Below are 57,671 nucleotides of genomic sequence, written 5' to 3' on the forward strand. Positions count from 1 at the left end.
ATGTGATTTATATCGCTGCTTATTCTTCTGATGTCTTGGGAATTATGAAAGCGATTAATGAAATTGGGTTTCATCCTAAAAAAATTGGAGCTTCTGTTGTCGGGCCTTTGGGTCTTCGAATTGTTTGTTCTGGTATAGAAGAATTTATGGAAGAGTATCTTTCTAAAACATCTTGTATTGAAGCAGATATCTTGGGCTACTATCTGGCCCCTCAGGCCTATGCTCAGTTGCAGATTATTGAGCAAGCTGTAAAGGCCACGAATAGCTTAAATGATGCGAAATTAATAGGACACACTCACGAGGCGCTTTTTAAAACAGTCCTTGGTGATATTAAGTTTGACAGAAATGGTGAATGCGCGGCTCCACAGATGGTTCAAGTTCAATATCAAAATGTTATTACACATGATATAGAGCAAACTGCAATTTAGTCATAAGTTACATCAAGTGAACTGTAGAATTTCTCATTACAACTGGAAATAAAACAGCTACTCTAAAGGTCAAATTCAATCAAGATTTGTATCTTCTAGGGAGATCGTATGAGCTCAGATGTCTATTCATTTAATCTAAAAACAATTACTGGTGAAAATAAAAGTCTTGCTGATTATAAAGGGAAAGTTCTCTTGATGGTTAACGTTGCTTCTAAATGTGGATTAACTCCTCAATATGAAGGATTAGAAAAAATTTACAAAGATTACCACGCAAAAGGTTTAGAAGTTCTAGGTTTTCCAGCTAATGAGTTTTATGCTCAAGAGCCGGGATCAGACAATGAAATTCAAGATTTTTGCCGTTCAACTTACGGAGTTGAATTCCCAATGTTTTCAAAGATCGTTGTAAAAGGTGAAGGGCAACATCCACTGTATAAGTATCTTACAGAAACAAAAAAAGACGCCGTCATCCTTGAAGGCGGAAGCTTAATGTCGTTTTTAGAATCAAAAAATCTTCTTACGGGGAATACTTATGACATTAAGTGGAACTTTGAAAAATTCTTGATCGATAAAAATGGGAAGGTCGTAGGGCGTTTCGCTCCGGATATCGATCCACAAGATCCATTACTTGTTAATGAAATTAAAAAGGCCTTAGAAGCTTAACGATGATGAATAAGATTAAATTTGAAGAGCTTGCAGTAGAATTTTTAGAGAAGTTATTTAAGACTCTCGCGGATTCAAAGATTGAGATTGCCCCTCACTGGGACATAGATCATTTATGTTACCGCGTAGACTCTCTTGATCGTTATGAAGAATTAAAAACTCAGTTTTTAACCTTCGGACACCTGCTGATCGAAAGTGATGTCAATGGACGTCCTATTGCAACCTTCAAACTTAATTCGCCTATTGTGTTTAAAGAATGGTCTATTGATGTGGTTGAGCTTCCAGCTCCTAAACCATCAAAACCAACCAAAGAAGGCTTCGAGCATATTGAAGTTGTCTGCGATGAATCCTTCAGTGATCTCGAAATAAAATATAAACATTTAAAACTCGATCTTGGCGGTCTGAAAAAAGATTTTAATCAAGAGTTCGAAGTAGACTTGGGGGAGAGGAACTTAAAGTTTCACCATATGTCTTTAGAGTCAGTGATTAGAGTTGAAGAAAATAAAAAGATCTTTGGTGCATTAGAGGAATCAAAAATTCTAAAAAACTTTAAGAAGTATATGCCCTTTGTTGCAGGGACATTTCCTTTAGGAGTTTATACAGAACAATCAGATCTTGATATTCTTATGTATGCAACCGATCTTAATGAACTCAGCAGTGAATTAAAAAGAGAGTATGGACATTTAGAAGGATTCACTTCAGAGCAGCTGAGTGTCGATGGACTGGAAACTTTAATTGTTAATTTTAATCTGTATAAAGTTCCTTTTGAAATTTTTGCTCAAGATAAAGTTGTCCCCAAACAAAAAGCTTATCTGCATTTTCAGATTGAAGAGCGCTTATTAAAATTAGGTGGTGAAAAACTAAAAAAAACAGTCATCGAAAAGCGCAAGAATGGATTGAAGACTGAGCCAGCATTTGCCACAGGTCTAGGGATCAAAGTTGATGCCTACAATGAATTGCTCTTGCTTCAAAAAGTAGCTGACTCACAACTTAGAAAGTTTTTGGAGTCAATTTGATACCATCGTGTAAATTATCAATGTTAGAAAATTCTCGCTGAAATTTAGTAAATCATTTACCAACAAGTCATGTGCATTTTAAATTTTAACTAGATGGGACCTCATCTCTTTCCTCAGTGTTGTAAAAAACAAATTTTAGAGGAGCTTATTTCTTACAGCAGTCAGCACAAAATATCATCATGCAAAAAATATCTTAGTTTTTTAGTACAGTGGCATTTATGATTAAGTCTAATGGTTGTTGATCAACCTAAGACGACTAAGATGTGCAGAGAACTATGAAGAAATTAATTTATCTGATCATTTATTTTTTACTCTCAATCGTATTTTTTATCCTGTCTATTTTTGAAAAAATCCTCAAACCCATCTCTAATAAAATCCGTAAAAAGAAAAATCCTGCTGACAATGAATTTCATTGATTCACGGAATGACGAAGGATAAGCTTTTTAGGAGCTAAGATCTCTCATTTTTGAAGCGAGAACTTTATGAATAAACAAGCAGATTACGTCACTGTCGTTCACCATTACAAAGCACCACCAAAAGTCATCTTTGATGCATTCTTAGATCCCCAAATTGCCTCACAGTTTTTGTTTGCCACTCCTGCTGGAGAAATGGTGAAAGCTGAAGTTGATGCCAAGGTTGGCGGTAAATTTACTTTTGTTGATAGAAGAGCAGGGGAGGATATTCTTCATACCGGAGAGTACCTGGAAATTAAAAAACCTCATCGGCTTGCTTTTACTTTTTTAGTTCCACAGTATTCATCAGATTCAACGACAGTTGAGATTGATATTTTTGATGTGAATGATGGCTCTGAAGTCACACTCAAACATTCTGGCGTCCTGGAAGAGTATAGAGAAAAAACCAGAGATGGCTGGGGAACTATTCTTAAAAAGCTTGGCGAATTAATTAAGGCCTAAAATCCTTTCTCACCCATAACATAAGCTGCTTTAAGATATTTTATTATTTTATCATTTGAAGTCGATTTCATATCGCCATATCTGGTAACTTTAACAGGCTTCACTCCAATGAAATCTAAAACCCCTAGCTTTATCATTTTTACGGCAGAATCACCGCGGAGCCATTGCGTCCACCAGGAAGGTCCGTCGCTTGTCACTACGAGGTGACCACTTTTTCCTTGGAATAACTTATCCCAGTAAATTGAATTAGGACGATATTTAAAAGCAAACCCCGGAAGCATAACTCTATCAAAGAAGCCTTTTAGAAGCGCAGGAGGGCCGGCCCACCAGATCGGAGTAATGATGACGATGTGATCAGCGGACATCATTTGTTCTTGTGCTTGGATCAGGTCTTTTTCAAGCGGCATAACAATTTTATAACCATTTTCTAAATTAGGATTAAACTTTAGGTCTCGAAGCGATATCCTGGTGACATTAAAGTTCCTGGCAGCGCCTTGGTGATATGAGCTGGCCCATGAGTCACTAAAGCTTTTATTTCTTGGATGTCCATCGATGATAAGAATATTTTTTTTCATGAGTCATCTTATTCATTATTTTCTTTTTTCGAAACTCGCTTTTTGATACAGTCATTTCATTGGGAAAAATAGAAAAAAATCCAAGGTACTCACTTTTAGGATCATTAATGACTAAACAAACAACGCTTCAAAAACGCGCACTTGTCACTAAGCAAAGTATTATTGAGGCAGGGCTTTTAATTCTTAGCGAAGAAGGTGCCGTTAATTTTACAACTAATAAGATCGCTGAACGTGCAGGAGTGAGCATTGGATCACTTTACCAATATTTTTCAAATAAAGAATCTATGCTGAATTTAATCCTGTTAAAAAGATATGAAGAAGATATGAAGTTTCTTTATAACGAAATTACAATAATGGAAGCTTTAACAGGTTCAGAATTTTTAAACAAGCTGGCGGATTTAATCTGGCATAGACTGTTAAGTTCACGCGAGGCCTGCAAAACGCTTTTCATAGCTCCTCAGAATTTGAAAGATCAACTCGAATTGATAGAGTCGAGAAAAGTCATCACGACAATGATTGCAGAGAAGTTAAAAGTTTTTTATCCTGATGTTGAAAATCAATCTCTAAGTTTAAAATCCACATTGATTACAGAATCATTTTTAGGAATTATGCAGACGATAACTTATTCGGATGAATTGTATGAAATGAATCATGTGATGTTAATTGATTATAAGAAGATGATTCAAGCACTTTTTAGTAAATAAGGCCTGTGAGTGTTAGGACTACAGGCCTTATCTTAAGTTATGTTAAAACAGGAATGGTCGCTTCTTTTGGATCTGTCTTCCAGCTATAAAGCGCCACTAAAATACTCACACCACTGATCGCGGCAGCTGCCCATGCAATCCCCGTAAGACCAGGGCCATGATCGAGAACTAAACCACCAACCCACGCACCTAAAGCATTCCCAAGATTGAAAGCGGCAATGTTTAAAGCAGAGGCCAGAGTCGGAGCATCAGCTGCACTTTCAAGAGCACGCATTTGCAAAGGAGGAACAGTGGCAAATCCAGTGACTCCCAGAAGGAAAACTAAAATCACGGCCGCTGTCTGATACTGACTGAATAATCCAAAACCAATTAAGACTAAGGTTAAAGCAATCAAGCTTCCAGTTAAAGTCATCATTAATTTTTTATCAGCAAACTTCCCACCTAAAATATTTCCAAAAACTAAACCTACACCAAATAAAAGTAGAATTGGTGAAAGTGCCTTTTCAGGGAAACCTGAAATTGTTGTCAGGATAGGAGCAATGTAAGTAAAGACAGCAAATACTCCACTAAATCCTAAAACGGTTAACAATAAACTGATCATTACTTTAGGTTGAGTCACAGCTTTTATTTCATCTTTAAAGTTAATATTAGTATGCATCTCTTTTGCTTTAGGAACATAAAGAGCAAGGGCCAGCATAGCAATGGGGCCAATGGTTGTGACGGCCCAAAAAGTTGAGCGCCATCCATGCATCTGACCTAACCACGTTCCAAAAGGAACACCAAGAATATTGGCAATCGTAAGACCGGTAAACATTAAGGCAATCGCCATAGCTCTTTGATTTGGTCTAACTAAACTTGTCGCAACGACTGAACCAATTCCAAAGAATGTCCCGTGAGCAAATGATGTGACAACTCTGGCAATCATCAGTGTCCAGTAGTCAGGAGCGATCGCACAGACTAAGTTACCAATGGTAAAGATCGCCATTAAGGCAATCAATGCACTTTTCTTTGGAAGCTTAGAAGACAGTAGAGATAAAATCGGAGCACCGATGGCCACACCTAAAGCATAACCACTTACCAGCATTCCAGCTGAAGATAAACTGACTCCAAGGTTCTCACTCATTTGAGGCAAGAGACCCATGATAACAAATTCCGTTGTACCAATACCGAAAGCACCTATCATCAGCGCATAAATCGCCAAGGGCATTTTTGATTCTTTATTCATATTACTTGTCCCATGTTGGAGCAAACGGAGGATTGGCAATTCGAGATCCATCGTCTAAGCCAGCAATCATTGAAAGCTCTTTTTTACTAAAAGAAATTTCCGGGAAGTTTAAATTGTTTTCTAGGTTCACTCTTTTCGTTGAAGAAGGAATGATGATCAGGTCTTGTTCGTGTAGCCATGCCAGAGCAACGTCAGCTGCACTAATTCCATGCTTTTCACCAATCTTAATTAGTGTCTCATCTTTCACAACTTTCCCATAAGCAAGCGGCATATAGGCCGTAACCATGATGTCTTCCGTATTACAGAAATCAATAAGTTTTTTATTTTGTAAATAAGGATGGACTTCTACTTGATTCGTAAAGATCTCTTCACTTCCTAAAATCTCAATCGCTTTTTTTAGCTCAGCAATCGGGAAGTTTGAAACTCCTATTTCTTTTGTAAGTCCTAAGTCTTTTGCTTCTTTTAAAGCAAGAAGGGATTCTTCAAGAGGGACTGCCTGATTAGGCGAAGGCCAGTGAATAAGAGTCAGGTCTACATAGTCAGTTTGTAACTTCTTCAAACTTTCTTTTAAGCTTGGAATCAGTTTTGCTGCCGACAAATTTTCAGTCCAGATTTTTGTAGTGATAAAAATCTCTTCTCTGGGAATATTGCTTTCTTTGACGGCCGCACCAACTTCAGACTCATTTTCATAGATCTGAGCTGTATCAATGTGACGGTATCCAATTTCAAGTCCCATCTTAACTGAGTTAAATGCGACTTCGTCTTTTAGTCTGAATGTTCCGAGTCCTAATACTGGTATGTGCATATGTTTTCCTTGGTTACTTTTTCTATAAGATGAGTTTAATGCATTCGGTGTTGCCAATATAGACAAAAATTGGCAATTTATAATTGATTTAAAGTCAACAATCAGACAGGCATTAATGAAAACAACAACTGATGAATTACAGACATTTATAGCCATCGTAGACGCCGGATCTATTACGGCAGCGGCCGAAAGACTAGGGCAAACAACCTCAGGGGGCAGCCGAACATTGAGTAGGCTGGAAAAGAAACTAGATACTACACTTCTGATGAGGACCACTCGAAAAATCCAGTTAACTGAAGACGGAAAAGTTTTTCTGGAGCATTCGCGCTCCATCGTTAACGCTTTTGATGAAGCAGAAGAGGCCGTGACGTCTCATAGTAAAACGGCCTCAGGACTTTTACGAGTGGACTCAGCTTCTCCTTTTATTCTGCACTCGATTGTTCCTTATATGGACGAGTTCACAAAACTATACCCAGGCATAAAACTGGAACTGCATAGTTCGGAGAGGATTGTTGACCTGGTGGAAAAAAGAATTGATGTGGCCATCAGAATTGGAAACCTTCAGGACTCCACACTGCATGCAAAATCTCTTAAGCCGAGTACACTTCGAATTCTTGCTAGTCCTAAGTATCTTGAGAAGTATGGCACGCCAAAAACAGTGGAAGATTTAGCAAAACATAAACTCATTGGTTTCACTGATCCTAAAGAACTTAATTACTGGCCGCTAAGAACAGCGAAAAGTGACACCTATATTGCCAATTGCCATATCAATGCTTCGAGTGGAGAAACAATTTTTCAATTGGTAAAACGCGGAGTAGGGATTGCGTGTCTTTCTGATTTTATGACGATGCCTGATATTGAAAAAGGAAGTCTAGTGCAAATATTAAAAAATCATACAGTGGATTCAAGGCAGCCTATTCAAGCAGTCTATTATCGTAACACTCAACTCTCGAGCAGAATTACACTCTTTATTGAATTCTTGCAGAAGAAATTAAAAGCTTAACCGAATATTATTCTAAATACTTTTCAAGTGTCATGTACAGTTGGTGTTCATGGTCATTGCTTTCCCCTCTAAGATTTGGCAGAAAATAAATTGTTTTAAATAATCTATCTTTACGTATGATCTTAAATTTTCCATTGGAAGATATTCATTTCATTGGCGAGCTAAATTCAATCTTCAATTCATCTTCAGTTAAGCAAGATTCACTTTAGTATTTATATAGCTAATCCGAATAAGTAACCATGAAGAGATTAATGATTATAAATAAAAAGAATATTACACATTTTTTCTGCCTGCTTGTCATACTTATGACTCTTACGAGTTGTAATAATATTTTTATAAAAGCAAAAGCACTTCTCGTTGTGAACGATAATCCTACTACAACAACACCAAGTGATAATACGACGACGACATCGGCTTTAATGCTTTCAGCATTAAAAGAGGGGTATTGTTTTGTAAAAAGCGATAATGAACAATACTGCTGGGGAAGTCTTTTTACTAATCAACCAGTCAATCATGCACCCAATTTAAAAACGGCCTATCAACCTTTAGTCGGTAAGACGATTACAAATATTATTTCATCATATGATGGTGGATTGAAATGTACGATCCCTGGTGATGGAATCCCTGCGTGTTGGGGTTCTAATTATTATGGGCAAATTGGAAACGGTGAAAGAGGTGATGATGCAGCACTTGTTCCAACATCTCCAGATTTTACCGGCGTTTTAAGTGGTAAAACCGTCAAGGAAATAGTTATTGGTAATTCTTCAACTTGCGTGATCGCCTCAGATGATCAGGTTTATTGCTGGGGAGAAAATGGATATGGGCAGCTTGGTAATGGATCAACAACTGATTCCAATACGCCTGTCGCTGTTTCAACTGCAGGTGTATTGAATGGAAAGACGATCAAGACACTTAAATCGGCCGCAGACACAACTTGTGTAATCGCTTCAGATGATAAACTTTACTGCTGGGGATACGGACGCTTTGGGGCGCTGGCAAATGGAAGTACTGCCAACTCGACAATTCCTATTGCCGTTGCAGGTGGTGCGCTTGGTGCAAAAACTATTAAAAAATTAGATATGTCTGGGAACACCACTTGTGTAATAGCAAGTGATGATAAAATGTATTGTTGGGGTTATGGAGTTTATGGAACTCTTGGAAATGGTGCAAGTTCAAATTCATCATCAACAGTGGCCGTAGATTTCACAGGAGTCTTGTCGGGAAAAATCATTACTCAAGTTCATATGGCCGGTCTATTTACATGTGTACTTGCTGATGACGCCCGTGTTTATTGCTGGGGGTACGATGGAGACGGGGCCCTTGGTAATGGAAGTACATCAGATACAAATGTACCCGTAGCTGTTAATACGGCCGGTGTTTTAAGTGGGAAGTCTATTACAAAAATTGCCGGAACTAATAGTTTAATGTGTGCCTTAACCAGTGACAATCAAGTTGCATGTTGGGGTTATGGTTATCGCGGAGGTTTGGGGAATGGGAGTATGGCGGGAAATTCGTCATTGCCTGTGTCTATCGATACTTCAGGGGATATCAATGGAAAAACAATTACAAATTTAACGAGTTCAAAAGATAATATTTGCGCCTTAACAAGTGATGGCCTTGCTTATTGTTGGGGAGAAGGATTTTTTGGTAATAAAATTTCCGGTAATAAAGTTTCAGTTCCCACTTCTCCAGATATGACGGGAGCACTAAGTGGAAAAACAATTCTTGAACTTGGTCCAGGTGCCTATGCATCTTGCGCTCTTGCCAGCGATCATCAAATTTATTGCTGGGGAGATGGAGGCGGAGGAGAACTTGGTAATGGAACAGACACCTTTACAAATTATCCGGTGTCATTAAAAACCACAGACTCTTCTGATGAATTAATTTTAGATGCAAAATATTTAACTTACATTGAAGACACAGTTTGTGCTCAAAGAAGTGACGGTGAATTATTTTGTGGAACGACCGGGAAGTCTTTAAATTTTGTCCATGATTTTGGAAGTGAAGAAATCGTAGATTTAAAATTGCAAGAAGGTAATGTTGCTTTCAAATGCGCACTAACTGATTCCGGAAATCTTTATTGTTGGGGAGAAGGAAGGGATGGTGCTCTTGGAAATGGAACCAGCGACGACTCCGGAGTTCCACAGCTCATTAAGATGAGTGGCGCGCTTCTTGGGAAAACAATTAAGAGTTTTGAAGTAGGAAAAAATTTCGTGTGTGCGATTGCCAGTGATGACCTTGCTTATTGTTGGGGAAATGGTTCTTCAGGGCATCTTGGTGGCAATACAGGTGCTGATAGTCTGGAGCCGATTCCCGTTGATAGAACAGGAGTCTTAAGCGGTAAAAAAATAAATTCATTAACAATTTATTCAGAAACAGTATGCGCAATTGCTGATGACCTGAAGGCCTATTGTTGGGGGAGAGGATTTGACGGACAATTAGGTGACGGGGTCACTCCTGTTTCAGATGTTCCAGTGGCCGTGTCTACTGCAGGTGTTTTAAACAATAAAACAATTAAAAAGATCTCAATTATGGATACGATGGTCTGTGCGATTGCCAATGATGATTTGATGTATTGTTGGGGAGATAATACTTCCGGTCAGCTAGGTGATGGCACGACTAATTTTGCACCAGTTCCTGTTGCAGTTGATATGTCAGGAGTCTTGAGCGGTAAAACAATCAAAACTTTTAGTGGTAACAGTTATTCAACATGTGCCATTGCCAGCGATGATAAAGTTTACTGTTGGGGATTTGGATCTGATGGATCTTTAGGAGATGGGAATTCAGCTGATTCACTAATTCCAGTTGCCGTGAATTCAGCAGGCGCCTTGAGCGGAAAGAAAATTGTCGACATTAAATCTTCATATGCCAGCTTCTGTGCAATGGATGATAATGAAGAAGTTTATTGTTGGGGAGACGGATCTACTGGAGAAGTAGGAAATGGTCTCAATAGCTTTACACCACTGCCTATTAAATTAAACTTATAATTATTTCGATGAAGCTATAAATTCAAGCAACCCAGGAAAGCGTTTATTCAAATCTTTCGTTCTGATAGAAATGTATTTCCTGGCCCCTTCTAACCTCATGTTTAAAACTCCTGCTTCTCTTAGAATTTGCAGGTGGTGAGAAAAAGTTGCCTTAGTTACAGAATAGTCAAAAGTCCCGCAGGCCTTTTCTCCACCTTCTGCCTCAAGTAATTCCTTGATCGCAGCAAGACGAACAGGATCGCCAAGTGCTTTGAGTACTTGTTCAATTGTAATGTCTTTTAATTTAGGGTGAAATAATTCTTCCATATGTTAGATATACATCTAACATTTTTCTTGCAAACATTCAAGAGCAGGCGTAAAAATGTGTTAGATATCTATCGAACTATCTTTTAAGGATCATCTAATGAAGAAAAGTTTCATTATTTTTATGTCATTCGCTGTCGGTGTAATGGCCGCCAACATTTATTACGCTCAACCCATTTTAAGTCTGTTGGCAAACTCTCTGGGAATCAGACCTGATGCTGCCGGATTAGTGATGACTTTAACTCAGGTTGGATATGGCCTGGGAGTTTTCTTCGTTGTTCCATTGGGAGACCTTGTAGAGAACAAAAAACTGATTTTAACTATGATCGGTATAACGATTGTGGCCGAAATTCTTTTAGGTGCTTCTCAATCATTGGTTCCTTATTTTATGGCGACAATATTAGTAGGTCTTGGAGCTTCTGCTGTTCAGGTAATTGTTCCTTACACAACTCACTTGTATGATAAATCGCAAAGAGGGCACGTCATCGGAAGTTTGATGAGTGGTCTTATGCTGGGGATTATGTTTTCGCGTCCACTTGCAAGTTTACTAACTGATTTAGTTTCTCTTCATGCTGTTTTCTATTTCTCTGCGATCATGATGGCGATTGTCTTCTGGAGACTTTCATCAATACTGCCTGAGAGAAAACCAGAGCCAACAAATTTAAAATACGGTCAACTTATCTGGTCGATGAAAGAAATGCTGATGAAGACGCCCACTCTTCAAAGAAGAGCGCTTTATCAGGCCTGTATGTTTGGAGCATTTTGCTTTTTCTGGACAACCGCTCCGATGATGCTGGTGAATTCTGCATTCCAGTTCACGCAAAAAGGTGTTGCGATTTTCGCACTTGCTGGTCTTGCGGGAGCGATTGCAGCTCCTTACGCAGGAAAGCTTGCTGATAGAGGTTGGAGTAAACAGGCAACGTTTATTGCCTTTTTAGTTGGGATCATTTCTTTTTCAATTAACCATTTTGTTGTGGCCGGAAGTACTCTTTGGTTAATCGTGTTAGTGATCTCGGCAAACCTTTTAGATGCCGGAGTTTCAGCGCATCTTGTTTTAGGTCAACGAGCAATCTTTATGATCGATCCAAAAAACCAAAGCAGACTCAATGGACTTTATCTAGTTATCGTCAATATGGGGGGAGCTTTTGGTTCAGCGTTTGGTGGATGGGCCTATCTTCACGGTGGATGGGGGTTTTCAAGTTTACTTGGGCTGGTATTCCCATTGGTCGCCATGCTTTTATTTTTATCTGAAAAACTTGTCGGCTACAAAGAACAACACTAAGCACTGGGGTCCGCGGTCCAGTGCAGTAAAAAGCTGAATTAATTCACAATAATCTCTCAGGAAAAACTCCACATTTCCCTGCAAAAAATGTTATAAACAAATCTCAATTTTGTAACGATATTTGATGCTTGCTTCATTGCAGGGGAATCAAATATAATAGTGCATTGTTTTTGCTATTAGATAAAAGTTTGACTTGGCAGACTTTCTAGAAATAGACTCGCAAAAAAACATACGCACACTTCTTTAGTCCCAAGTATTTTTTAAGGAAATAGTATGACTCCTGATTCTGGAAATCTTCTCGAAATTAGAAATCTCAATGTCACTTTCATGTCTGGTGGCAATGTAGTTAAGGCCGTAAAAAATCTTAACTTAAATATCCCTTATGGGAAAACGATGGGCCTCGTTGGTGAATCTGGTTCTGGAAAATCTGTAACATCTCTTGCAATCATGAGACTGCTTCCAGATCACAAAGGAATTACTGTTACTGGTGAGATTTTATATAAAGGGCAAAACCTTTTAAAACTAAGTCTTAAAGAAATGAGAGCGATTCGTGGAAATAAAATCTCAATGATTTTCCAGGAACCGATGACAAGTTTAAATCCTGTGTACACTGTTGGAGATCAAATCGATGAAACGATTTTACTTCACCAGAAAATTTCTAAAGCAGAAGCAAGAAAAAGAACAATTGAACTTTTAACAGAAGTAGGGATCCCGGATCCAGCTGCTAAAGCAAACACATACCCACACGAAATGTCTGGTGGGCAAAAGCAAAGAGTCATGATCGCAATGGCGATGGCATGTGAGCCTGAGCTTTTAATTTGCGATGAACCAACGACTGCGCTTGATGTAACGATTCAACAACAGGTTTTAGACCTGATGATGGAACTTCAGAAAAAACATAAAATGAGCATGCTATTCATCACTCACGATCTTTCAGTTATTGCTGATATCGCTGACGATGTAGCGGTAATGTTCAGAGGTGATAAAGTTGAAGAGCAAAGCTGCAAAGGACTATTTGAAAATCCTCAGCATGCTTACACAAAAGGTCTTCTTGCTTGTCGCCCGAAAATTGATAAGAACCCAAAACGTCTTCCAACTGTTGAAACAATTTTAAAAGATGAAGACGCTTTCTACAAGGCACTTGTTGATTATAAAGTTCCTCGCATTATCAGCGAAGAAAAAAATCCAGTAATTCTCGAGCTTAAAAATCTTGAAAAATACTACCCGATCAAAGGTGGAATTTTCGGAACAAAAATCACAGAGTTCAAAGCTGTTGATGGTGTGTCGATTAAAGTAAGAAAAGGGACTACGTTTGGTTTAGTAGGAGAGTCTGGATGTGGAAAGACAACTTTAGGAAGAACTATCCTAAGGCTGATTGAACCAACTGCAGGTGAGATCCTTTACCACGGTGAAAATATCGTGAATAAAAATCCGGAAGAGATGAGAGCCCTTAGACGTAAAATGCAGATCATTTTCCAGGATCCGTTCTCAAGCTTAAACCCAAGAATGACAATCGGAGACATCGTTACTGAGCCTCTGGTTATTCACGGAATTGGTAAAAATAAAAAAGAGCAACTTCAAATGGCCGCACAACTTTTAGAAAAAGTTGGTCTGAATGGAGACGCTTTAAGCAGATACCCACACGAGTTCTCAGGTGGACAAAGACAACGTATTTGTATCGCAAGAGCACTTACGCTTAACCCTGAATTCTTGATTTGTGATGAATCAGTTTCAGCTCTGGATGTTTCAGTTCAGGCACAGGTTTTAAATTTACTTCAGGATCTTCAAGATGATCTTGGATTAACTTATATTTTTATTTCACATGACCTTTCAGTTGTTAAATACATCTCTGATGAGATCGCTGTTATGAACGCTGGAAAGATTGTGGAGATTGCAGACCCTGACACGATTTATAATCATCCTGCTAATGCATACACAAAACGATTAATCGATGCGATTCCTAAGGGGCGTCCAAGTTTAATCTAACTGGAGAGTGAATGGACACCGCACGAATGGCGCGAGTCCTAATGAAGAGTACAAACAATGGAACTCTGACTTTAGTGACTAAGCACCATAACGATTTTTTTCCCGTTTCTCAGAAGATCGATTTTTGTTTAACTACTGAAGGCGAAATTCTTATTTATCTCGACAACCTTGAGATAAAAAACAGAGGGATTAAAGAGTACAACCGTGCAGGTCTTCATGTCGACCAGGGCCTAGAAGCGGTAGAGATCATGGGGAGACTCGTGGTTCTACCGGAAACTGATTTAAGAAAAAATAGAATGGCCTCGCAATTTTTTAAGGTCCACAAAGATTTAGAAAAATTTAGCGAGGTCTCTAATTACGCCTTTTATATTTTGAAAAATGACTTCGCCAGATACTTCTCTGATCCTCAGCATTTTGAGTCCCTGTCTTATGAAGGGATCAAGTGTGATCCACCCATTTCACCCATTGAGCTTTCTCATGTTGCCCGCGAATTTAGCGAGCATCATATTGCTATGATTGATGGAGATGGATATTTTTCTGAGAATGAAAACGAAGAAGTGATTTTCCATGCTTTCGAAAAAACACTGACGAGTATTGATGAAGTTCATCATGAAATGTCGGGGCTTTTTTCAAAAGAAAATTTCGAACAAGTGATACTATAATATGCACTGGATCTATCTAGTCCTGGCCATCGTGGCCGAAGTCGTGGGAACTGCCTGTTTAAAGAGTTCAAACGGTTTTCAAAACATTCTTCCAAGCATTGGCGTGGTAGTAGGTTATGGTCTGACGATTGTCATGCTCTCAATCTCTGTGAAGTCTATTCCCATGGGAACGGCCTACGCTATCTGGTCAGGTGTCGGAACTGTTGGTGCTGTCTGTGTAGGGTATCTGGTTTTTTCTGAAAAACTTCACATCTCTCACGTGGTAGGAATGGCCTGTATTATCCTTGGCTCAATCATTCTCAAATTTGCCGAAATGCCGAAGGCCTAATCAATAAAAGAAATGTGATAGTTTCCATTCTGAGAGCGGATTCTCTCTAGCTCAGTTAAGAGAACGGTCATCCTGTCATAAGTTTCTACCGAGTGATCTTTCCAGGAATTTTCTGAATCTTCACTATGATCAACTGGAGCGTAGTAAACAATTCCATTTCTCACCTGAAGGATTCTTTTGGCCTTGTTAGCGATAGAAAACTCAATATCGGCGTTGAGCATACGATTGATCTTACGAACTCGCATATAGGCCCTGGCGATTCTCATGAAGTGTCTTTCAAACTTATCGGCCAGGTCATCCACAGTTATTAAGTCATTGAACTCTTCAATTTCTTCTTCGATCTCAGCGCTGTCATCAAGCTCAACTTCCTGTAGTTCTAATTCAGCTTCTTCACTTTCGCTTAACTCTTTGTCATATCTTCTCTGCCAAATAATTCCCATGGCAATCATCGACCTGACTGATGCAAAAGTTTCAGGAGTAAAATTGTGTCTCAAGCAAAAAACTTCAAACCCATCTTTTAAAAGTTGTGGATCAAGCTCTTCAAAAAACAAATCTCCATCAGGGAGAGCGCCATCTTTGTAAATGGTATTTAAATACAAACTAAGCTTCATCATCGATTCAAAGACCATGGCATTTGAAAAAGGCCCGATCATGTGGAATTCATCAGGAGTTGAACTCACAGAAGTAAACTCTTTATCAAAAAAAGCTAGCGAGCGTCTGGCGGCCTTAAGGGAAATATTATATCTCGGATTTAATCTTTTGATTTCATCGGTTTCCATAAGGGCCGCTTCCAAAGGAGTCGCACATGGAGTCACTCTCAAATCATAAACCTGAGTGAGCATTTCCAGTTTTTTAGGATCGCGGTTTTTTTGACCTCTGAAATAACTGTTCACTCGATCCCGCAGTGAGGTTGCTTTACCAACGTAGAGAACTTCTCCTTGAAAGTTAAGCATCCTATAAATTCCCGGTACCTTGGGAAGATCTAATCTTTTTTCTTTTGGAAGCGGGTATTCGTATTTTGTCTTTTTTGCCTTTGGAGTTTCGATGAACCAATTTTGTAGTTCTTCATAAGTCGTGACTTCTTTTTCTTCCAACGTCTCGAGTAATTTTGACCAGATCACTTTGGTGGCATCCACATGGGAGGCCGAGCGCTTAAGTTCACCGGCATCATAACCAAAATAACCTGAAAGACCTTTGATCCCTCTGGTCGGAAGATTGGGAAGAAGTCTTTTTGCGATATCGTGAGTGCAAAGAATGGTAAAAGGCATATCGGCGTGAATACTTTCAAAAGCAGCAGCAAGAAATGGTTTTTCAAACTGAGCAAAGTGAATCACACAAACGATATTATCTAACTTGGACATTGTTTTAATAAAATTGAGAAGTCTCTTCATCGCTTCAGGAAAAGGCACAGCATCTTTCATGTCAGAGGTTTTAACCCCGGTGATGATTTGAATGCGACGAGGGATTTCATATTCAGGAGGCTGTTCGACTAAAAAACTTTGAGTTTCGGCGTGTTTAGACCCGTAGGCCATCTCCAGGATATAAGAGTTATCAGGTTTCGCTCCTGTGGTTTGAAGATCCAGAAAAAAGACAGGCATAGATTTAAGTTTCATATGTAGTCTCCCAGAAATCTTTTATATCCTGAAGGATCTTTTGCGAGACTAACTCACGAGGTGATTCATCAAACCATTCAGCAGGCATCGTCTGTGAATAACTGTCTTCCAGAAAGCGTGGATCAATAAGAATGATCACTCCGCGGTCTGTTTCTGTACGCACAACTCTTCCGGCCGATTGAATCGCTTTGGCCATCGCGGGAAAAACATAAGCGTAATCAAAAGCATGTTCACTGCCATAACGTTTTTCATAATACACTCTGATTTGTTCGCGTTCAAAATCAAAATTAGGAAGAGCAGGCCCCACAACAAAAGCACCAATGAGCATATGTCCGGGATAGTCGACACCTTCGGAGAAAACTCCACCTTGCACTCCAAGAAGTAGCGTAGGCCTTAAACCTTCACGCAATTCATGCAGGTACGTATTGATAAGAGGAAGCTTCATCTCTTTTGGTTGAGTCAGGATTTGATAATCCGGAAGATTCAATTTACCGACGACCATATTCATAAATTCAAAGCTGGGGAAAAGCGCAATATAATTTCCAGACTTCACATTTAAAACACGCTCAATCACATCACAAATCTTAGGAGCACTCGAGTTTCTGTCACGGTACTTGGTAGAAATTTGGGGGATGACCATGATCTTACGATTCTGTTCAGTAAACGGAGAAGCAAATTCATAGGTCTTGGTTTTATTTTCCGGAAAACCTAAAAGCTGCTGGTAATAATAAAAAGGTTTAAGTGTCGCCGAGAAGGCCACAAAGTTTTTAAATTCTTTATAACACTCTTTTAACTGTGCCGAAGCATCACAACACGTCACTTTCAATATTTCAGCATTATAAGTTTTCTGATAAGTCTGAAAGAACTCAGGGCCGGTTAATTCAAGTGACTCAATAAAATTTTGAGCAAGATTTGAAAAACCTAAGACCGGATCTTGCGCCTTAATTTCCACATCTGATTCGAGATACCCACCAGTGAACTCACGAATACGTGCCCCTAATTCAATGAAAGGAGCTGGATCAATCGTAATCCTGCGGGATTCGCCGGAATACTGTCTAATAAGACGGATAAAGTCCTGAGTAAGAGCAACTCCATCATCAAGGAATTTATCTGGTAGATTAGCAAACTGACTTTCAAAATAAGTAATCTGTCCGATGGAAATTGAAGGTGAAAAATAATCCTGAGCTCTTGAAGGTAAGTTATGAGCTTCATCAATAACCAGATTGGCCTTCTCTTTTGGTTTTAATAAAGGAGTCGAGAGCCTTCCAATTAAACTTCTCGGAGAAAAAACATAATTGTAATCACCAATGACAACATCGGCACGATCAATTCCTTCCAATGATAATTCAAAAGGGCAGACCTGATACTTTTCTCCCAGCTCAATAAATTTACGGGAAGTAAGGCGCTTCATCTTGCCAACTTTATTAACCAGGTCATGCTCATCTAATTTGGCATAATAATCTTTGGCGTATTCGCAGTACTGAGGATTGCAGATGACTTCTGCTTTCCTGCACATCTTCGCTTTTGAAGTCAGTGTGAGGCAGCGGATTTTCGCACCTTGATCCTGCATAAGACTTACGGCCGCTTCGGCCACCTGATGCTGAGAGTTTTTTGGTGTAACAAAAATAACTTTTTGCCCGCGAGAAAGAGATTCTTTTAAAGCAGGATATAAAACTCCGGCCGTTTTTCCAAGGCCGGTCGGTGCTTCTATCAGCAGAGGTATAGACTCAGCAAAATTCTCTGCAACTGCCGCAACCAACTCAACTTGCCCGGGTCTAGGTGTTGCAAAAGGAAAAACCATATCTTGTGCAGACTGAACTCTTATATCAAAAATCTTTTCTTTGATTTTTGTCTCACGAACCAATTCATCTAAACGTCGCTCCAGCCATATTTCATACTCTTCAAGATTAAAATCCACATCGAGACTCATGGTCTTAAAGTTTCTTGCCGAAATAAGCTCCAGCCTTAAAAGCGGGACCTCTCCTGTCTGGTGATAATGAATATACCCGTAAGTTCTTAGTTGCCAGTAATAAGGATGATTGAAATTATCGGCAAGCTTTTCATAAAGAGCTTCAACATCAAAACTGGATTTAATCTCTTCAATCACACAAGGAGCGCTGGTGATAAAACCATCCGCACGCCCTGAAATCACAAACTCATAAGGTTTTTTATCGAAGGTGATACTTAAATGTTTTTCTGGAATGTAGTTTGAATTTTCTTTTTCTTTTTTCTGCTGGAATATTTTATGGATATCTTGCCCGCTATAAAGACTTCCACCAAAACCAGAATGCGTTTCAATACTCCCTACAAGAGGAGATGGAACGGCAAAATTTCGGACATCAATATTAACTTTTCGCAAAAACTATCCCAAGTGATTTCATTGCAACGATACGGGGAAATCATAGCAAAAGAGATAGGCTTCTAGGATGTGCGCTGCATTTTCTTAGAGAATACTCAACAAATCGGCCTGTGTTTGCATTTGTAGATGCGGAAGATTTGAAAAACCGGCCTTATGGAAGACCTCTAATGCTTTACTAGCGAATTCAATGGTCATGACATCATCCGGTTGATGCAAAAATAAGTAAGTTTCAGGCAACCCCATAGACTGCCAGTTTTTAATTCTTTCGGCCCACATTGAGAGTCTAAGCTCATCACTTGGGTCGAGGTTGTTTCCAATTAATCTAATTAAAGACCAATTGGTAGAGAGGGAAGAATGAAGGACGTCTCGTCTTCCTGCTACATCAGTAATCACCAGTCCAATATTTTTTCTATTAAGATAATCCGTCAGCGCCGGAAGAATCACACCATCTTGAAACCAGCTCGGATGACGAAGCTCTAAAGTGAGTTTGAACTCTGAAGGCCAGCTTTCTAAAAACTTAAAAAGCAGCATTTTATCCTGATAAGAAAAATACTCACTCAACTGAATAAAACACGGACCTAGGTTTGTTTTCATTCTTTGCAGAAAATCCAACCAATGCTCCAGCGTGATTTTATCTACCAGGCCATTTCTGGCGTGAGAGATATCTTTAGGGAGTTTGGGACAAAAAAGAAAATGTTCCGGGACTTTTGAAAGCCATTCATGAGTCGTCTTCTCATCAGGGATTCTGTAGTGAGTTGTATTAAGTTCAATACAAGTAAAGTTTCTGGAGTAGTAGTGGAGGAATTCCTGAGTCGGAGTTTTCTTTGGATAGATTTTCCCTAACCAGTGCTTAGAACCCCATGCCGGAGCGCCAAAAAAAAGGGCACTAGGAGTCTCTCCCGCCAAATGAATGTGAGAGGCATTTTTTGAATCGTCCTCTGGGAGAGTCCAATTGATGTTTTGAATGTCTGCGAGTTTTCCAAATTCCATTGGGGTTATCATAAATCGATCTTCTTCAGGAAGACAAAAGAAAATAATCATTATTTACGGTTTTTTAAGATCTTAAGAAACTGCGTATAAGTTGGATCGATTAATTCTATGAAATGGTTACACTTTGAAACTATTTTTTTAAATTAGTTTCAAAGTGTAACTAATTTCCAGTATGATCAATTTATGAAAACGAAAGACACTGGACCCATTTATAAAGAAGACATCCACCCGGCATTAAAAGATGCTTTCGGGTATAGACTTCTACATGTGGCCTTAAAATACCGAAGAGCACTGATAGAAATCCTGGAAGAGTTTGATCTGGCGCCACCTCAGTTAGGAATTTTACGTATTCTGGCCACTTCAGACATGTTAACTCAGGCGTTATTAGGTCAGGAGCTTGGACACGATAAAGTCACAATCGTTCGTATGATCGACGGACTGGAAAATCTGGGTTTTGTGAATAGGATTGAAGGCAAAAAAGATAAAAGACAAAGACTTATTCAGATCACAAAATCGGGCAGGGAAGTTCTGGCGATTGTGAAAAAGAAAAATATCACTCGCGAGAAAAACTTTCTCTCACCTTTAAGTGATAGTGAAGCAGAAACCCTTAAAAAATTAATTATGAAATTGTAACGAGGCATTTATGAAACGCACTTCTCCCATGATCCCTATTTTCTTAATCGTCCTGGTCGACGTACTAGGGATGACTATCATTCTTCCTCTTCTGCCGTTTTACTCGGAGAGTTTAGGGGCGACACCTTTTACGGTCGGGATGATTGTGGCGGTTTATGGTTTATGCCAGTTCATTGCGGGGCCGATTTTAGGACAGGCCTCTGATAAAGTAGGAAGAAAAAAGATTCTGGTCATCAGTCAGATCGGGACTTGTCTTGGTTTCATCATGCTGGCCTTATCTCATAGTTTAGTTCTTATTTTCCTGGCGAGGATTATTGATGGACTGACAGCGGGAAATATTTCAGTTGCCCAGGCCTATGTAGCAGATGTCACTGAACCCAAAGACAGAACTAAAGCTTTCGGGATGCTGGGAGCAGCTTTCAGCTTAGGTTTTATTATCGGGCCAGCACTCTCAGGATTCCTGGCCAAATACGGCGCTCATTATCCTATTTTCCTTGCGGCCTGCCTTTCAGCTGTGAGTATTATCGCGACAATAACCATTCTTCCCAATACTGAGATTCATAAATCAAGTGAACCTAGAAATAAGTTTGCTGCAAAAAATATTCATAAATACTTCCGAGTGAAAGAAGTTGCTCCTTTATTACTGCAGTTTTTTGCCTTCGCTTTTGCTTTTTCATTCTTCATGTCAGGCTTTGCCATGTTTTTGGGAGAGAAATTCTTCTTTGAAGGAAAACACTTCGGGCCGCAACAAGTTGGATGGATCTTTACATTTATTGGCTGCATGAGTTTGATTGTTCAGGTGGGAGTGTTACGTAGGTTAAGTGATTTCATGGGAGAAAAAAAGATTGTCTTCATTGGATTTGTGGCCATGAGTCTTGGTTATTTCTTCATTGGAGAAACGGCGACTATTCCATTTTTGCTTCTTGCTTTAATTTTAAATACATTCGGAAGTTCAGTTCTTCGCCCTTCAATTACCAGTCAAATTACTAAGATTGTTCCTAAAGATCAGCAGGGAACTATCCTTGGTGTGACTCAATCTTTGCAGTCAGTAGCTCAGATCGTTGCCCCTTTAATTGGTGGTTACTTAATTGGAACCGGCAATCTTACAGGATGGGCGTGGTCATGCTCGTTCATCGCATTTTGTGGAATCCTCCTGCTATTTTATCAAGAGCAAGTGGCGAAAAGAGTTGTAATTGCAGCGTAAGAGGCAAATGTTTTCTTACAAGTAATCACATCTACGATTATTACTTGTCAGAAAGAATCAGAGAAATAAGAATTTATCTACCAAATCTAAACAGAGAGATTCTTATGAAAATGATTTTCCTAACTTTAGCTGCACTGACAATGACGTCTACATATGCTGCTCTTCCTACTCAAAAAATTACTCCACGTATCGTTGGTGGTATTGAAGTTAATCCAAAAACAACTGACACTTCTTTCATCGTAAGCATCGGTGGTGGATGTGCTGGTACTATTATCGACGCAAAATGGATTCTAACTGCTGCTCACTGCAAGCCGCTTTTCAAAAGCCAGGTAACTGCAGGAAGTATCGCTCTTAGAGGATCTGATAGAGTTGTACTTAAAGTTGCAAAATCTTACGTACACCCAAAATATGCTAACAGCTCAAACGACTTTGCTCTTCTAGAGCTTGCTACTCCAATCGATTTTGCTGCTAACCCAAAAATTTCTAAAATCGATATCGCTGATTCTAACCTTGAATCATCTGGTGGATTAGAAGCTGGATTGATCGTTACTGTTTATGGATGGGGTGTAACTCGTGAAAACGGAAGCCAACCAGCAATCCTTAGAGAAGTAGATGTTCCTCTAGTGTCTCGTGCTGATGCAAACGTTAAAGAAGCATACGATGGAGACATCAATGAAACTATGCTTGCTGCTGGTTACAAACAAGGCGGAAAAGATTCTTGCCAAGGTGACAGTGGTGGACCACTAATCAACAGAGAAACTCGCACACTAGTTGGTGTTGTAAGTTTCGGAGAAGGTTGTGCTAGAGCAAACAAATACGGTATTTACTCAAACGTTTCTAACGGTAATGAGTGGATCACTGGTGTAATGAACAAGTAATTCTATCTCAATATGAGCGCTCCTTCGGGAGCGCTTTTTTTTTGCCTAAAATGATCGCAATAAAAAACAATTACAAACTAGAGCTATTTAAGTGCCTTCTTTTTGAAGGCACTTTCAAGTAACTCCTAGGTGAATTCTTCCAGATTCTCTCTCATAATTATTCATAATCACAACAGGCACAGTTTGCTCTTCCAATTTTCCCAATATGACTTAAAATTTATTAAGTCCAAGAGGCCTTATGAAAATACTATCAATACTAAGTTTTTATTTTTTGTTATCCACACAAGCTCAAGCGAGTTTGGAAGGTGATTATCAACTAATTAAAGGACCGACTCTTTGTCCGATCGGAAGCATATCTCTTAGGCCCGACATCAAAGATAAAACTCGTACGCTTTTATTTGGAAGCCAGCTTTCATGGGTTTTAAACCTGGAAGATAAATCTGTGGTGAAAGAAGTTGTTGAAGGTGGATGCACATACACAACGGCCTATGAAAAAACGGACAATGCTTTTAAGGCAAAAACCACAAGAAGTAGTTGTCCTAAAATTCCTGAAAATGGTGTGATCACTGAAATGATGGAATTAAAAAATGACAAACTTAATTATCAATATGAATTTACTTCAGAACAAAATAAAAAAACAACCTATAGCTGTTTTTACATTATAAGAAAATAAATGATCCAAGTTGTTTTAATTCTTTTTATGTCGATGAACTCGTGGGGAAATACTTCCTCTACGGCATGTTCAGGTTCGACTATGGATGGAGTCAAAAATTGTATCAACGAATTCAATAGCACCGTCGGCAGTTGGGGAGAGTCTCCAAGTCCATGTCCCGCTATAGAAGTTGAAGTAAAGAAAAAACCATTCCCAACTCTATCTGAAGAATTTAACGTCAGCGATAAACCAGAAGAGAATCAATGCACTAACTTCATCACTGACAATGGTGAGGCCGAAGGTTATGGCCCATGGGGAGAAACAATTGTTAAGTACCTCGATGAAAAAGGTGATAACTCAATTTTTTACAGCAACGACCTGGCCGGAATGAGTTCAGGTGTAACAGCTTGCCCGAATTGGACAGCAATGACTGTCGATGAAAAAAAACATTTCTGGGTTTGGGTTATGGCCTCTATTTCAAAAATTGAATCAACTTGTGATGCTAAGGCCAGAAATGGCGGTTCTACAAATGGTGTCGCTGTTGGGTTAGTTCAGCTAGATGAAAGAAAGTCACAAAGAAGCTGGCGCGGAGACAACTGTAAAACGGCCTCTGTCGTTGCGACTAACGATAACCTTCGTTGTGGTATGGACATTTTAGGAGAGTTGCTTAAAGGCAAAGCAGGCGAGTATAAAGGCAACGGTGAGTTGTGGGGAAGAAAATCCAGTTCATACTGGCAGCACTTAAGACTTAAAAATGGTGGTGGAATTTCAGATTTGATCCAGTTAAATCCTTACTGTAAAAAATAAGAAACTTCTGTCTCTTATTTATTGGGCTGAAAGTGTGCCCATATCGCTCTGGCAATCGGCCCCATCGGTCTCTTCTTATTTCTCATAATGTGAATATCAAATTTAAAAGACTCAACCTCCGGCAGATCAATTTCTACTAGTGAGCCATTTTTAAGTTCGGTTGAGATTTCATGACGAGTGAGACGCCCCCAACCAAGACCTTCTTTAATTAAATGTTTTTTCATCTGATGATCAGTCACAAAACATTTCGAGGCCCCAGTTAAAATACCTGGAAGCTCTTCATCTTCAGTATGCTTATTTTTCCTTCCTTCCACCACAATGAGCTGCGGAATGATTTTTAAGAGAGCAAGTTCAGGTTTTTCTTTTTTCTCCAATACACTTTTGGCTATAACAGGAATGAGATCAATACTGTCATAAAGAATTCCTTCAATTTCTTCATGTTTGGTAAGCATTGGAGCAATCGCGAAGTCTGCTTCTTCGTCGAGTAACATTTTTAAACCCACGCGAAGAATTTCTGAACGAAGCAGAAGTTCAGTCGACATTGAATGGTATGAACATTCTTTTAAGATATCTCTTAAGGCCTGATAGCGCGCTAATGGATCAAAGACGACTGTGAGATTGGATTCAACCTTATGAGTTCCCAATTCAATACCAACGATCTGTAGATTGCGGTAAGAGTGCAAACATTGTTTGGCCCATTCATAGAAAATTTCACCTTGAGGTGTAAGTGTTGGTCTATACGTTTCTCGATTAAAAATCAGCAGGTCAAATTCTTCCTCAAGATTTTTTATTGAAACGGATAAAGTAGGCTGCGTTTTGTGTAGCTGATCCGCGGCCGCTTTAAAACTGCCTGTTTTTACTACCATGTCGAGGGTTTCTAGCTGGTCAAAAGTCATTTTGAGGTCCTTTTTCTATATAGAGAATATCTATATAGATTATAGAAAGAAAATAATATTTTTCAATCCATTTTTGGACGATACTGACTTCAGAGAGAAACATAAAACACAGTTTTAGGAGTATATATGAAGTCTTTAAAAATCGTTCTCGCAATTGCATTAGTTAGTAGCATGATAGGTGGATCAGCATTCGCACAAAGCCGTATGCGTGGTGATGAAATCATTAAAAGTCCACAAGAGTATCGTTTAGGTGATTCAGATGATCTTCAAGGTGATCAGATGAAAATAGAAGCAGTGTCTGAACAAAGACCTGAGTCAACTAGCAAAGTGAATCAATTCCAAAACCATATTCAACATAAGCATTTACTAAAAAATTCAGATTACATTTAACCAAAATCTACTAGATGATTAAAATAAAAAGGCCCCGCAAAATGCAGGGCCTTTTTTTATTTTTTTAATTTACCATTAGGATCATCTTTCCAGCCCCAATAAACTTTAGTGCCTATTGCTGCCTTTGGAATGTTGAGTGAGTAGAGTTTTTCTCTAAGGGCGACAATCGACTGTTGCTTGCCAGAAAGAACGATTTTGATTGAGTTATCCTCTGCAAAGATTTTACTCATCTGCTCGGCAATAAGATCTAATTGTCCTAGTGAAACCAGTAGTGCTTCTTCTAGGTCGAATCTCTTTAAGATTGCTGAAGACTCATCTGTGTTTCCAGCTTCCATAAAAAAATGAAATTTAATATCGGGAACATTTTTTTTAATCGCGTGGGCAAGACCAAAAGTTGTTTCATCTCCAAAGAAGATCACTCGGTTTCCTGCTTCTTCAAGCTTTAGTGATTTTTTTGGACCTAAGACTATCACTTTATTTTGTGCTTTAGCATCGCGTGCCCATAAGGCCCCTGGGCCTTTTCCATGCATGTACACGAGTGTTTGCATAACTCCGGCCTTAGAGTCCCAAGAACAAGGCGTATAGCTTCTCATTTCATCGTCTTTTAACTGGATCTGAATCTTTTGTCCGGGAATCCATTCTTTTTTAAGATTTCTGCCTTTAATAGTCAGTAGGTGAAAATGTGGTGAGAGTTGTTCGTTCGAGACGATTTTACTTTTAGATAAAATAATCGGACCTAAAATTTTAACCAGAATTTTTTTGATTGTACTCATATGGCGATTCTCTTTTTTTGAAGAACGATAATTGTTAAGACGATGGCACTTACCAAAACACTTGTGGTAATGATGAGCGCAAGGTCGTGAGAAAAAAGTTTTAACGTCACGGCCGTAAAAAATCCCCCGACAGTGTATCCAATAGTATTGGCAGCATTAATCATGCCAAACTTCTTGCCCCTTTCGATTGAAGGTGAAAAGAAAGTCGTCAGAGTTAAATAAGAAGGAGGAATCATCGCGATTCCAATAGAAACCACCATCATGCTCATCCAGACTTGAGAGCTGGTTGTTCCTAGTGCAAATCCCATTGCGCCACAAAAAAGAGTAAATGCCCCAATGATAAGCGGCCCTTGCCATGGATCATTAAAAAATCTTTTACTTACGAATTGAGAGACGACTGCCATGATCGAGCTTCCCAGTAAAAACTTTGCCATTAATATAGAAGTCGCTGGAGCATCCAGATCAAAGAGCTCTTTAATATGCAGGCCGAAGGTATTGTGAAGTGTTCCGATAAAACATGTAAACAGAAGAGCTAAAAGAAAAACCCATTTCAATTCTTTAGTAATAAGACTCCAGTCAAAAATCATTTTCTCTTTTTGAATAAGGCGCTGTTTGGTTTCAAGTTTTTTGCATAAAAAATTAGAAACCATAATAAACACCAACCATACTAAAACTCCTTTCATGAGTCCTATGGGAGAGTCGCCATTAACTAAAACATAAATCGGCCCGATCATGCGTCCCAAATTTAAACTCATCGAATTTGAAAGCATCGATTTTAAATAAGTTTCTTTCACACTTAAATCTAACTGTAGGGCCTGAGCTACAGGAATAATGGCCGCAGAAAAGGCACCGTAAATAATTCTGCTGATAACAAGTAAGGCAATTGTGACAGCTTCAGGAAGATGACGTGAGTAGAGGATAAGTAAAAAAAGCAGTAAGAAAGAAACGAACTGTCCGATCATTCCGACGTTAAGAATTTTCATTCTGCCGGCGAAGTCACTTTTAGAAGACCAGTAAGGGCCGCTCCACAAAAAGAGGAAAGATCCTAAACTGAAAACACCGATAACTAATGAAAGAGATAAATTTAAGGACTCAGCAATGAAGGGAAACATCGTGAAGAGTAAAATCTGCACTGCTGAGAATGTAATTGTATTGAGGTTAGCTAGATAACTGAGCATCTTTTTTTGCCGGTAGTACAAAGTCAGTTTTATTAAAAATTAACGAAGCGACAATTGCAAAAGTCACGAGCGAGATAAAACCAATCACCGTCATGTTAGACACAAGATTCATTTTCATTGAAAGCGCAATCATTCCCGCACCAAAAGCATAACCAAGAGAATGGGCGATACTTGCAAAACCAATCTTCTTTCCAGTGACATTTTCTTTTGCAGAAGCACTGATAAGTGCCATATACACAGGTGGAATTAATGCCAGGCCAATAGAAATCAGCATCAATGCACCCCAGATCCCGTTAAGTGTCCCAGCTGCATTTAAAACAAATGAACCAAGTATTAAAGCACTCGCACCTGTAATCAGGCGAAGTTTCCAATCACGTTTAAAAATCCACTGACTTGTTTGTTGGACGACAAGAGCAAAGATACTACTTCCTAAAACAAGTTTCGCCATTTGAACGCTGGCCTCATCACCTTTGATATTTAATGTTTCTTTTAAGTGATGACCAAGTGTCGAGTGAAGAACACCAATGAAGCTTGTAAAAATTAAAGCAAGTAAAATAGGAAGCATTGATTCTTTGAAGAGAGCTTTCCACTCAAGAGCGATCGCCTTCCAATCGAATTTTTGAGCAGCTTCCGAAGAAAGTTTTTTCTCAGCAGGTGATGAAGTCAGCAGGCATCCTAAAGCAAGCATAAGGACCCAAAGTGTTCCGGCATAAATCATGTGCTCGAAATCTACTTTTTGAATGAGAATAAGAACAGGCCCTAGAACACGCCCAACATTTAAACACATTGAGTTTCTTGTCAGGACTTTCAATTTATCTTTTGTATCAATCAAATCCAACTGCCATGCTTGAGAGACAGGAACGACTGCTGAAGAAAGAAGTCCGTAAATAATTCTGCAAGAAAACATAATAACGATTTTTGCAGTCATGGATAGTTGATCGTTAAAAAGAAAAAGTGAGCAAAGAAGCATGAATGAAAAAAACATTCCAAGCATACCAAAACTTAAAACCCTTTTTCTTCCCCATGTGTCGCTTTTAGTTGCCCAAAAGGGTCCCATAAAAGCAAAAATAAAAGAGCCAACACTGATGGCACCAATGATCGTTGCCGTATGAAGTGAAGTCTTCTCAGAGATATAAGGAATCGTTGTATATAAAAGAATCTGAACAATACTAAAAGTCAGCGTGTTCAAATAAGCGATCGTGAGTTTTTGGTTAGTGCTTGAAAATTTCATATTCTTCTTTTAAGTTTTAAAAGGCCCATAATCTTGCGGGCCTTATTTTTTATTTAGCGAGTACGTGTGAACTGAAGAAAAACATTCCCAGCACAACCACCATCGTTTGAACCTCTTACTTCAAAAGAGAGATTCGTATGACCGCCTCCACCTTGTTTGTAGTTTAATCCCTTCGAAAAGAAACTATCCAAAGCAGCAGCACCTGCAACACAATTTGCGCCCGGCGTATGTCTTGATTCGCTAAACGATAAAGATTCGTCTTCTTTATGACGAGCTAGTTTTACAACGTACTCACACTCAATTCCCGCGCCGTACATAGCATTTAAGGTCCCGTAGGCCATCCCACCGTCTTTAACGCCTAGCTCTTGGAACAAAACATTGTGCTCCGCAAACAATGCAGGCTCATCAGATTCCTGATTATCAAAGTCGCTACATGCGTAGTTGGAAAACTTAGATCCCCACTTCAACTTAGAAGGATGCTCAAAGTCAGAAGCAAAAGCATTTAATGATAGAGCAGTGGTAATTCCAGCTAATAACAAAACTTTTTTCATAGAAAGATCCTTATATGTGGTGGATGGGATGTCTTTATGGAGCACAATGTAAGACAGGTAGTTTGGCTTGTCAAACAACTTTATGGTGATGTATATAAAAGGTAAGGAAGTTAAATATTTGGCCCTAAGGCCTAACATGAAATAAATGCACACTAAACACCTATCGCTAAAGCATTCTGCCAATTGTTTTTTAAATTCTCTCTTTAGAGAGTTTAATGACTTTTTTTATGACACTGAATCGTCATCGTTTGTGATCAATTTAAAAGATGAAGGCATGCTGGTGATCCCGGTTGAGTACGTCTCATTAGTAGGAAGACATTCTTATCCCGGACATTTTTATTATAGAAAAAATAAAGACAGTGAAGCTTGTGAATTAAATTTTACAGAAGCTGTGGTTGTGTTACTGGATCATCTTTCATCAATCTATAAAACATCTCCAGAGCAAGTGAGTATCTTCCTGGATCGAATCACTGGCAGTGTTCACAATATCGAAGCTGCGATTGCTCTTCGTGAGACAGACCTGATAGCTCTTTATAAAAATGCCACAATAGATTTCAAAGATGCTGAGCAAGCATTGATTGTCGGCCATACTTTCCATCCACACCCAAAAAATAGAGATGAATTTTCAGAAGAAGATTATAAAAAATATTCTCCGGAAGCTGCAGGAGATTTTAACCTGCACTGGTTTATGGTTCACTCTGAGATCACTCATAAAATGGCCTCAAAGAGCTTTGATCATACAGAGTGGAATAAAGAAATTTTCTTAAAAGAGAATTCAGATTCAGAAGCATTTAAAGAATTCACGACAGAGGGCTTTATCCCTTTTCCTGTTCATCCATGGCAAAAAAACATCCTCTTAAAAATGCCTTTGATAAAAGAGTATATGGCAGAAGGTTTGATCGTTGACCTGGGGGCTTCTGAATACGTGGAAGAAAAGTGGTATCCAACTTCTTCTTTAAGAACGATTTATAATGAAACATCTCCTTATATGTTGAAGTTTTCACTGAGTGTGCGCTTAACAAACTCCCTGAGGCACATGCTGCCTGTAGAAGTCGTGAGAGGGCTTCAGGTCGTAGATGTTTTTTCTACACCTAATGGACAAACATTTTTAAAATCTTATCCGGACTTTAATGTTTTATTTGAACCCGCATTCATGGCCCTGATTGATCGCGATAAAAAAATTATTAATGAGACTATCATTTCATTGAGACTGAATCCCTTCATTAATCATTCATCACAAAAGCTTGTCCTGGCGACACTGACTCAGGATAATCCGCTGGAAGGGATGAGTCTTATTGGCGGCCAGATCCAACGAGCAAGTGAGAGAAATAGTAAATCAATGGAGGTCAATGCCAAGACCTGGTTTGCAAAATTCCTTGAAGTTGCGGTGAAGCCTTTGATGATGGCACAGGCAAATTACGGAATCCTGTTAGGTGCTCACCAACAAAATTTAATTTTAGAAATTAAAGATAATATGCCGAAGGCCTCATACTTCAGAGACTGTCATGGAACAGGTTATAGTAAAATTGGCTTCGAACTTTTTTCTAAAGAAGTAAAATTGATGACGATTGAGAATGGAAATATTCTTGATGAAACAAATGGTAATGCTCTTTTTGCCTACTATTTAGTTATCAATACAGTCTTTAATACTATCAGCACGATTGCTAAAGATGCCGGTATTGCTGAAGAGCAATTAATGGCAATGTTCCGAGAAGAGTTATTCAACTGGCGAGCATCTGGAGTTAAAGACTCATCTTGCTTTGATTACCTTTTAGATAATCCAAAACTTCTGCAAAAAGGAAACTTCCTTTGCTCATTCGTTAATATGAATGAGAATACAACTGATAATCCATTGGGGATTTATAACGCTTTCCCTAATCCAATCTACGAGATCAATCTATGATTAATATGATGAAACCGATTACATATAAACCACTTCATAGTGGGGAAGCGATTACTGCAGAAATGATTGAAGGATTATGCCGAGTGAAAAACCAGCATAATGCCGAACTTTTAGTTCAAGCAGAAGCCCATGGTGAGCTTTTAAAATTAAATGTTATGAAGAACGATTCACTGCTTAACGATGACCTTCTTCTCGTGGCCGTTGAATATGTTTTAGGCCACTCAACTGAATTGAAGTCAGTCGAAATTAATAACTTCAATCCTGATAAAAAAACGGGATATCTTTTGCAAAAGCATTTTGCAGACGGAAGTGATGTGATTCGTTTTGGCCGCCACCAGTTTTTCCAATTAAGAGGAATCTGGCATAAAGACCGCGACTATGTTTTAGGAATTGAAACATGGACATCATCGTCCGCTGAAAGACTTCATCCTGTGCGCCCTGATATTCAAACGGGGACTCTTTATTCAAAGTATGTTCCCCAAATTGAGAAGACTCTAAGTTTTAGAATGATCGATCCAGTCCGCGATCTTGATATTTTTCATGAATGGCACAATCAACCACGAGTGGCCGATTTCTGGGAGCTTCCACTTCCAAAAGCTGATTTAAAAGAATACATCTTAAAAGGTTTAAAAGACCCACATACGCTTCCGATGATTTTAGAGAGCAATGGTGTCGCAACTGGATACTTTGAAATGTATTGGTGCCGCGAAGACCGTCTGGCACCTTATTACGAAAGTGAATCATTCGATAGAGGATTTCACTTCTTAATCGGTGACACCGACTTCTTAGGTTTTCACAATACAGATGCGGCCATTAAATCATTACTGCACTTCTTATTTATCGATGAAATCAGAACCAGAAGAGTAATGGCCGAGCCTCGCTCTGATAACACTAAAGTTTTGAAGTATGTTGAAACTTCTGGTGGGTGGAAAAAACTCTACGAATTCGATTTTCCTCATAAACGTGCTGCTTTACTTGAATGTAAACGCGAAGCTTTTTATATGGGACACATATGAGCGACTGGCAGACCGTAAACTTAAATCTTATTGCCAAGTCGATTGGCGAACTTTGTTATGAACAGATTTTAACAGCAGTTAAAGTTTCTGAGAATGAATACGCTATCGATTTAAAACACGGAGACCGCTACAGCTTTAAAGCATGGATGGGGATCTGGGATCATTTGAGAGTGGATCCAAAAAGCATCAAGAAAAAAGGATCAGAAGCAATCTCTGCCGGACAGTTTTTTATTGATGCCCAAGTTGATTTAGAAATGACTGACATTATTTTAGGAAACTTCCTGGAAGAAATGCACAACAGTCTTTTTGCTGACCTTGCACTTTTAGCAAAACAAAAAGGTGTGTCTGCTGATTCAATGACAAATATGTCAGGTGAAGAAGTGCAGGCCTATTTAAATGGCCATCCAAAAATTCTTTTAAGTAAAGGTCGTGTTGGATGGGGAGTCAGAGAGTTTGAAAACTTTGCTCCTGAAAGCGAAAAAGGTGTGTGCCTTTATTGGATCGCCGTAAAAAAAGAATTAGTAGAAAGCTCTTTTGATGATCAGATGGATGCTCGAAAACTTTTGTCAGAAAGTTTCGATAAAAATGAAATGGAAAGATTTTATGAAATCTTAAAAGAAAAGAAAATTAACTTTGATGATTTTCATTTCATGCCAGTTCATCCTTGGCAGTGGAATCGTTTTATTAATATTCAATACCACGCACAGGTTGTCACAGGAGACATCGTTTCATTGGGAATTTTAGGGGATGATTACGTTCCTCAAATTTCAATCAGAACACTGTCGAATCGCCACCACCCGAAAAAGTTAGATATTAAATTGCCGCTGACAATTTTAAATACTTCAGCAATCAGAGGAATTCCTGCTCGATATATTTCAGTCGGAGCAAAACTTTCTCGTCACATTCTTGGTCTTTGCCATGAAGATGAATTGCTAAAAAAATACAATACAGACGTTCTGGTTGAGAAGGCCGGAATGACTGTGAAGCATGAATTATTCTCTCAAGTGAAAGAAGTCCCTTACCGCTACAACGAGTTCTTAGGAACGGTTTGGCGTGAGAGTATGGCATCTAAACAAGGTCCAGGAGAGCTTGCAATCTTAACTGGCAGTCTTTTTTATCAAGACCTAGAGGGAAATTCTTTAATCGGTGGCTACATCAAGAAATCGGGTCTTTCTAAACAAGAATGGCTTAAAGAATATTTCACAGTTGTCATTTTACCTCTTTATCACCTGCAACTTAAGTACGGGCTAGGCCTTGTGTCTCACGGACAGAATATTATCCTGAAAATGAAGGACTTTAGACCCGTAAGTGTCATCCTGAAAGATTTTCAAGGTGATTTAAGACTGGCCCAAAATTCGGTACTACTAGAGAGAGAAGACTTTAAAGAAATAGCAGCGAAGTTGGACAAACTTCCGCCTAATTATTTGATCCACGATTTGATGACAGGACACCTGGTGACAGTGCTTCGTTTTGTGTCGGAAGTGATGGAAGAGAGTGATGGGTTAAAAGAAATCGAGTTCTATAAAATCTTAGCAAATATTGTGTCTGAGTATCTTGAAGGCAAAACGATTGACCCGGAATTAAATTTTTTAAATGAATCCGTTCATAGAGTTTTATTAAATAAAGTACGCTTTAAAATTGGTTACGGTGACTCCAGTGAGAGACTAAAACCAATGGTAGGCAAAGATCTTGCGAGTCCGCTTTACTTGGGACTTAAGCATAGAGAGGCAATCCATGACTAAACATTACGATCTTGTCGGAGTAGGAATAGGGCCATTTAATTTGAGCCTTGCTTCTGTTTTAGATAAATCAAAAGATTTCAATTTCAGATTCTTCGATGCTAAGAAGAGTTTCGAATGGCATTCTGAAATTATGTTTTCTGATTCAGATATGCAGACGTCTTACCTGAAGGATCTTGTCACTCCGGTGGATCCAACAAGCCCGTATTCATTTTTAAACTACCTGGTACAAAACGGACTTTTCCATGCTTTCATGAACACTGGAAGACAAGTGGTGACAAGACGTGAATTTGAAATGTACTGCCAGTGGGTCACCAAACAACTAGAACACAGACTGCAATTCGATACACCAATTTCAAATGTTGATTTCAATGGATCTAACTTTGTGATCACTGCTGGAGCAGAGCAGTTCACTGCAAAGAATATTTGCATCGGAACTGGCATCACTCCAAGAATCCCTGAGTGTACAGTCGATTTAATTTCTAATAACTTCTTCCATGCAAAATCATCTCAACTTGCTGACTTAAATGTTGATGGCAAAGATGTGGTCATTATCGGTGGCGGCCAAACGGGTGTAGAGATTTTTAGAAACAACTATAAATCGAAATGGGGAAAAGCAAAGAGCATCAAGCTTATTACAGGAAGATCAGGTCTTCAGCCGCTTGATGAATCTCCATTTACAAATGAATTTTTTACTCCAAGCTACGTAGAAGATTTTTTTCCGATGGATCAGGAAAGAAAAGGGCCGATTGTTAAGTCTCAAAAATTAGCTAGTGATGGAAATACTCCATCTTACCTAGAAGATATCTACCGTGAGCTTTACCAGTTAAAGTTTGTTGAAGGTACCTCTCAGGACATTCAAATCCTTCCAAGTAGAAGATTAAATGATGCCAGCGAAATTAATGGAAGGTATTTATTAGTCCTGGATAATGATTTCAGCGAAGGCCTTGATGAGATCGCTGCAGATGTGGTTATTTTATGCACAGGATTTTCAAATACAATTCCTAAAATCTTAGATCCGATAAGATCAAAAATTAGTTTTGACCAGGAAGACCGTTTTATCTTCAATCAGGATTTCTCAGTGAAGTGGAATGGATCAACTGACAATAAAGTGTTTGCACTTAATTTCAGCCGTCACTGCCACGGTATCTCTGAGCCTCAGACGAGTCTGATGGCCTGGAGATCAGCAACAATTGCAAATGTTGTCCTTGGGGAGAAGCTTTATCTAACTGCGAAGCAGGCCCCAAATTTTATGAGCTATACTAAAAAATAATTGGATTTATATGAAATTTTTCTTTCCCGTATTTATGTTACTTGTTTCTCAAATTGCTTTTTCTCAAACTGAACCTAATGGATCGCTAGAACTTGATTCAATTGTTATCAAAGGTAGTAAGGAAAAAAAGAAATACAAAGACACCACAACGAGCATCACTGTTTTAAAAGATGATACGTACAAAGAAGGAGTAACTGATAACTCAATTTCAGCTCTTAATGGACAGTCTAACGTTCAGGTTAATAGAGACAGCAAAGGTGAGACATTCAGTATCAGAGGTATTAAAAATACCGGTGTAACAGGTTACCAAAAAGATAACCTTGCCTCGATTATCATCGACGATGTTTTTCAGACAGACCTCGCAATTAAAGCGGGAAGTTTTGACTTATGGGATATGGATAGAATTGAAATTCTTCGTGGGGCCCAGTCGACAACTCAAGGGTTCAACTCTCTTGCCGGAACTATTTTAGTTAACCACAATGAGCCGACATTTTTCACAGAAGGGAAATTGAAATTAGGTTACGCCTCTTTCGATAGAAAAGAAGTAGGAGTCGCGACTAACCAGGAAATCATTCCAGGGAAATTAACTTCTAGAGTTGCTTACAATAAAGAAACGTCAGACGGCTTCATTACAAATACTACAACTAACAACAAAGACTGGGGATATAAAAACCGCGATAACTTCAATGCGAAACTTTTATACCAGGCCACAAATGACGATAAACTTCTCTTCGACGTAAAAGTGATGAGAAATAAATCAGGTGGTAATTACGTTCAAGGCCCTGATCCATTCAAACGTCAGGTTACTGAAGATGTCGATCTAAGCTCACGTGTTGGAAATCAGCAGACGAGTCTTCGTTACTTAAAAACGATCAACGAAAACTTTAGCAATACAGCGATTCTTGCTTACTCTCAAAGTACTTTTAAGGAAGCATCGGACTCTGATGGAGCACAGGTTAATCTTGCGGGTACGAGGCAAGAAGACCATAAAGACAATTTCTACAGCTTGGAAAACTTACTTTATTTTAAAAATGATAAAGTAAACAACATGCTGGGAATGAATATTTCAAATTACACTCTTCGTGAGCACCATGATTTTAAATTGCTCTTTCCGATTGGTGGAGTGAACACAACTCCGGTTGCTGTTATCCAGGACTCTAAAAACATCCGCACGATTTACTCGATCTTCAATTCATTCACATATGACTTCAATGATGAGCATTCAGTTAATCTTGGTGGGCGAGTTGAGTTTTCAAATAACAAGTTTGGAACAAGTGTTGTTGCTAAAAGAACAGAAGATACAGGAAGTGCCGGAACCAATACGACGGTTGATAACTATTTAATTAAGTCTTCTGGAAGTTATGGAGACAAAGAAGAGAACTTCATCTTCCTTCCAAAACTTGGTTACGTTTATCACATGAACGCCCGCAATCACTTTGGAGCTGCTTATACTGAAGCTTACAGAAGTGGTGGTTTAAGTATCAACAGAAGTAGAGCGATCCCCGTTTCATACGACCCGGAAAGAACCAACAACTATGAGTTGTCGCATAAATATGAGCAGTCTCAATTTAATATCTCAACAAACGTTTTTTACACTAACTGGAAACACCAACAGGTTTCGGTTCGCCTTTCAAACGATTTTTATGACACTCAAGTTGAAAATGCTTCAAGATCAGAAGTGTACGGGGCAGAAGTTCAAAGTAATTATTACTTAACACAGGCCCAAACAGTCACTTTAAATGCTGGGTATGTTCACACGCGCTTTGTGGATTTCAAAAAGAGCGGATTTAATTATACAGGTAAAGAGTTTCCCAATGCTCCCAATGTAACGGCGATGCTTAACTATAAGATTATGCTTACGGATATGTGGGCCCTTGGAGCAAGTGGGCGATTCCTGGGAAAATCATTCTCAAATGCTGAAAACAATAGAGAAATTACAGACCAGTACTACTTCGACGTGAACACGCAGTATGCATTTTCTTCCTACTCTCTGGAACTTTACGTGAAAAATATTTTCGACAAAGAATATGTGATATATGATGGGTCGCCGAGTTCAGCGTTAACTAATGCAACAGGTACTTATAATGTTAAGTACTATCAAATCAATACCCCGAGAGAGCTAGGCTTCAGGGTAAATTATTTTTGGTAAAATATTAGAATGAGCACACTTTCGAACACAACATTTAAATCAGTTTATGCATCTATCGGGTTGCATGTGGTTTTTGTTGTCCTTGGATCATGGGCCTTCTATAACAATTCAGTTCATACATTAGAATTAACGGGAAAAGCTGGCGGTGGTGGAAAAACGATTTCACTATCTGGTATTAAGTTTGTTTCAAAAAACTCAGTAAGTGCTCCTGCGCGCTCAATCCCAACAAAAGCAATTGAGAAATCTGTCGTTACAAAAACGGCGACTAAGGCAATCGTTGCTACAGCGACGACAACTGATACGGTTTCTGTAACAAGCGGCGCGGTAAGTGCTGCTGTGACTGGTGGATCGGGTTCTGGTGTTGGATCTGGAGCAGGTAATGGTTCTGGAGCTGGTGCAGGTGATTTCGATCAAGGGCATCTGTTTGGTTTGATTAAAAATTTCTACGAAACTCGCTTGGGGGCAACTCTTAATATCCGCGAGAATCAGCTAATTAAAATTAAACTCATGTTGAGTAAAGAAGGCGATATTCTTGATGCTATTTTAGTTCAAGGAACATTAGAGATGTCAGCACTAAGAAGAATTATTAGTGTGGCAAAAAATATCCCATTAAAAACTTTTTGGAATAGCTCGAGCAGTTATCCTAAAGAAATTATTGTTCCTCTCGTCCTGACACCAGGCTAGTTATTCCTTCGCTGCTTTTCTTGCCAAAACAAAGGCCAGAGCTGAAGTCACAATCCCTGAAAGTAAAACCGCAGTCCATCCATAATCTTGTTGAAGTCTCACTGAGATCAACGATCCCAAAGCAAAAAACGTAAAGAGTCCTGTCATGAAGATCGCATTGATACGAGCGCGAGCAGAGGCCTCTAGAGAAAAGATGATACTTTGGTGAGAGACTAGGGCAATCTGCAGTCCTAGGTCAAATATTACGGCCCCAAGAGCAAGGATGATAAGTGATGTGGGAATCAAATACATTAAAACGAAAGAAGCAAAAACTAAAATGATCCCGAAATTAATTCCGATATAAGCGCTTTGTTTGTCGGCCATTCTTCCGGCAATCGGTGCACCTAAAACTCCGGCAGCTCCTGCAATACCAAAGAGACCAATTTGAGTAGGGGAAAGATTAAAAGTAGGTCCACCTAAATAGAAAGAAAGGTTGGTCCAGAAAGCACTGAAAGCAAAACCAAGGAGACCTTGAGTAAAAAGCGACGTGCGAAGTTTCTTCTTTGTTTTAAACTGGAAAATTAAAGATTTTAACAGTTCGACGTAAGTTGTTTTGGCACTTGTAAGTACAGTCGGTACTTTATAATAAACAATGATTGAAAGAATGATTGATGAAAGAGCAAAAAGAATAAAGACTGATCTCCATCCACTAATTCCGGCCACGACACCAGAGAGTGTTCTTGAGCAAAGAATCCCCATGAAGAGACCACTCATCACAAGCCCGATAACTTTTCCACGAGATTTTTCGTCAGCAAGATCTGTACTGTAAGCAATATAGTCTTGAGCGACAGTTGCAAAAATCCCCATGAACATACTTGCGATTAAAAGCGTAATCCAACTGGTTGCAAGAGCAGCAGCAATAAGAGTGACAATCAGAAGGGATTGTTTAATTAAGATCAATTTCTTTTTAGGGACAACATCACCTAGAGGAACAATAAAAAAGAGTCCAAGGGCATAACCAATTTGTGTAAAACTTGCGACTAAGCCAATGTTTCCGACAGTGGTATTTAATTCATTTCCAAGTGTTTGCAGTAGAGGTTGATTTAAATAAAGACATGAAACAGAAACACCTACCGCAATAGCAAGAAGATAGAATAAAATATTCCCTGAGAATACATTGTTTTTCATTGGAGAGACCTTTAGTTGACGTTTAGGACGATCTTACCAAAAGATTTCGATGACTCAAGAGTTTCGTGCGCCTTTTTTAAGTTCGCAGTAGTCAGGCCTTCCAGAGTTTGTTTTAATGTGGATTTTATTTTGCCGCTTTCTACTAGAAGCGCGATTTCACTAAGTACTCTACCTTGTTCCTCAGGATGATAATTAAACAGACTTTTACTAAACATAAATTCCCAAGTTGTTTTGATTGATTTTTGTTTAAAGTGAGAGATATTTAAATCTTGAGGGTCATCAATTAAAATAAAATTTCCAAAGGGTCTGATAATTTCATTTAGTTTAGGCAGATAGTCTGAAGTATGAGTTGTACTAAAGACTGCATCTACTTCTTTGATATTAATTTTTTCTAATTCAGTTTTTAGATCGTTAGTGTGATTGATGACAAAATCAGCACCCAATTCTTTACACCAATTAATAGTATCAACTCTAGAGGCCGTCGCAATGACGATGGCATTTGATTTTGCCTTTAAAATCTGAATGGCCATTGATCCAACTCCACCGGCACCACCAATAATTAAAATAGTAGGGCGAGAGTGTAGCTCCAGTGATTTATTCTCAATCAAAGCTTCCCATGCAGTTACACTTGTTAATGGCATGGCAGCGGCCTGGGTAAAACTAATATTCTTTGGCTTTTTTGCTACCAATCTTTGGTCAACTGCTTGAAGTTCAGCATTTGATCCAGCTCTATTTAATTCACCGGCGTAATAAACTTCATCACCAATTTTAAAATCGACTACATCAGCTCCAACTTCTAAAATGATTCCTGAAGCATCCCATCCGAGAATGATAGGTGTTGAATCATCAGAAGATTTTCGTTGTCTGATCTTTGTGTCCACAGGATTGACTGAGATCGCTTTTATCTGAACTAAAAGATCCGTTTCTTTTATTTGAGGTTTTTCTATTTCAATTTCTTGAATATTAAATTGGTCGATTAAATGTGCCTTCGTATAACCTAAAGCTCTCATATATTTTCCTTATTAAAAAAATTAACATCTCACAGCTGATACTATTTTATTAGTTTATCAAGTGCAAGGAGGGGGAAATGAAAAGGTATGATTCTTAGGTGAAGGCGCTTGAGACTTTAAGGAAAAAGAATGCCAAGTTGACATTCCTTTTCCTGAGTAAGATTTATTTCTTAGGTTTACTTTGATCTTTTGGGTCAGTTGCAGTCGAAAGTTTTTTAATAGTCCCTTTACTTAATTGATCGCGCTCTACGATTCCTTTTGTTGTCGGAACCATGTGAGTTGAAAACGGAGTCTTCTCACCTAAAACCTGGGCCTGTACAGTGAGATTTAAGCGAACTGTATCACCAATTAAAGCTCCGCCAGCATCCATTGTTTTATTCCACACGATACCATAGACCTTTCTATCAAGCTCTCCAGTCAGGTTGAAGAAGTAATTCTCTTTTCCCCACGGGTCTTTCAATTTTCCTTTATAAATACCTTCTAAAATAATAGGACGCTTAATTCCTCTCATTGTAAGGTAACCCGGAACTTGCATTTTTTTACCTTGCTCGATTTTAATCGGACCAGGGGCCTCAAAAGTAATTTGCGGGTAAGTCGCTCCAAAAAAGAATTCATGACCTCTTAAGTGGAAATCTCTTTTTCCATCATTAGTGTCAACACTATCAGCTTTCACTATAATTTTGATTTTAGTAATATCATTTTCAGCAGCGTTGAGTGCAAAGAATCCTTGGAAGTCTTTAAACTGACCGTCAACTTTAGTCATCAGCATATAGTCGACATCAAAAGCAATGCGCGAGTGTTCTTTAATTAATTCAAAGTCTTTTGCGTTTGCATTAAACGCTAGAATATTTAATAGGATAAACAGACCTGTCAGATTTTTCATCTAGTACCTCACTTATGACTCTATTATAGAGGTTTAGGAGGGGAGATTCTATGGACTCATGGTTTAATAAATAGCACAAAACGCCCTGTTTTATGATAGGCTAAAATCATGAAAAAAGAGCATCATCACGAAGATTTAAAGACACTACATCCCATGCGCTCATTCGGAGTAGTTTCGGGAATCACTAATCAGGTAAGAGTCACAAGGCTTGAAGACAGACTTAACCCTGCCGTTCCATTCCCTCATAAACATAATTTTTACCATCTGGTTTTTATCACTAAAGGTTCTGGCTGGCATGAGATAGATTTTAAACGTCATGCTGTTAAAAGTGGTGCGATGTTTTTTATGATGCCAGCACAAGTGCATTCATGGGCAATGAGTAAGGACACGTGCGGGATTGTCGTAGAGTTTGAGAATCTTTCTATGTTTTCTGGTGATGAGTCTTTTGTCCTTACCGAGGCCCTAAGGCCTGCGGCAAGTTACCTGAGTCTCACAGGAGAAAAGAAAGCGAGTATGAGTGGCCTGTATCAGACAATGCTAGAAGAGTACGAGGCGGAGTTCCGCGATTTTGAAATTTTACTCAGACTTAATCTGGCCCAATTAATAATTCTCTTTTCACGATTTCTTAAAAGTACTCCTGTGAAAGTTTCTCGCATTTCAAAGTTCAGGGATGAGTTTAATGAATTGATTGAAAAGAATTATAAAACTCACCACAATGTAGAGTTTTATGCCAAGGCCATGGGAGTGGCGACAAAGTCGTTGACAGCGAAAGTGAATCGCAACCTGGGAAAAAATGTCAGGGAGATTATTCAAGACAGATGCATCCTGGAGAGTAAGAGGTTACTTGCTTATTCTGATTTATCGGTGAGTGAGATCGCATTGGAGTTAGGTTTTGAAGACCCAAATTACTTTACAAGATTTTTTAAATTAAAAACAAAAACGAATCCGGGAAAGTTTAGACAGAAAGTTAGACACATTTGTTAAAAAAACTTCCCGCAGAAAAACTGCGGGAAGCCTCATCATTATTTGCTCACGTCACCAGTCTTGATTCCTTCTGTGCGAATCATGATCGTTACGTCATCGCCAACGGCCGGGCCGATATCAATTTTTTGATCGTAGTTGATATGAAAATCTTTACGGTTAATTTTTGTACTCATGTTTAATGCGACTCTTTCATTGCCCATTGGATCTTTCACGGATCCAGTGTATTTCCCTCTGAAAGTTACTTCTTTTGTTACATCTTTAATTGTGAGGTCACCAACTAAAGTGAATGATCCAGGTTTACCTGTGAAGTGCTTACCTACAAAAGTCATTCTAGGATATGTGGCCACATCAAAAAACTCTTTAGATCTTAAGTGCTCATCTCTTTTTGCAACCGCAGTATCAATTGAAGTTGTCGCAATTTCTGCTTCCACTGTTGAAAGAGTGAATTTCTTAGCTAGAAGAAAATTTCCTTTAACATCGTTAAATCTTCCTTCAACTTCAGAAATAACAAAGTGGTTAATTACAAAATCAACGCGCGTGTGATCCGGGTCAATTTTGTACTGGCCTGGAACATAATTGGGCATAAGGGCAAAAGCACTTAGTGAGAAAAAGAGAACTGTAAGTGCGAGGGATAATTTTGTTTTCATATAAACTCCTTGATTGAACATTGCCTTTACAAGTTGCGTGCCAAACGTGAAGCTGGCAGTAGCATTGCAAACACTAAGGAAAGGGAGTTTAAAATGGAAAATTTTTGGGACGAGATCAGCGATAAGTTAAAAGATGCTTTTGACAAGGCCGAAGACAGAAGCAAAAAAGATATAAATCTTATCAAGAACATACCGGCCATGTTGTCATTCCTAGGAGAGCTTGAAGGCGACGAGTTGCTTTTATGGCTTGATCAAGCAAGAAAAATCAAGAAGCGTCGTGATCCCAAATTTCCCCCTATCAATGGGGATTTTTACGACACAAGATCGCATTTAACTGATGAGGAGAAAGTTATCCTCGCTAATGTAAGAAAATTCATGCTGGAAGAAATTGAACCAATCGCCACAGAATACTGGTTGAAAGGTGAGTTCCCTTTTCAGATTATTGATAAAATGAAAAAGCTCAATATCATCGGACTGACTTACGACAAATCATACGGCGGGCAAGGGCACTCAAATCTACTTGAAGGAATGATTGGCGAAGAGATCGCTAGAGTCGATGTTTCAACTTGTACTTTTTTTGGTGTGCACTCTGGTCTTGCCTTGAATTCAATTTATATTTGTGGATCAGAAGAACAAAAACGCGAGTTCATTCCACCAATGATTCGAATGGAAAAAATCGGGGCCTTTGGCTTGACTGAGCCCGATGTTGGTTCGGCCGCTTCTATGGGATTAAAAACCACTTGTAAGCGTGAAGGTGATACCTGGACAATTAATGGTGAAAAAAAATGGATCGGGAACGCAACATTTGCCGACTATATTATTATCTGGGCCAAAGACGTCGACGACCATATGGTGAAAGGCTTCATTGTCGATCGCACGACAAATGGTTTAACGACTGAAAAAATTGAAGATAAAATGTCACTGAGAATTGTTCAAAATGCTTTAATCAAATTAGAGAACGTAAAAGTGAAAGAAGAAAGACGTCTGCAAAATGCGAACACGTTTAAAGACACTGCAAAAGTGTTAAAGATGACGAGAGCGGGAGTTGCATGGCAGGCCGTCGGTTGTGCTCGCGGAGCTTATGAACACACTCTTCAGTATACAATGGACCGCCGTCAGTTTGACCGCCCGATTGCAGGCTTTCAGATGACTCAGGATCTGCTGGCACAAATGCTTTCGCAGTTAACGGCCATGCAGTGTCTGACTACCAGATTGAGCCAATTACACGATCTTGGTGTGATGTCTGATGAGCAAGCGTCGCTGGCAAAGGTTTTTTGTACAGTAGGCTGCAGAACCATCACCAGCATGTCGAGAGAGCTAATGGGTGCCAATGGAATTTTAATCTCCAACAAGGTTGCAAGGTTCTTAGGGGATGCTGAAGCTCTATACTCTTATGAAGGAACAAAACAAATCAATAGTCTTGTGCTAGGTAGGGCCATTACTGGTCTTAGTGCTTTTGTTTAATAAAATCTTTGATTCCTTGTTCTCTTTTTTTAAGAGAGCAAGGTACTTTTTCTCTAGTTTCTTTATGATGCCTTTGCGATTATATTCGGCGAATTTTTCTTTCAGATAATTATTTACTTCAGGTATGTTCCACTTTGATTTTAGTGAAATCGGAGCGTACATCCCGGTGGTGATAACTCTTTTTGGTAAAACCACAAAACGATCTTCCCAGTGCAATTGAACAAGTGTGGCCAGCCCTGAGTTAAGTCCTGCAATAATATAACGGGCGCGGTTTTTATCGACAAAACGAAAACACTGCTCAGTCGTAGAAAGACGAGTGATATTTTTATGGATCAATTCAAATTTATCAAAATCAGATCCGAAGCTATCATTGATAATTGCGGTGCCGGGGAATTTTAGTAAATCTTGAAAGTTCTCAAATTTAAATTCTTTGCCCTTTCTCACAAAGACAACTGTTTCATCCTGTATGAAAGGTTCAGTTGCATAATTATAAAAAGGAAGACGCTCTTCTGTTTTATAGGGAGGAAGAAGTATATCAATCCTTCCGCTTTTCACTTCTTCCTGAGCACGTGCCCAGTTGTCCACGTTGATGAAAACAACTTTGACATCTATTTCATTGAAAATCATTTGCATCATTTCGATAGCGATGCCTTGAAATTTTTTGGTCTCTTTATTCGTCCATATGACCGGAGGGTAATCAGGATGGCCGGTGATAGTAATCACTCGGTTATTTGGGAGGCCCATTTTTTTTAAGTCAGTTCCTGCCACTGAGGTAAAACTAAAGGCGAGTAGGGAGAGTATCATAAGCATTTTCATCAGATTGCAGTATGTACTTAGGAGGAATTCGAGGCAACGCTTTAATAGAAAGAGGGAGTAAAATTTATGTAATCTTTATGTTGGGCCGCAACCTATTAGAACTCATATTCTACTTTGGAGAATCTTTATTGGCAGCGAGAGTCGTTCGCGCTAATGACTGCCCAGTTTATTTGTCTTTAGCTTGAGACTCAAGGCCCTTACAGAAAATATCAATGAATCGTTCAAGATAAGTATTGGCCTCTTCATGTGAGATGTTATCGATTAACATCTTTCCCATGACAATGCTGAAGATATAATCTTCTATGATATCTAAAATTTGAGCAGCATTAATTGTCGGAGCAACTTTTTTTTGTTCAATCAGGTTGTTGAGACGAGCTTCGAATGCCGGGTGAGTTTCAAAGATAATTAATGACTCATGAAACTTCTTTAAAAATTTTGGATCAGTTAAAAACTGAACCATCACAATCTTAAATAAACTCATATCATCAATAAAAAATAAGAGTCTTTGTTTGGCAAAACATAAGCATTCTGCAGCGAGTGTTTCTTGAGGTGGGTAGTCCATCTCAATAAAGCGACACTGAATCGCTTTTTTCTCAATGAACTTAATCATGAGACCATACTTACCATCAAAATATCTGGCGATTAAAGCGACATTAACGTCAGCTTTTTTAGCAATCATACGCGTAGTCGCGCCTTTGAAGCCATGCTTTGAAAATACCTGTTCTGCCGCCTCAAGGAGGCGCTCTTCAGTCGCTAAACGATCTTTGTTTTTAGATTTAATTTGTTTTACTACCATAATTTTCCTTTATAACACCTTAAAATTTATAGGTTGGCCAGAAAATTCATAAGTTCTACTAAGTAATCACTTGATTACATCACAGTTTTCGACGATACTCAACTTGAAAACAAAGTAATCGTTTGATTACATCCAAGATGAGGTTAACTATGTTAAAGACAATCGTGGTCATTGGATCGATTGTGGCGGGGCCTATTGCTCATGCGCTGACTCTCAATGAATACCTAACTCAAGTAGAAGAAAAAAGCTTAGCTTACAGACAAGGAAAAGCTCAGGCAGATGGATCGGGATTAGTTTCTCGTGAAGCTGATCTATTAACTTCGCCTTACTTCTTTGCTGAAGCAACACGCAGTTTCGACACTACACTTCCAGCACCTCCTCAATCAAAATCTTGGGATGAGAAGAATGTTGGCCTTTATAGTGCTGGACTAACTCAAACGTTTGATTTTGGTCTGGAAGCAAAACTTGCTTATACTCTGACAAAAACTCAGTATGAGAACTCAAATTTCGCAGCGGGCGTTGAATCTTCTTTTTGGGATGCAACTCCAAATATCGAATTGAAAATGCCTTTATGGGGTAACGGTTTTGGACGCACAATTCAGGCACAAGCTGAAGTGACAAGAAATCAAAATTTAGCTAATCAGTATGGTGCCCTGGCAAACTCACAAAATCTTTTAATCAATGCTGAAGTTGCTTACTGGCAATTATCGACAGCAAAAGAACGTGTGGCAATTCAAGAGCAGGCCCTAGGTGCTGGTCAGAATATTTACAACTACGTTAACAAACAAAAACAAAAAAACCTTGGTGAAAGTGCCGACGTTCTTCAGGCCACTGCTCTTATTGAATCTTATAAACTTCAATTGCAGCAAGCACAGAACGATGTTGAGCGCGCGCAGCGAGCTTTCAATACTTACTTGAATCTGGAATCAACAACTGCAACGCCAAGTCTGGAGATCGTTGATTACGCGAATCTTCAAAATATCGTGGTTCCAGAAGCTCGTCCGGGTGAAAGATTAGATGTTAAAGCAGCAAGAGCTCAGACTGCTCTGGCGAAAGCATCAAGCGCACTTATTCTTGAAAGAAATAAACCAACACTTGATGTGATTGGTGGTTATGCTCTTCAAGGGCGTGGATTAGAAGCATCACGTGCTTTTAACAATGGAAATAAAACTGAACACGACTCTGGATATGTTGGAGTGATGTTCAATATGCCTCTGAATTTCTCTGCAGTTTCAGATGCAAAGGCCGGAGCAAGACGTTTACAAGAATCTGCTGAAATTAGTGAGCAGAATTTAGTGTACACACAAGACCAGGACTGGATCGATTTGAAGCAAAAACTTTCGGAATCGAAAGCGACGCTTAAAATTGCCCGCTCAATGGAAGTCGCTCAAAAAGCAAAATTAGACAATGAAAGAACTAGATTAAGACAAGGTCGTACGACAACTTATCAGGTTCTTTTATTTGAGCAAGACTACACAACAGCACAAGCTGCACGTATTCAATCAGCGACTCAAATATTAGCACTAGAAGCACAGTTGAAATTATACCAAGGGGAGAAATAATATGAGTTTAGCAAACGTATCCATTAAAAGACCCATATTTATCACCTGTGTAATCATCGGGATTCTAGTTGGTGGTTTTACGGCCTTCAAATCAATGTCAGTCGATTTATTTCCTGACGTTTCGATTCCGGTTGTAACTGTACAAACTGTTTATCAAGGAGCTGGTCCTCAAGAGATTGAGACACTAGTATCTAAACCGCTTGAAGATGAAATTGCATCAATCTCAGGTATCAAACGTTTAAAATCAAGAAACCTTGAAGGGGTTTCTATTCTTATCGTTGAGTTCAACGATGATAAAGATTCAAAAGTAGCAGAGCAGGAAGTCCGCGATAAAGTAAACATCGCAAAAGCTGATCTTCCAACTGAAGTAGAAGATCCGATCATTAAAAAATTCGACCCTTCTGATAGCCCGATCGTATATCTTTCTGTTACAGCAAAAGGTTTAGGCGATGGTGAGTTATACGACTTGGCCGACAGAATTATTAAACCTCGTCTAGAGCAAGTAGATAACGTTGGTGCGGTTGAAATTATCGGTGGACGTAAAAGAGAAATTCACGTTTTACTAGATAGAAATAAACTTAAATCGCGTGAGATCTCAGTTTCTCAGGTATCTTCTCAAGTAGGAGCGATGGGAGAAAATATTCCTGCAGGTAAAGTTTCTCGTGATGATAAAGAATTAGTATTCAGAGGAGTGGGAGAGTTCTCAAATGTTCAGGAAGTCGCAGATACACTAGTTAACCTTTATGGTAACGAAGTACCAACTCGTGTTGCTGATCTTGGGATCGTTAAAGATACATTAGAAGATGAAAAATCGCGCTCATTTTTAAATGAGAACCGCGTATTAACTCTACAAGTTTATCGTCAAGCAGGATCGAACACTCTTAAAGTTGCTCAAGATATTAAGAAAAAAGCTGCGGCCATTAACTTAGAATTAAAAGACAGTAAAAATGCTCCGAAGCTTGATATCATCGTCGACTCGTCTGAAAAGATTGAGGCCAACGTTCATGACGTTTATGAAACAATTATTATCGGTATTATCTTAACGGTCATTACAGTATTTTTCTTCTTAGGTTCTGTAAGGTCTACTTTAATCACGGCCCTTTCACTTCCAGTTTCTTTAATCGGATCTTTCATCTTGATTGGTCTTGCTGGATTTACAATTAACATCGTAACTCTACTGGCCCTGACGTTAGCAGTAGGTCTCTTGATCGATGATGCCATCGTTGTTATTGAGAACGTTTATCGATTTATGGAAAAAGGTTTTGATTCCAAAGAAGCAGCTCAAAAAGCGACAGCTGAAATTCAGATGGCCGTTATTGCGATTACACTGGTTGTAATGGCCGTATTCGTACCAGTTGCCATGATGTCAGGAACGATCGGACAGTTCCTTAAATCATTCGGTTTAACAGTTGCTTTCTCAATGGCCATTTCACTTTTTGTTGCCCTTACAATTATTCCGATGCTTGCAGCTTACTTTGGGGGCGAGCACCATGACATTAAACATATTCCTGAAAACCCAGGTATCTACGACAAAACTCTTGGCCGCATGGTTAGAGGATTTGACCGTTTCCAAACTTGGTTAGAAAACATTTACGAAGCTTTCTTAAAGTTCACTTTAAAGTCTCCACTGGCGACAATTGGTGCAACTTTAGCGATCTTCCTTTTCTCTTTCTACGTAGCAGGCTTCCTTCCAGGTGAATTCGTTCCAGATGATAACGCTGACGAATTAAATATTACACTTGAGCTTACTCCGGGAACAAATATTGAAAAAACTGCACAGGTTGCAACTGAAGTAAAAAATATCGTTCAAAAAAATGATATCGTCGACTTCGTTCTTTATTCTGCAGGAAATGAAAACGGTGAGGTTAATAAGGCCACTTTCATTGTTAAGTTGAAAAAAGACAGACATGGAATTACGACAGAAAACTTTAGAAATACACTTAGAGAGCAACTTGTTGCTTATAAAGAAATCGCTAACCCAATTGTAAAAAAATACGATACATCGGGAATGGGACGTCAGCCGATGATTTTAAACATCACTTCTCCTGATGCTGCTGCACTGGAAAGAAGTGCAATGAAAATTTTTGAAGCGATGAAAAAAGACAAGCGTCTGGTAGACTCTGACTCTAACTATAGAACTGGTAAGCCAGAGCTACAGGTAAAAGTTAAGCCAGGAGCAGCGAGAGAGTACGGTATCAACACTAAAACATTAGGTGCAGAACTAAGAGCACAAGTTGAAGGGGCGACACCTGCTGTTTTCCGTGAAAATGGTCAAGAGTATGATGTTCGTGTTCGTTTAACTGATGAACAAAGAGATTTAAAGAAACTTTACAATCAGGTTTATGTACCAAACATCAACCACCGCTTAGTTAAACTTTCTGATGTTGCTAATGGTGTAGAGACAACTGGTCCGGCGTCTATTGAAAGGATGAACCGTGGACGTTTTATTGAGCTTTCATCAGGGCTAAAACCAGGTGAAGGTTTAAATCAGATTATGGCCGAATATACAGAGAGAATGACTAAAGGAGATTTAAAGCTTGAGCCAGGTGTTAACCTGAACTTAGGTGGTGATGCTGAAGATATGGCAAAGCTAATGACTTCAACAATTCTTGCCGTAGGTATGGGTCTACTAGTTATTTATCTGATTCTTTCATCTTTATATGAGTCTTTTATTACTCCTGTAACGATTATGCTTTCGCTTCCACTTGCTATTAGTGGAGCTTTCTTCGGACTTTATTTAACAGGTAAAACAATGAACCTGTTTGCGATCTTTGGGTTCTTCATGCTTATCGGTGTTGCCGGTAAAAACGGGATTCTAATGGTCGACTTTGCAAAGCAGTTGATGGAAGAAGGTAAAGATAGATTTACTGCTATCATTGAAGCAGGTAAGACTCGTCTTCGTCCAATTCTTATGACTTCATTTGCTCTAATCGCTGGTACTTTACCTATTGCAATCGGTTTGAACCCAGCTTCTAGAACTAGAACTTCAATGGGGGTTGCAATTGTAGCAGGTGTTGCTTTATCAACGATTCTAACTTTGATTGTTCTCCCATCGATCTTCGTTTATATCGACCGCTTTAGAGTATGGGCTAATAATTTGGGAGCAAAAATGACTTCTCAAACTAAAGAAGAGAAAGCTCATAAACCAAACAAGCATACTGAAGTTCAAGGTCAGTCTAAAATTGAAGACGATTCAATGGTGACTGAGTAAGAAATGAATACTGTAATGAAAAAAACAAAAGAGAATGGGCGCGATCGTTTGATCGTGTCCGCTCTCTCTCTTTTTTGCGAACGTGGTTATCACGGAGTTTCAGTCAGAGAGATTTGTGATCACGCCAACGCTAACCCCAGCCTTATTTCCTTTCACTTCGGTGGCAAAGAGGCCTTGTTAGAAACGATATTTGAAGGAATGCTTTCAGAGAAGTTCGAGACAACTGGCAACATCTTGAGCAATGTCGAAAATGAAGTGGATTTTAAATTCAGACTGACTTTATTTTTTAAATCTTATGTGGAGTTCTATTTAGAGAACTCTGAAGTCGTCAGTCTTTACTTTGACCAGTTTGAAAGAGAGCACCCTTACGCTATTCAAATTTTCCCGCAGACTTTCGGAAAACTTTGGAATGGACTGCTGAATTTTATTCAGCAAGCTCAGGAAAAAGGAATTGTAGACCAGTCACTTGATAGTAAAGTCCTGGCCTTCTCATTATGGACACCGGTGAATGCGAGTATGAGATCGAAAAGATCCACTCATCGCGCGTGCCAATTTTCACTTAAAGATCAACATTTTATAGATTTGCTTATCAAGCAAATTATCGATTCAATAAAACTTGCAGCGTAGAGGTTATTTTTATGAGCAGCATTTATCATATCAGTTTAACAAAAGAAGAAGGACAGGTTGTTACATTAGAAGAATACAAAGATAAAGTTCTTCTGGTGGTCAACGTTCCGGTGAATACGGGTTCAACTGCTCAACACAAAAAATTAGAACAATTGTATGCAAACTACAAAGACATGGGATTTGAAATCCTTGCCGTTCAGACAGATGAATTTGATATCAAACTCTTTGGTGACAAGCACCAGTTCTCTTTTCCACTTTTTCAAGCGACAAGAGTGAGAGGAGAAGGGCAACATGAACTTTATAAAATTCTCACAACTGATGCCCCGGATTCATTCGGAACTTTTTATAGTCAGGCGAAACGCGCTTTTATTAAGCGTGGTCTGGATGTTGGACATGACAATGATGTGATGTGGAACTTTGAAAAGTTTCTTATTAACAAACAAGGCGTGGTAGTGAAGCGTTTTGCACCAGAGATTCATCCTGATGACTCAAGACTAATTGAGGTCCTTGATAAGGAAATTGGAAATATTTCATCGCTGAGTGCCTAAAGTTCTCTTTTGGGAACTGGCCTTTAAGTAAATTAAAGCATTCTTCATGTGTTCATCTAAAAAATCTTTGTTAACATTACTATCAATGTTAACAAGGATGAATATATGATTGATTTACATTATTGGACAACGCCTAACGGTCACAAGATAACGATCTTTTTGGAAGAGTCAGGTCTTCCATACAAGCTTCACCCCGTAAATATTTCCAAGAACGAACAGTTCAATGCTGACTTTTTAAAAGTGAACCCCAACAATAAAATTCCGGCCATTGTTGATAATACTCCTGAGGATAATGCCGGGCCTTTAACTCTTTTTGAATCTGGTGCTATCCTTTGGTACCTTGCCGAGAAAGCAAAAAAATTCGTCCCACATTCAACTCGCGCGAAAGCGGAAGTTTCACAATGGTTATTCTGGCAGATGGCGGGACTAGGCCCTATGGCCGGACAAAATCATCACTTCAATAAGTACGCGCCTGAGAAAATTCCGTACGCAATGGATAGATACATTAAAGAGACGGCCAGACTTTATGGCGTTTTAAATAAACAACTCGATGGAAAAGAATGGGTAGCAGCAGGAGAGTATACGATTGCTGACATGGCCATTTATCCATGGATTGTCCCTTATGAAATGCAAAGTCAGGATTTAAATGATTTTCCTCATCTAAAAAAATGGTTTGAGAAAATGCAAAAGCGAGAAGCGGTCGTGCGCGCTTATGATATCGCTAAAAAAATTAAGTAAGAGAGAGTACAATGATCAATCAGAAATACACTAACCTAAATGATGGTTTAAAAATTCCGACAGTAGGATTTGGAACATGGAAAGTTTCCGACACTGAGGCTCCCGCTGTGGTGGAAGAAGCGCTGGCCGCTGGATACCGCTCAATTGATACCGCTGCGATTTATGGAAATGAATCAGGTGTTGGAACTGCTATCAAAAACTCTAGTGTTGATAGAGCTGAAATTTTTCTTACAACTAAAGTTTGGAATTCGGAGCAAGGTTACGATTCAACTTTAAGGGCCATGGATACAAGTCTTAAAAAATTAAAAACAGACTATGTTGATTTATACCTGATTCACTGGCCGATGCCTGCTCAGGATAAATATGTGGCCACATGGAAAGCACTCAACCGCCTTCGCACAGAGGGGATCGCCAGATCAATTGGTGTTTGCAATTTTAATATCGATCATCTTGAAAGACTAATTGGTGAAACGGGAGTGATCCCGGTTTTAAATCAAGTTGAGTTGCACCCATACTTTCAACAGAAAGAATTAAGAGACTTCCATGCAAAACATAATATCGCAACGGAAGCATGGAGTCCGCTGGCCCGAGGTAAACTGTTTGAAGACAAGGTGATTGTCGAGCTTGCAAAAAAGTATAATAAAACACCTTCTCAAATTGTTCTTCGCTGGCACTTTGAAAATGGAATTATTGCGATTCCAAAATCAAGTCACACTAAAAGAATTCTTGAAAATATTGATATCTTCGATTTTAATTTAGAAGCATCAGACTTGGCATTAATTAGCACGATTGATGATGTGAATGGCAGAACAAGCTTTGATCCGGCCACGGCCGTATTTTAGGAGCAGAGTATGATAAATCAAGTTCAGTTAGTTATTGAATCCAGATCAAAAGACTTAATGGGAATGCCCGTCTCACGTGTTTTACCCTGGTCAAAAAAGAGAATGGTTGGACCATTTATCTTTTTAGATCATATGGGCCCCGTACATTTTGATAGTGAACATAAAATGACGGTGAACCCACATCCACATATGGGTTTATCGACACTCACATACCTTTTTAAAGGCCATATCCATCATAGAGACAGCTTGGGCTCATCACAAATCATCGTCCCGGGAGAAGTGAACTGGATGACTGCTGGACGTGGTATATCTCATTCAGAAAAAACACCGCAAAATGAATTGGGGCAAGAGACTGACGTACACGGTTTACAATTTTGGGTGGCATTACCTGATCATCTCGAAGATATTGAACCCTCATTTTTTAATTTTAAAAATACTCAGATTCCTAAGCTGTATAAAGAAGGCGCAGAAATAGATGTCGTAGTAGGAGAGTTTCACGGTGAGGTTTCACCAGTAAAGGCCTATAGTCCTCTGGTCTTTGTAAATATCCGTGCGACCTCTGATTATACTTTTGAGTACGAATCCAGATCTTTCGAAGTAGCGCTTTATTTAATCGAAGGCTCAGTGCAAGTGGGTGACGTGACTTATACGAATCATGAAATGATTGTCTTTGAACCAGGTTCAGACATAGAGGTCAACATAAGTGCTGGCTCTCATTGTGTGTTGATTGGTGGAGAGACATTTCCCAAACCCAAATTTATCTGGTGGAATTTTGTTTCGAGCTCAAAAGAAAAAATGGCGATTGCCCGTGACGATTGGAATTCAAAAAAATTCCCACAGGTTCCAGGTGATACGGATAATATTCCTGCGCCACTTGATAAAATTTAATCTACAAATAAAGAATTAAAAAGGCCGGTACTAAAAAACCGGCCGCTTTAATGAAGAGTCTCAATAGTTGAGACGAGATAATTGAAATCAATCGGTTTGGTTACGTGGTCGATAAAACCAGCATTTTTAGTTTTAAGACGATCTTCCGGCATAGCATGGGCCGTTAGAGCGATGACAGGTGTTTTGTTTTTTCTCTGACGAAGCTCTTTAATAACCTGAAAGCCATTCATATTAGGCATTTCAATATCCATTAAAATAACGTCATATTTTTTATTCTGAACTTTTCTTAAAGCTTCATTTCCATCAATCGCAACATCAGGGTCACCACCGTATGAATTTAAGAATAATTTTATAATTTCTAAATTATCGACAGAATCATCTACAATCAAAATCGATTTTGATTTTAAAGAATGCATCTGCATTTCGACAGCTTTAGGTCGCGATGAACTCTTCAGCGTTTTATAATCAGTAAACTTTACGCTAAAAACACTTCCTACTCCTGGAGCAGTACCGACTAATTCCACATCACCACCAAGTGCTTCGGCCATTCGACGGGCCAGGACCAGACCAAGTCCAGATCCTTTATTTTTTATATTTTGTGCATTTCCCACTTGAATGAAAGGATGGAAAATTCTATTCATATCGTCTTGGGTAAGACCAATCCCTGTATCTTTAATTAAAATTTCAAAGCAGTTTTGTTCAGGTGTTTCTTTAAGCTTAAGAACACTGATTGTGATTTCACCTTTGTCAGTAAACTTAATCGCGTTGCCGATAATATTATTTAGAATCTGACGAAGCCTGTTGCAGTCACTGATGATCTTATCAACGTCTATTTCTTTTTTGTCATATCTAATATTTATATTTTTTGCCAGGCACTGTGGCCTGAATAGCTCGATGACTTCATCAATAGTGTTGTGCAAGTTAAATTCGATTAGTTCGATATCAACTCTACCTGCCTCAATCTTGGAAAGGTCGAGCACATCGTTAATGATACGGTTGAGATTTTTTCCGTTTTTTAAAATAATATCAAGGTAGTGAGACTTATCTGTCTCATTTATATTATCTTTCTGTAAGAACTCAGCAAACCCCAGGATTGCTCCTAATGGAGTACGAAGCTCGTGAGAAATATCAGCGATAAATTGTGATTTTAATTTCAATTCTTTTTGTGCTGAATACTCGGCCATACGAAGTGCATCTTCATTATGTTTCTTAGCTGTTAAGTCTCTTGTGATTTGTGAGTATCCAATATGCTTGCCACTTTGGTCATTCAAACGGTTGATAATAATGTTGGCCCAGAATTGTGAGCCATCTTTTCTCGTCATCCAGTTTTCAACTTCATAGTGCCCTTGAGTGCGGGCAGTTTTTAAATCATTCTCCGGTAAGTTTTGTTCGATATCTTCAATAGAATAGAAGCGTGCGAAGTGAGTTCCAATGACTTCACTGGCCTGAAGGCCAGTAAGGTTTTTTGCACCACTGTTCGACGAGAGAATAATTCCTCTTTTGTCTAGAATGTAAACGGCGTAATCGATCATGGAATCGATTGCGAGTTTAGACATTTCGTAGGAATTTGATAATTCCCTAATCTCGTGCATTTTTGGTACCTCATACCTACAAATTCTTACTACCACTGACATTTCTCATACTAGGGCATGTTTTAAAACTCAATATTGCATTAAGAAGATTCAAGACTGTTTCAATACGATCTTACTTAGTTAATGTTAAAGAGTCGCGGCCGCTTTCTTAACCCAAGCTTAATTTAATTTATTTTTTCCCAATGGAAATTGTGTTGTTAATTTAACATTGTCGCAAAAGCTTCATACATTTTAGATGACGACACCATCAAGTATCAGATTGGTAACCCGAACTGCTTTTGCATTTATTTTCAGAGTGGCCCTTGCAACTTTTTTGAACAGTCCCATCTTGATAATTATGGAAACAAAAACCTACATTAAAGAAAATTGGCTGACGAAAATTCCAAAGAGAGATGGTCTAAACCCAACTCTCTTTTTAATGTGCCTCTTGCTGTTTACCAGCTTCATCTACATCAATAATTTATTCAATGCCCCTCTTTGGATGTCGGCCAACGGGAACCAGGTTTTTGCACAAGGGGAGTGGTGGCGAGCGTGGACAACGCTTTTTGCCCATGGTGATTTAAGTCATATCTTAGGAAATCTATTTTTATTTTTTCCGTTCTCATATTATCTCATCGCTTATTTCGGTTATACATTTTTTCCATTCTTCGGCTTCTTCGTCGGCGGTCTGGTTAACCTGGCCGTATTGCAGACGATGCCCGATCATGTGGGCCTTATAGGGGTCTCTGGAGTCGTTAATTGGATGGGTGGTGCCTGGCTTGCGCTGGCATGGCTTATCGATCGACGTGAGTCTAATGGAAGGCGTGTTTTGAAGGTGGTGGCGGTAACGATAGTGTTATTTGTACCGGACAGTTTTAAGCCTGAAGTGAGTTACTTAAGTCACTTCCTTGGTTACTTTGCTGGTGCCTTTAGCGGTATTGCTTACTACTACCTGTTCAAGAAGAAGATCAAGTCGGCCGAGGTGATTGAAGTTGTGCACGAAGACGATTATGTCTGGGGGAGTGACTTTGAATTCATCAATGAAGACTATCGTGAGGACTATCCTAGAGATCACCAGATCTCAAATTCCCCTTGTCATCAAAAGGGATAGTGAAAGGTCCAACCTCAACACTTCCTTTGACCAGGTAAGGAACTCCATCTTTTTGAAGGAGCATAAGGACAGAGCTGAAAATATCTTTATAGAGAACGCGCAGAGGGACTGAAACCATTGTGGTCTCTTTTCCTTTAACCAGGACTTTTTCTTTCATTGTTCCTGATGTCACTGTTTTGTCATTGATATCCAGTGCATATTTCAAATTTTTTACATCAAAGTTTATAGAGTTCGGATTTTTTACACTTAAAATAATTTCAAGGTCAGCGTTGAGCGCAGAAAGTTTAGTGATATGAATTTCTTGAAGCTTAACTTTTGGTGGTTCGACAACTTTCTTCAAGCTTGAACATCCAAAAAGAACCGACAATAGAATAACGAATAAAAAATGATATTTCATAAAACCCTCAGGCCCATTTTCGCGGAGTTTATTGAGCCTTGCAAGGGTAAAGATTTAAAATGATCTTATTTGATTCGCGCTGATTGAATCTTTTCTCAGTTGTTGATTAAATTCGTACTGGCGCTGCTCGCTCGAGTTGTAAAAGAGAGAGTTCTTATTGAATAGAAATTTAAATAGTCCCATCATAATAGCCTCCTGTTGATATCAGTATCGTCTTCATTGGCATTCTTCACAATACTCTTCCATGAAGTACTATAATGTGATACCTTAGGGCTAAGCGAGGATACACCATGGGACAGATTGACCAATTTTTGGCCGCATTCAAAAGCTCTCTTAAAGCAAAAAACATTATTTATCGAGACCTGGCAAAATCGCTAAACTTGAGTGAATCGAGTGTGAAGCGCATCCTCGCAGACAAGTCTATAAGCCTTGAGCGCATCGATGAAATTTGCAAAGCATGTGACATTAGTTTTTCTGAAGTCTGTCGTAACGCTAATTTTGAAGAAGATGTATCCAATCACACATTGACCAAAGAGCAGGAAAAAATCCTCGCTGAAAATCCCAGACAACTTCATTATTTTATTTTGCTTAATGATGGACTAACTCCAGCAA

Annotated in this window: 55 protein-coding genes (2 of these 55 cut by a window edge); 34 read left to right on the forward strand and 21 right to left on the reverse strand. The window is 39.0% G+C overall.

What is annotated here, in order from left to right; genetic code table 11:
• The 4 genes from SHI21_RS07635 to SHI21_RS07650 all read left to right on the forward strand — a co-directional run.
• Positions 1-428 carry the final stretch of an ABC transporter substrate-binding protein gene (locus tag SHI21_RS07635; RefSeq protein WP_323575738.1) on the forward strand. Its footprint begins 577 nt before the window's first position, so only the last 428 of its 1,005 coding nucleotides appear in the window; its start codon lies off the left edge, out of view; the stop codon is at positions 426-428.
• A gap of 108 nt (positions 429-536) precedes the next feature.
• Complete coding sequence (locus tag SHI21_RS07640; protein WP_323575739.1) at positions 537-1,088, forward strand: glutathione peroxidase; 552 nt, start codon at positions 537-539, stop codon at positions 1,086-1,088.
• A 2-nt stretch (positions 1,089-1,090) separates the two neighbouring features.
• Positions 1,091-2,104 carry a VOC family protein gene (locus SHI21_RS07645; RefSeq protein ID WP_323575740.1) on the forward strand — a complete coding sequence of 338 codons (1,014 nt, stop codon included), beginning with the start codon at positions 1,091-1,093 and terminating at the stop codon, positions 2,102-2,104.
• A gap of 482 nt (positions 2,105-2,586) precedes the next feature.
• The gene (locus tag SHI21_RS07650) at positions 2,587-3,018 is read left to right on the forward strand and encodes an SRPBCC family protein (RefSeq protein ID WP_323575741.1); all 432 of its coding nucleotides are present in this window, start codon (positions 2,587-2,589) and stop codon (positions 3,016-3,018) included.
• Here SHI21_RS07650 and SHI21_RS07655 read toward each other — a convergent pair.
• Positions 3,015-3,593: an NAD(P)H-dependent oxidoreductase gene (locus tag SHI21_RS07655; protein WP_323575742.1), complete on the reverse strand. Its 579-nt coding sequence runs from the start codon at positions 3,591-3,593 to the stop codon at positions 3,015-3,017. The genes SHI21_RS07650 and SHI21_RS07655 overlap by 4 nt on opposite strands.
• Before the next feature lie 107 nt (positions 3,594-3,700).
• Here SHI21_RS07655 and SHI21_RS07660 point away from each other — a divergent pair, with 107 nt between their 5' ends.
• Positions 3,701-4,297 (forward strand): TetR/AcrR family transcriptional regulator, encoded by a 597-nt coding sequence (locus SHI21_RS07660; protein ID WP_323575744.1) that lies wholly within the window; start codon positions 3,701-3,703, stop codon positions 4,295-4,297.
• Positions 4,298-4,334: 37 nt separating this feature from the next.
• On the opposite strand, the gene SHI21_RS07665 is transcribed toward SHI21_RS07660, so the two are convergent.
• Positions 4,335-5,504: an MFS transporter gene (locus tag SHI21_RS07665; protein WP_410198816.1), complete on the reverse strand. Its 1,170-nt coding sequence runs from the start codon at positions 5,502-5,504 to the stop codon at positions 4,335-4,337.
• Between the two features lie 19 nt (positions 5,505-5,523).
• A complete protein-coding gene (gene dkgB, locus SHI21_RS07670; protein WP_323575746.1) occupies positions 5,524-6,327 on the reverse strand; it encodes a 2,5-didehydrogluconate reductase DkgB in 804 nt (267 codons plus the stop codon).
• 115 nt (positions 6,328-6,442) lie between these two features.
• Between dkgB and SHI21_RS07675 the strand changes: the two genes are divergently transcribed.
• On the forward strand, positions 6,443-7,330 hold the full coding sequence (locus tag SHI21_RS07675; RefSeq protein ID WP_323575747.1) for a LysR family transcriptional regulator: 888 nt from the start codon (positions 6,443-6,445) through the stop codon (positions 7,328-7,330).
• Between the two features lie 239 nt (positions 7,331-7,569).
• Positions 7,570-10,317, forward strand: a complete 2,748-nt coding sequence (locus SHI21_RS07680; RefSeq protein ID WP_323575748.1) for an RCC1 domain-containing protein — start codon at positions 7,570-7,572, stop codon at positions 10,315-10,317.
• Here the strand turns inward: SHI21_RS07680 and SHI21_RS07685 are convergent, their stop codons facing one another.
• Positions 10,318-10,623, reverse strand: coding sequence for an ArsR/SmtB family transcription factor (locus SHI21_RS07685; protein WP_323575749.1), 306 nt, complete (start codon positions 10,621-10,623; stop codon positions 10,318-10,320).
• A 97-nt stretch (positions 10,624-10,720) separates the two neighbouring features.
• On the opposite strand from SHI21_RS07685, the gene SHI21_RS07690 reads away from it, so the two are divergent.
• The 4 genes from SHI21_RS07690 to SHI21_RS07705 all read left to right on the forward strand — a co-directional run bounded on the left by SHI21_RS07690 (position 10,721) and on the right by SHI21_RS07705 (position 14,878).
• Positions 10,721-11,902, forward strand: coding sequence for an MFS transporter (locus SHI21_RS07690; RefSeq protein WP_323575750.1), 1,182 nt, complete (start codon positions 10,721-10,723; stop codon positions 11,900-11,902).
• A 273-nt stretch (positions 11,903-12,175) separates the two neighbouring features.
• The gene (locus SHI21_RS07695) at positions 12,176-13,888 is read left to right on the forward strand and encodes an ABC transporter ATP-binding protein (RefSeq protein ID WP_323575751.1); all 1,713 of its coding nucleotides are present in this window, start codon (positions 12,176-12,178) and stop codon (positions 13,886-13,888) included.
• 11 nt (positions 13,889-13,899) lie between these two features.
• Positions 13,900-14,550 carry a hypothetical protein gene (locus SHI21_RS07700; RefSeq protein ID WP_323575752.1) on the forward strand — a complete coding sequence of 217 codons (651 nt, stop codon included), beginning with the start codon at positions 13,900-13,902 and terminating at the stop codon, positions 14,548-14,550.
• Between the two features lies 1 nt (position 14,551).
• Positions 14,552-14,878, forward strand: coding sequence for a DMT family transporter (locus SHI21_RS07705; protein ID WP_323575753.1), 327 nt, complete (start codon positions 14,552-14,554; stop codon positions 14,876-14,878).
• On the opposite strand, the gene SHI21_RS07710 is transcribed toward SHI21_RS07705, so the two are convergent.
• From SHI21_RS07710 to SHI21_RS07720, 3 genes are all read right to left on the reverse strand, one after another.
• Complete coding sequence (locus tag SHI21_RS07710; RefSeq protein WP_323575754.1) at positions 14,875-16,491, reverse strand: hypothetical protein; 1,617 nt, start codon at positions 16,489-16,491, stop codon at positions 14,875-14,877. The two genes, SHI21_RS07705 and SHI21_RS07710, sit on opposite strands and share 4 nt — an antisense overlap.
• Entirely contained in the window at positions 16,481-18,850 is a 2,370-nt protein-coding gene (locus SHI21_RS07715) for an ATP-dependent DNA helicase (protein WP_323575755.1), read from the reverse strand. The genes SHI21_RS07710 and SHI21_RS07715 overlap by 11 nt, the downstream gene beginning before the upstream one ends.
• Before the next feature lie 84 nt (positions 18,851-18,934).
• Positions 18,935-19,852: a DUF72 domain-containing protein gene (locus SHI21_RS07720; RefSeq protein WP_323575756.1), complete on the reverse strand. Its 918-nt coding sequence runs from the start codon at positions 19,850-19,852 to the stop codon at positions 18,935-18,937.
• Positions 19,853-20,023: 171 nt separating this feature from the next.
• Between SHI21_RS07720 and SHI21_RS07725 the strand changes: the two genes are divergently transcribed.
• The 5 genes from SHI21_RS07725 to SHI21_RS07745 all read left to right on the forward strand — a co-directional run bounded on the left by SHI21_RS07725 (position 20,024) and on the right by SHI21_RS07745 (position 24,014).
• The gene (locus tag SHI21_RS07725; RefSeq protein ID WP_323575757.1) at positions 20,024-20,473 is read left to right on the forward strand and encodes a MarR family winged helix-turn-helix transcriptional regulator; all 450 of its coding nucleotides are present in this window, start codon (positions 20,024-20,026) and stop codon (positions 20,471-20,473) included.
• Positions 20,474-20,483: 10 nt separating this feature from the next.
• Positions 20,484-21,677, forward strand: coding sequence for an MFS transporter (locus SHI21_RS07730; RefSeq protein ID WP_323575758.1), 1,194 nt, complete (start codon positions 20,484-20,486; stop codon positions 21,675-21,677).
• 104 nt (positions 21,678-21,781) lie between these two features.
• The gene (locus tag SHI21_RS07735) at positions 21,782-22,555 is read left to right on the forward strand and encodes a S1 family peptidase (RefSeq protein WP_323575759.1); all 774 of its coding nucleotides are present in this window, start codon (positions 21,782-21,784) and stop codon (positions 22,553-22,555) included.
• Between the two features lie 238 nt (positions 22,556-22,793).
• Positions 22,794-23,228, forward strand: coding sequence for a hypothetical protein (locus SHI21_RS07740; protein ID WP_323575760.1), 435 nt, complete (start codon positions 22,794-22,796; stop codon positions 23,226-23,228).
• The gene (locus tag SHI21_RS07745) at positions 23,229-24,014 is read left to right on the forward strand and encodes a hypothetical protein (RefSeq protein WP_323575761.1); all 786 of its coding nucleotides are present in this window, start codon (positions 23,229-23,231) and stop codon (positions 24,012-24,014) included.
• 14 nt (positions 24,015-24,028) lie between these two features.
• Here SHI21_RS07745 and SHI21_RS07750 read toward each other — a convergent pair whose 3' ends face one another.
• Positions 24,029-24,910, reverse strand: coding sequence for a LysR family transcriptional regulator (locus tag SHI21_RS07750; protein ID WP_323575762.1), 882 nt, complete (start codon positions 24,908-24,910; stop codon positions 24,029-24,031).
• A 126-nt stretch (positions 24,911-25,036) separates the two neighbouring features.
• Between SHI21_RS07750 and SHI21_RS07755 the strand changes: the two genes are divergently transcribed.
• Positions 25,037-25,300 (forward strand): hypothetical protein, encoded by a 264-nt coding sequence (locus SHI21_RS07755; protein ID WP_323575763.1) that lies wholly within the window; start codon positions 25,037-25,039, stop codon positions 25,298-25,300.
• Positions 25,301-25,356: 56 nt separating this feature from the next.
• Here SHI21_RS07755 and SHI21_RS07760 read toward each other — a convergent pair whose 3' ends face one another.
• The 4 genes from SHI21_RS07760 to SHI21_RS07775 are packed head-to-tail and all read right to left on the reverse strand — an operon-like array spanning position 25,357 to position 29,033.
• Positions 25,357-26,073: a siderophore-interacting protein gene (locus SHI21_RS07760; RefSeq protein WP_323575764.1), complete on the reverse strand. Its 717-nt coding sequence runs from the start codon at positions 26,071-26,073 to the stop codon at positions 25,357-25,359.
• Positions 26,070-27,251 carry an MFS transporter gene (locus tag SHI21_RS07765; RefSeq protein WP_323575765.1) on the reverse strand — a complete coding sequence of 394 codons (1,182 nt, stop codon included), beginning with the start codon at positions 27,249-27,251 and terminating at the stop codon, positions 26,070-26,072. Before SHI21_RS07765 ends, SHI21_RS07760 begins: the two co-directional genes overlap by 4 nt.
• Positions 27,232-28,482 (reverse strand): MFS transporter, encoded by a 1,251-nt coding sequence (locus SHI21_RS07770; RefSeq protein ID WP_323575767.1) that lies wholly within the window; start codon positions 28,480-28,482, stop codon positions 27,232-27,234. The genes SHI21_RS07765 and SHI21_RS07770 overlap by 20 nt, the downstream gene beginning before the upstream one ends.
• A 53-nt stretch (positions 28,483-28,535) precedes the next feature.
• On the reverse strand, positions 28,536-29,033 hold the full coding sequence (locus SHI21_RS07775; protein WP_323575768.1) for a hypothetical protein: 498 nt from the start codon (positions 29,031-29,033) through the stop codon (positions 28,536-28,538).
• Positions 29,034-29,178: 145 nt separating this feature from the next.
• On the opposite strand from SHI21_RS07775, the gene SHI21_RS07780 reads away from it, so the two are divergent.
• From SHI21_RS07780 to SHI21_RS07805, 6 genes are read left to right on the forward strand one after another with little or no spacing between them, the layout of a single operon-like run.
• Positions 29,179-30,936, forward strand: a complete 1,758-nt coding sequence (locus SHI21_RS07780; protein ID WP_323575769.1) for an IucA/IucC family protein — start codon at positions 29,179-29,181, stop codon at positions 30,934-30,936.
• 5 nt (positions 30,937-30,941) lie between these two features.
• Positions 30,942-31,952: a GNAT family N-acetyltransferase gene (locus tag SHI21_RS07785; protein ID WP_323575770.1), complete on the forward strand. Its 1,011-nt coding sequence runs from the start codon at positions 30,942-30,944 to the stop codon at positions 31,950-31,952.
• Entirely contained in the window at positions 31,949-33,694 is a 1,746-nt protein-coding gene (locus SHI21_RS07790) for an IucA/IucC family protein (RefSeq protein WP_323575771.1), read from the forward strand. The genes SHI21_RS07785 and SHI21_RS07790 overlap by 4 nt, the downstream gene beginning before the upstream one ends.
• The gene (locus SHI21_RS07795; RefSeq protein WP_323575772.1) at positions 33,687-34,964 is read left to right on the forward strand and encodes a lysine N(6)-hydroxylase/L-ornithine N(5)-oxygenase family protein; all 1,278 of its coding nucleotides are present in this window, start codon (positions 33,687-33,689) and stop codon (positions 34,962-34,964) included. Before SHI21_RS07790 ends, SHI21_RS07795 begins: the two co-directional genes overlap by 8 nt.
• 10 nt (positions 34,965-34,974) lie before the next feature.
• Positions 34,975-37,113, forward strand: coding sequence for a TonB-dependent receptor (locus SHI21_RS07800; RefSeq protein WP_323575773.1), 2,139 nt, complete (start codon positions 34,975-34,977; stop codon positions 37,111-37,113).
• A gap of 9 nt (positions 37,114-37,122) precedes the next feature.
• Positions 37,123-37,797 carry a hypothetical protein gene (locus SHI21_RS07805; protein ID WP_323575775.1) on the forward strand — a complete coding sequence of 225 codons (675 nt, stop codon included), beginning with the start codon at positions 37,123-37,125 and terminating at the stop codon, positions 37,795-37,797.
• Here SHI21_RS07805 and SHI21_RS07810 read toward each other — a convergent pair whose 3' ends face one another.
• The 3 genes from SHI21_RS07810 to SHI21_RS07820 all read right to left on the reverse strand — a co-directional run bounded on the left by SHI21_RS07810 (position 37,798) and on the right by SHI21_RS07820 (position 40,857).
• Positions 37,798-38,964, reverse strand: coding sequence for an MFS transporter (locus tag SHI21_RS07810; RefSeq protein ID WP_323575776.1), 1,167 nt, complete (start codon positions 38,962-38,964; stop codon positions 37,798-37,800).
• Between the two features lie 11 nt (positions 38,965-38,975).
• Complete coding sequence (locus SHI21_RS07815; RefSeq protein ID WP_323575777.1) at positions 38,976-39,974, reverse strand: zinc-binding alcohol dehydrogenase family protein; 999 nt, start codon at positions 39,972-39,974, stop codon at positions 38,976-38,978.
• Between the two features lie 163 nt (positions 39,975-40,137).
• Positions 40,138-40,857 carry a YceI family protein gene (locus SHI21_RS07820; protein ID WP_323575778.1) on the reverse strand — a complete coding sequence of 240 codons (720 nt, stop codon included), beginning with the start codon at positions 40,855-40,857 and terminating at the stop codon, positions 40,138-40,140.
• A 108-nt stretch (positions 40,858-40,965) separates the two neighbouring features.
• On the opposite strand from SHI21_RS07820, the gene SHI21_RS07825 reads away from it, so the two are divergent.
• Entirely contained in the window at positions 40,966-41,841 is an 876-nt protein-coding gene (locus SHI21_RS07825) for an AraC family transcriptional regulator (RefSeq protein ID WP_323575779.1), read from the forward strand.
• A 38-nt stretch (positions 41,842-41,879) separates the two neighbouring features.
• On the opposite strand, the gene SHI21_RS07830 is transcribed toward SHI21_RS07825, so the two are convergent.
• Positions 41,880-42,488 (reverse strand): YceI family protein, encoded by a 609-nt coding sequence (locus SHI21_RS07830; RefSeq protein ID WP_323575780.1) that lies wholly within the window; start codon positions 42,486-42,488, stop codon positions 41,880-41,882.
• 93 nt (positions 42,489-42,581) lie between these two features.
• On the opposite strand from SHI21_RS07830, the gene SHI21_RS07835 reads away from it, so the two are divergent.
• The gene (locus tag SHI21_RS07835) at positions 42,582-43,952 is read left to right on the forward strand and encodes an acyl-CoA dehydrogenase family protein (protein WP_323575781.1); all 1,371 of its coding nucleotides are present in this window, start codon (positions 42,582-42,584) and stop codon (positions 43,950-43,952) included.
• Here the strand turns inward: SHI21_RS07835 and SHI21_RS07840 are convergent.
• Positions 43,914-44,756, reverse strand: coding sequence for a substrate-binding periplasmic protein (locus SHI21_RS07840; protein ID WP_323575782.1), 843 nt, complete (start codon positions 44,754-44,756; stop codon positions 43,914-43,916). The two genes, SHI21_RS07835 and SHI21_RS07840, sit on opposite strands and share 39 nt — an antisense overlap.
• A 178-nt stretch (positions 44,757-44,934) precedes the next feature.
• Positions 44,935-45,564 carry a TetR/AcrR family transcriptional regulator gene (locus SHI21_RS07845; protein WP_323575783.1) on the reverse strand — a complete coding sequence of 210 codons (630 nt, stop codon included), beginning with the start codon at positions 45,562-45,564 and terminating at the stop codon, positions 44,935-44,937.
• 149 nt (positions 45,565-45,713) lie between these two features.
• Here SHI21_RS07845 and SHI21_RS07850 point away from each other — a divergent pair, with 149 nt between their 5' ends.
• The 7 genes from SHI21_RS07850 (at position 45,714) to SHI21_RS07880 (ending at position 53,980) form a co-directional block, all read left to right on the forward strand.
• A complete protein-coding gene (locus tag SHI21_RS07850; protein ID WP_323575784.1) occupies positions 45,714-47,126 on the forward strand; it encodes a TolC family protein in 1,413 nt (470 codons plus the stop codon).
• Between the two features lies 1 nt (position 47,127).
• Positions 47,128-50,337 carry an efflux RND transporter permease subunit gene (locus tag SHI21_RS07855; RefSeq protein WP_323575785.1) on the forward strand — a complete coding sequence of 1,070 codons (3,210 nt, stop codon included), beginning with the start codon at positions 47,128-47,130 and terminating at the stop codon, positions 50,335-50,337.
• A gap of 15 nt (positions 50,338-50,352) precedes the next feature.
• The gene (locus SHI21_RS07860; protein WP_323575786.1) at positions 50,353-50,964 is read left to right on the forward strand and encodes a TetR/AcrR family transcriptional regulator; all 612 of its coding nucleotides are present in this window, start codon (positions 50,353-50,355) and stop codon (positions 50,962-50,964) included.
• A gap of 11 nt (positions 50,965-50,975) precedes the next feature.
• The gene (locus SHI21_RS07865; protein WP_323575787.1) at positions 50,976-51,512 is read left to right on the forward strand and encodes a redoxin domain-containing protein; all 537 of its coding nucleotides are present in this window, start codon (positions 50,976-50,978) and stop codon (positions 51,510-51,512) included.
• A 105-nt stretch (positions 51,513-51,617) separates the two neighbouring features.
• Complete coding sequence (locus tag SHI21_RS07870) at positions 51,618-52,250, forward strand: glutathione S-transferase N-terminal domain-containing protein (protein ID WP_323575788.1); 633 nt, start codon at positions 51,618-51,620, stop codon at positions 52,248-52,250.
• An 11-nt stretch (positions 52,251-52,261) separates the two neighbouring features.
• Complete coding sequence (locus SHI21_RS07875) at positions 52,262-53,092, forward strand: aldo/keto reductase (protein WP_323575789.1); 831 nt, start codon at positions 52,262-52,264, stop codon at positions 53,090-53,092.
• A gap of 9 nt (positions 53,093-53,101) precedes the next feature.
• Positions 53,102-53,980 (forward strand): pirin family protein, encoded by an 879-nt coding sequence (locus tag SHI21_RS07880; RefSeq protein WP_323575790.1) that lies wholly within the window; start codon positions 53,102-53,104, stop codon positions 53,978-53,980.
• A gap of 47 nt (positions 53,981-54,027) precedes the next feature.
• On the opposite strand, the gene SHI21_RS07885 is transcribed toward SHI21_RS07880, so the two are convergent.
• Positions 54,028-55,536, reverse strand: coding sequence for a PAS domain-containing hybrid sensor histidine kinase/response regulator (locus tag SHI21_RS07885; RefSeq protein WP_323575791.1), 1,509 nt, complete (start codon positions 55,534-55,536; stop codon positions 54,028-54,030).
• 271 nt (positions 55,537-55,807) lie between these two features.
• On the opposite strand from SHI21_RS07885, the gene SHI21_RS07890 reads away from it, so the two are divergent.
• Entirely contained in the window at positions 55,808-56,662 is an 855-nt protein-coding gene (locus SHI21_RS07890) for a rhomboid family intramembrane serine protease (RefSeq protein ID WP_323575792.1), read from the forward strand.
• Here SHI21_RS07890 and SHI21_RS07895 read toward each other — a convergent pair.
• Positions 56,616-57,059 carry an LEA/WHy family protein gene (locus SHI21_RS07895; protein WP_323575793.1) on the reverse strand — a complete coding sequence of 148 codons (444 nt, stop codon included), beginning with the start codon at positions 57,057-57,059 and terminating at the stop codon, positions 56,616-56,618. The genes SHI21_RS07890 and SHI21_RS07895 overlap by 47 nt on opposite strands.
• 54 nt (positions 57,060-57,113) lie before the next feature.
• Positions 57,114-57,245, reverse strand: coding sequence for a hypothetical protein (locus SHI21_RS07900; RefSeq protein ID WP_323575794.1), 132 nt, complete (start codon positions 57,243-57,245; stop codon positions 57,114-57,116).
• Between the two features lie 104 nt (positions 57,246-57,349).
• Between SHI21_RS07900 and SHI21_RS07905 the strand changes: the two genes are divergently transcribed.
• Positions 57,350-57,671, forward strand: partial view of a helix-turn-helix domain-containing protein gene (locus tag SHI21_RS07905; RefSeq protein WP_323575795.1) — the start only. Its footprint extends 419 nt past the window's final position; only the first 322 of its 741 coding nucleotides appear in the window; its start codon is at positions 57,350-57,352; the stop codon falls past the right edge of the window.

Source organism: Bacteriovorax sp. PP10 (genome assembly GCF_035013165.1).
GTDB lineage: Bacteria > Bdellovibrionota > Bacteriovoracia > Bacteriovoracales > Bacteriovoracaceae > Bacteriovorax > Bacteriovorax antarcticus.

Bases quoted from the DNA above. Each gene is read 5' to 3' on its own strand.
- SHI21_RS07640 (WP_323575739.1), top strand. From the start codon at position 537: ATGAGCTCAGATGTCTATTCATTTAATCTAAAAACAATTACTGGTGAA.
- SHI21_RS07875 (WP_323575789.1), top strand. From the start codon at position 52,262: ATGATCAATCAGAAATACACTAACCTAAATGATGGTTTAAAAATTCCG.
- SHI21_RS07810 (WP_323575776.1), bottom strand. From the start codon at position 38,964: ATGAAAAACAATGTATTCTCAGGGAATATTTTATTCTATCTTCTTGCT.
- SHI21_RS07645 (WP_323575740.1), top strand. From the start codon at position 1,091: ATGATGAATAAGATTAAATTTGAAGAGCTTGCAGTAGAATTTTTAGAG.
- SHI21_RS07760 (WP_323575764.1), bottom strand. From the start codon at position 26,073: ATGAGTACAATCAAAAAAATTCTGGTTAAAATTTTAGGTCCGATTATT.
- SHI21_RS07765 (WP_323575765.1), bottom strand. From the start codon at position 27,251: ATGCTCAGTTATCTAGCTAACCTCAATACAATTACATTCTCAGCAGTG.
- SHI21_RS07825 (WP_323575779.1), top strand. From the start codon at position 40,966: ATGAAAAAAGAGCATCATCACGAAGATTTAAAGACACTACATCCCATG.
- SHI21_RS07865 (WP_323575787.1), top strand. From the start codon at position 50,976: ATGAGCAGCATTTATCATATCAGTTTAACAAAAGAAGAAGGACAGGTT.
- SHI21_RS07820 (WP_323575778.1), bottom strand. From the start codon at position 40,857: ATGAAAAATCTGACAGGTCTGTTTATCCTATTAAATATTCTAGCGTTT.
- SHI21_RS07855 (WP_323575785.1), top strand. From the start codon at position 47,128: ATGAGTTTAGCAAACGTATCCATTAAAAGACCCATATTTATCACCTGT.
- SHI21_RS07665 (WP_410198816.1), bottom strand. From the start codon at position 5,504: ATGCCCTTGGCGATTTATGCGCTGATGATAGGTGCTTTCGGTATTGGT.
- SHI21_RS07845 (WP_323575783.1), bottom strand. From the start codon at position 45,564: ATGGTAGTAAAACAAATTAAATCTAAAAACAAAGATCGTTTAGCGACT.
- SHI21_RS07890 (WP_323575792.1), top strand. From the start codon at position 55,808: ATGACGACACCATCAAGTATCAGATTGGTAACCCGAACTGCTTTTGCA.
- SHI21_RS07850 (WP_323575784.1), top strand. From the start codon at position 45,714: ATGTTAAAGACAATCGTGGTCATTGGATCGATTGTGGCGGGGCCTATT.
- SHI21_RS07775 (WP_323575768.1), bottom strand. From the start codon at position 29,033: ATGAAAAAAGTTTTGTTATTAGCTGGAATTACCACTGCTCTATCATTA.
- SHI21_RS07815 (WP_323575777.1), bottom strand. From the start codon at position 39,974: ATGAGAGCTTTAGGTTATACGAAGGCACATTTAATCGACCAATTTAAT.
- SHI21_RS07835 (WP_323575781.1), top strand. From the start codon at position 42,582: ATGGAAAATTTTTGGGACGAGATCAGCGATAAGTTAAAAGATGCTTTT.
- SHI21_RS07885 (WP_323575791.1), bottom strand. From the start codon at position 55,536: ATGTCTAAACTCGCAATCGATTCCATGATCGATTACGCCGTTTACATT.
- SHI21_RS07805 (WP_323575775.1), top strand. From the start codon at position 37,123: ATGAGCACACTTTCGAACACAACATTTAAATCAGTTTATGCATCTATC.
- SHI21_RS07895 (WP_323575793.1), bottom strand. From the start codon at position 57,059: ATGAAATATCATTTTTTATTCGTTATTCTATTGTCGGTTCTTTTTGGA.
- SHI21_RS07710 (WP_323575754.1), bottom strand. From the start codon at position 16,491: ATGAAACTTAAATCTATGCCTGTCTTTTTTCTGGATCTTCAAACCACA.
- SHI21_RS07725 (WP_323575757.1), top strand. From the start codon at position 20,024: ATGAAAACGAAAGACACTGGACCCATTTATAAAGAAGACATCCACCCG.
- dkgB (WP_323575746.1), bottom strand. From the start codon at position 6,327: ATGCACATACCAGTATTAGGACTCGGAACATTCAGACTAAAAGACGAA.
- SHI21_RS07695 (WP_323575751.1), top strand. From the start codon at position 12,176: ATGACTCCTGATTCTGGAAATCTTCTCGAAATTAGAAATCTCAATGTC.
- SHI21_RS07650 (WP_323575741.1), top strand. From the start codon at position 2,587: ATGAATAAACAAGCAGATTACGTCACTGTCGTTCACCATTACAAAGCA.
- SHI21_RS07880 (WP_323575790.1), top strand. From the start codon at position 53,102: ATGATAAATCAAGTTCAGTTAGTTATTGAATCCAGATCAAAAGACTTA.
- SHI21_RS07750 (WP_323575762.1), bottom strand. From the start codon at position 24,910: ATGACTTTTGACCAGCTAGAAACCCTCGACATGGTAGTAAAAACAGGC.
- SHI21_RS07675 (WP_323575747.1), top strand. From the start codon at position 6,443: ATGAAAACAACAACTGATGAATTACAGACATTTATAGCCATCGTAGAC.
- SHI21_RS07780 (WP_323575769.1), top strand. From the start codon at position 29,179: ATGCACACTAAACACCTATCGCTAAAGCATTCTGCCAATTGTTTTTTA.
- SHI21_RS07740 (WP_323575760.1), top strand. From the start codon at position 22,794: ATGAAAATACTATCAATACTAAGTTTTTATTTTTTGTTATCCACACAA.
- SHI21_RS07860 (WP_323575786.1), top strand. From the start codon at position 50,353: ATGAAAAAAACAAAAGAGAATGGGCGCGATCGTTTGATCGTGTCCGCT.
- SHI21_RS07700 (WP_323575752.1), top strand. From the start codon at position 13,900: ATGGACACCGCACGAATGGCGCGAGTCCTAATGAAGAGTACAAACAAT.
- SHI21_RS07800 (WP_323575773.1), top strand. From the start codon at position 34,975: ATGAAATTTTTCTTTCCCGTATTTATGTTACTTGTTTCTCAAATTGCT.
- SHI21_RS07870 (WP_323575788.1), top strand. From the start codon at position 51,618: ATGATTGATTTACATTATTGGACAACGCCTAACGGTCACAAGATAACG.
- SHI21_RS07685 (WP_323575749.1), bottom strand. From the start codon at position 10,623: ATGGAAGAATTATTTCACCCTAAATTAAAAGACATTACAATTGAACAA.
- SHI21_RS07735 (WP_323575759.1), top strand. From the start codon at position 21,782: ATGAAAATGATTTTCCTAACTTTAGCTGCACTGACAATGACGTCTACA.
- SHI21_RS07795 (WP_323575772.1), top strand. From the start codon at position 33,687: ATGACTAAACATTACGATCTTGTCGGAGTAGGAATAGGGCCATTTAAT.
- SHI21_RS07770 (WP_323575767.1), bottom strand. From the start codon at position 28,482: ATGAAATTTTCAAGCACTAACCAAAAACTCACGATCGCTTATTTGAAC.
- SHI21_RS07830 (WP_323575780.1), bottom strand. From the start codon at position 42,488: ATGAAAACAAAATTATCCCTCGCACTTACAGTTCTCTTTTTCTCACTA.
- SHI21_RS07900 (WP_323575794.1), bottom strand. From the start codon at position 57,245: ATGATGGGACTATTTAAATTTCTATTCAATAAGAACTCTCTCTTTTAC.
- SHI21_RS07730 (WP_323575758.1), top strand. From the start codon at position 20,484: ATGAAACGCACTTCTCCCATGATCCCTATTTTCTTAATCGTCCTGGTC.
- SHI21_RS07660 (WP_323575744.1), top strand. From the start codon at position 3,701: ATGACTAAACAAACAACGCTTCAAAAACGCGCACTTGTCACTAAGCAA.
- SHI21_RS07840 (WP_323575782.1), bottom strand. From the start codon at position 44,756: ATGATACTCTCCCTACTCGCCTTTAGTTTTACCTCAGTGGCAGGAACT.
- SHI21_RS07655 (WP_323575742.1), bottom strand. From the start codon at position 3,593: ATGAAAAAAAATATTCTTATCATCGATGGACATCCAAGAAATAAAAGC.
- SHI21_RS07790 (WP_323575771.1), top strand. From the start codon at position 31,949: ATGAGCGACTGGCAGACCGTAAACTTAAATCTTATTGCCAAGTCGATT.
- SHI21_RS07745 (WP_323575761.1), top strand. From the start codon at position 23,229: ATGATCCAAGTTGTTTTAATTCTTTTTATGTCGATGAACTCGTGGGGA.
- SHI21_RS07720 (WP_323575756.1), bottom strand. From the start codon at position 19,852: ATGATAACCCCAATGGAATTTGGAAAACTCGCAGACATTCAAAACATC.
- SHI21_RS07680 (WP_323575748.1), top strand. From the start codon at position 7,570: ATGAAGAGATTAATGATTATAAATAAAAAGAATATTACACATTTTTTC.
- SHI21_RS07705 (WP_323575753.1), top strand. From the start codon at position 14,552: ATGCACTGGATCTATCTAGTCCTGGCCATCGTGGCCGAAGTCGTGGGA.
- SHI21_RS07755 (WP_323575763.1), top strand. From the start codon at position 25,037: ATGAAGTCTTTAAAAATCGTTCTCGCAATTGCATTAGTTAGTAGCATG.
- SHI21_RS07690 (WP_323575750.1), top strand. From the start codon at position 10,721: ATGAAGAAAAGTTTCATTATTTTTATGTCATTCGCTGTCGGTGTAATG.
- SHI21_RS07785 (WP_323575770.1), top strand. From the start codon at position 30,942: ATGATGAAACCGATTACATATAAACCACTTCATAGTGGGGAAGCGATT.